Here is a 57671-nt window from a genome sequence, read left to right as displayed (position 1 = left end):
ACAGGCCACCGCATCCGCCCCCGTGGACGCGGTGACCCGTGCCGTGAAGGTTGATGCGTTGAAGCCGTGATCAATGGTTGATATCAAGTGCTGCTCGACCGCGCGGTCCTGCTGCGGCTCCGGCTCCGCACCCGTCCACATGTAGAGGTAGTTCGCCGGTACGAGAGATCCTCACGTGGCTCCCCGACTCAAGCCCTCGCTCAGCCGGTGTTGGGCGGTGAGCCGACGTCGGTACAGCCGCGCCGCCGCGAGCGCGTGCCGGTGCCGCTCGTCCGGGTCGATGTCGTACACCGGCCGGAACCCCTTCGCCGCGCCGAGCAGCGACAAGGCCGTTCGCATACCGGCAAGAGGACCCGACCGTCCGCTCGCCGCCGCGATCGCGGGCAGCGCCGCCCGCACCAAGTCCGGCAGCGCGTGAGGTTGCCCGTCGCCCCGCCAGCCTGGAGCCGTAACCGGCAAGTCCGCACGGTCTCTCCCCCTACTCCGCCGCGTATCGAGACTCGGCAGGGGCTGGTCAGGCCTTGGGCACAGAGGGGTGTCGTCCACAGAATTGACAACTTGATTCAGTCAACATTGACATTTATCGAGTCAAGCATAGACAGTCGAATCAAGTTGAAGGAGGAGAGCATGCCGATCGATCGGACCGCACCCGTCTCTGTCGACGTGCCGCGGGGTCTCGCGGGCGTCGTGGTCACGAACACCGTCCTGGGTGACGTCAGGGGGTTGGAGGGCTTCTATCACTATCGCCAGTACTCCGCTGTCGACCTTGCGCAGTCCCGCAGCTTCGAGGACGTGTGGCATCTGATGGTCCACGGCGAACTGCCGGACGCCGAACGGGCCGTCGTCTTCGCCGCCGAAACCGCCGCGCTGCGCCGACTGCCCGAGGAGGTTCGCGCCGCACTGCCCGCCATCGCCGCGGCCAGCGGCCCCTCCGGACCACTGGCCGGCCTGCGCAGTGCGATGTCGCTACTCGGGGCGGTGAAGGGGTTCCGGCCGATGTACGACATTGACGCCGAGCAGCGCCGCGCAGACACGATGGCGGCCGCGGCGTCCGTGCCCACACTGCTGACCGCCCTGTACCGGCTCGGGCGGGGCCTGAAACCGATCGAACCGCGCAACGATCTGCCGTATGCCGCGAACTACCTCTACATGCTGACCGGTTCGGAGCCGGACGCCGAGCGGGCCCGGGCGATCGAGCAGTACCTGATCTCTACTGTCGACCACGGCTTCAACGCCTCCACCTTCACCGCACGAGTGATCGCCTCCACCGGCGCGGACGTGGCAGCCGCTCTGGTCGGCGCAGTGGGAGCCCTGTCCGGTCCACTGCACGGCGGCGCTCCCAGCCGGGCGCTGGACACCCTGGATGCGATCGGCACGCCTGACCGCATCGACCCGTGGATTCGCGAACGCGTCCTCGCCAAGGAGCGCATCATGGGCTTCGGTCATCCCGTCTACCGCACCGAGGATCCCCGGTCCCGCATGCTGCGCGGCATCGCGCAGCAGATCGGCGGCCCGCTGGTCGACTTTGCGGTCGAGGTCGAACAGCACGTGGAGGCCATCCTGGCCGAGCTCAAGCCGGGACGCGAGCTCCATACAAATGTCGAGTTCTACGCGGGCGTGGTCATGGAACTGTGCGGCCTGCCCCGGGAGATGTTCACCCCGACGTTCGCGGCGGCGCGGGTGGTGGGCTGGAGCGCGAACATCCTGGAACAGGCACAGGACTCAAAGATCATCCGTCCGGCGGCGCGGTACATCGGACCGCAACCCCCGGTAGCAGTACCGACGATGGCCTGAGCCACTCCTTTCACTCTGCTGTCCTGCGCCTCTCGTACACGTTCACCCGGACGGCCACTCCCCCGTGCGCCCGTCCCCTGTGCGACTCGCCGACCGAGGACCCCTCAAGACCTCAGCCGGGAGCACATGCCCTCGCACTGTTCCAGTTCCCGGCGGAGGACCACTCAGGGATACAGACTCCCGCCGTGAAATCCGTCATCACGGCCATCGACGAGGTGGCACTGGGCAACCACCGGAAGTGCAGCACGCACTCCTCCAAGCGCATGGCCACGCGGGATCTCTCGGCCCGGGCCCGAGTCGCCGCCAAGGTGGCCGACAGGGCGGACCACGCGGCCCAGAAGCCGGCCGTTCCACTGCCGACCACGAGGACGTCCCGGTGTTCCGCGCGTCCTGTCGTGGGCTCTCCTGATGCATGCGAGGAGCCGGTTCGGAATCGGAACTCCGGACCGGCCCTCCCAAGGTTGCGCAGTCCGCGTCAGCCGGCGGCGCGCACAGGCGCGGGGGCCGGTTCCGGGGCCGTCTTCGGGACGTCGGCCTCGGCGACGCGGGTGTAGGGGATCTCCCCCCGCAGGACCGCGCCGACGGGCGCGGGCCGCATGATCCAGCGGATGACGATGAACATCACCTTGGAGACACTCAGAGGCTCTCGACCCGGCGCTTGATGCCCGTTCCGGTCTCACCGACAGCCTGGATGCCGAAGCCGAAGATGATCGACAGCATGAAGTCGGCGAAGCTCTCATGCTGAGCCGTGGCCGCCTCGGGCGGCCCCGACGTGCTCAGCGTGCTCGGGTCGACGTGCAGACCGTGGCCCGGCTTGACGACGTTGACGACGACCAGGCCGATGATCAGGGCGATGACCAGGGCGATGACCAGGGCGATCGTGGTCAGGATCTCGAAGTGGACCAGCGCCTTGAGCCCGACCCGGCCGACGGCCTTCATGCTCTCCAGGGACGAGATGCCGTGAACCACCGTCGCCCAGGGGCTTCAGCTCGGCGCCGAAAGACGGCCGGTGCCGCATCGAGCGGGAGGACTCGGTCGTCGCCCCGCTCGCCGACGACCCTCCGCATCGACCACAGGCCGGCGATACGGGCACTGCGCACAGTCAGCCGTTTCCCTGCCCCGGTCGTGCGGCGTGGCAAGGGGCCATCCGGTGGGGTTCCCGTCGAACCGGCCGAGCGTGCGCTCGGCCGGGCAGGCGGCGGGTCCCTCGTCCCGCGAAGCAACCCGTCCCCGTGCGCCCACACTCCCTACACCCTTTCTACAGAACAACCCATGTTTGACATGGTTATCCGAGAAACGACTCCGCCCTCCGACGGCTGGAACGGGAACTTTTGCCGGAGGGCTAGACACCGACCACGCTCATACTCGCTAATCCATCCCATGTATGAGGGAAGTGGATCGATGAGTGGGGCCCAACTGCCCCCCCGTTACCTTTTTCGCGGCTTCGCAATGGGGCCTCTGGCCTTCGGGTCCGGCATGACTTCCCCCTCCTGTTGTTGATGATCCGGGGGGGTGGTGTCACCGGGCTCGGAGGCATCGACGGACCGCTGATGAGGGGCTTGAGCACCGGCTTCACCCGGGCCGGAAGAGCTCTCCGTAACGTGGATGTGGCAGCTCGGTGCCGTGGCAGGCCGGACGAAGGCGTTATGGAGGAGCCTGCACGTGATCGACACCGGCGACATCGACGTCTTCCTCGGCCTGGACGTCGGCAAGGGCGAACACCACGCCACCGCCGTCACCCCGGTCGGGAAGAAGGCGTTCGACAAGCGCCTGCCCAACACCGAGCCCAAGCTCCGCGAGCTGTTCGCGAAACTCCAGGCCAAGCGCGGAACGGTACTGGTCGTGGTCGACCAGCCAGCCTCGATCGGACCTCTGCCGCTGGCAGTCGCGAAGGACATGGGCTGCCCGGTCGCCTACCTGCCCGGATTAACGATGCGGCGAATCGCCGACCTCTACCCAGGCGAAGCGAAGACGGACGCGAAGGACGCGTTCATCATCGCCGACGCCGCCCGCGCGATGCCCCACACCCTGCGGGCCATTGACGGCGAGGACGAGACGATCGCCGAGCTGGAGATGATCGTCGGCTTCGACGACCACCTGGCGGGCGAGGCCACCCGGGTCGCGAACCGGCTTCACGGCCTGCTCACCCAGATCCATCCGCCGCTGGAACGGGTCCTTGGCCCGCGGTTGCAGCACCCGGCCGTCCTCACGCTGCTGGAACGGTTCGGGTCACCAGCCCAGATCCGCAAGGCCGGCCGACGTCGTCTGGTCACCCTCCTGCGACCCAAGGCGCCGAGGATGGCTGAGCGGCTGGTCGAGGAGATCTTCACGGCACTCGACGAACAGACCGTCATCGTTCCCGGCACCGAGGCAGCCGCACTGATCGTCCCGAGCCTCGCTGGCTCGCTCACCGCCGTCCTTGACCAGCGCGAGCTGCTGGCCGGTCGGATTGAGGACTGCTGGAGGCTCACCCTCTTTCCAAGGTCCTGACGTCGATGCCGGGAGTCGGCGTCAGGACCGGAGCCCGCATCCTGATCGAGGTCGGCGACGGCCGCACCTTCCCGACCGCCGGCCACCTCGCCGCCTACGCGGGACTCGCCCCGGCGACCCGCAGTTCCGGGTCATCGATCCGTGGCGAACAGCCATCCAGACGGGGAAACAAGCAGCTCAAACGGGCCTTCTGCCTCTCCGCGTTCGCCGCCCTGGGCGACCCAGCATCGCGGGCCTACTACGACAAGAAGATCGCCTAGGGAAAGCACCACACCCAGGCCCTGCTCTGCCTCGCCCGACGCCGGGCCGACGTCCTCTTCGCCATGCTCTGCGACGGCACCTTCTACGAACCCCTGCCGTCGGCCGCAGTCACCTGATCAGCGGCTCTGCGAGGAGGACGACTCGATCAGCCTCGACATCGAAGCCGAGCACCGGATGGCCATAGTCACCCTCCGGATCCATCAGCACCGGCTTGCCCAACCGCCGCCCGATCTCCCGAAGGAAGCCGCAGAACACGTCAAGTCGGTCCTGACCCTGCAACTCCCGCAGGTCGACGTCGAAGTCGACTTCATCGTCGGCATGGAAACGGAAGATCGCCAACACATCGGCCGTCGGCCAGACCCGCAGGTCCGGGCACTCAGCATCCGCCGCACGGGACAACACGGCCTCCGCCCGGGGCACCGGAAGCACCGTCTCTCCTTCGGAGTACTGGCACTTCCAGCCCTTCTCCGCGACAAGATCGAGGACCGCCTGCCAGTCCTCCACCGAGGCACCAGGGACACGCACGTCCGGCAACGACCCCATCAAGTCCAGGTCGAAGAAGCACTTCACGTCATCCCACAGCAGGTCGCTCACCCCGCCATGCTGCCCGGATCGCCGACCCCACGCACCCCCGTTTCCCTTGACCAAAGAGATAGGGGCACCCCCCAAGAAGTGCAGGTGTGGCGGCTGACCGCCGCCCCGGACAGCCCCGTGTTCCGGACTTCCCTGGACAACCACGAACTCGGCCTCGCCCCGGCCCAACGCCTGGAGGGCCACACCCTGCGCCACCTGGAAGGCGGAACGGTCCACACCCTCGGCCTCGGCGCCGCCACACTCACGCCTGGCAGCCGAACGCCCAGGCCGACGTCGTACTCAGCCCCGACGGCCACACCCTGCGCCACCGCCGAACTCACCCACGACCGCTATCTCATCCGCCTCCGCAGCACGACCGACGGACGTGTGCTGCACACCCTCCCCTCACTCCCGGCCCGCCTACCGTCCCTACCGGCGCTCGACATCGACGTACGGCTCGTGTTCAGCACGGACGGAACCCGCCTCGGGTACGGCGTCACCGCGGCCGGACACACACTTTCCACCCAGTCCTTCACGCTCTGGGACGTGCCGCACGAGCGTGTCGTCACCGCACTCGACCTGCCCCGCCCGCCTCCGTGGCCGAGGCCGCGCTCGGCCCCCGGGCCGCACTCTGCACCTCACCCGCCTGGGCGATGACGCGATGACGACCGCATGGTCGGCGAGGTGTGGGACACCCGCACAGGACAGCGCACCCAGGTGCCTGGAGGCCCGGCGCGCACGACCCTGCGCTCCGCAGTGACGGACGGCTCCTCGCGGGCGACGGAACCGTGGCCCGCCCGCCGTCCTGGCAGGCGAGTGCGGTGGACCTCGTCCAGGGCAAGTCCGCTGGGGGCGCTGGTCTTCTCCCCCGACGGCTCCCGGCGGCGGCCGGCGACATGACCGGCCGGGTCACCCTGTGGGCCGGCGATCTCGCCACCGTCTCGCCGTGCTGCCCAACACCTTCCGACTGCCCTTCGGCAACCGGCTGGAGGCGATGTCGGCGCTCGCCCCCCAGTCCCGACGGGCGCACCCTGGCGGTCGGTGGGGACGGCGGCGGCCTGCAACTGTGGGACATGCCCACCACGCAGCCGATCGGCTCACTGCTCACCACCGTCGGCGAAGCGGTGTAACGCTCATGTTCGTCCCCGACGGCACCAGCGCCCGGCAGTTCGCTCTCGACCAGCTGGCGGCCTGGGGACTGGACGAGACGTCCTTCGTCACCGAACTCGTGGTCAGCGAGTTGGTCACCAACGCCATCAGATACGGCGAGCCCCCGGTCAGGCTCCGGCTCATTCGCGACACCGCCCTGATCTGCGAGGTCTCGGACGCCAGCAACACCGCACCGCACCTGCGCCGGGCTCGTGCCTTCGACGAGGGCGGACGGGGGCTGCTGCTCGTCGCCCAGCTCACCCAGGGCTGGGGCACCCGGCACACCTCGCAGGGCAAGACCATCTGGTGCGCGCAGTCCCTGGCGCACGATGTCACTGGGACATGAAAGAAACGGGTCGCCAAGACCGACGGCGCGTACTTCCTCATCACGGACTTCGCGATCAAGAACGTCAACACCGGCCTGGTCGTGGACGTCCGACTGGCGCAGACACCACCAGGCCACGGTGCGACGCTGTCACTACCCACGACGATCCGCGACGAACTCACCAGACAGATCACGAAACCGCGCCGGAGTACTGGGGAGAGCGTCGGCAGGGCCCGGGTCGCTGAGTCTGTCCGTCGCCTGAAAGGGCGGCCAGGAATTGCCGGGCCGCCGGCCCTTCGCACGGGGAGTGCGGGGCCGGGCGGCACCGGTCGGCGGTCAGGCTCCGGGGTGCAGGCCGAGCCAGCCCGGTGAGGGGTCGCCCTTCACCTCACCGAAGTACAGGGCGAAGGTCTGCTTCCAGCGCTCGATCGCCGCGCGGTCGGCCATGAAGCGAGGGAAGCCGTCGAGGTTGCCGTTGGGGTACTCCCAGACGGGCTTCAGCCCGGTCGGCGGGGTGACATCGGTGCGGACCGACCAGCCGTTGGTGGCGGCCTTCTGCTGCTCGACGGAGAGCCGCCAGTTCAGGTACAGCTTGGCGGCGGTGGGGTTCTTGGCCTGCTTGAGGATCGCGGCCCGCTGTCCCCAGGACATGAACGGCGCCTCTTCGGGCAGCACCCACTTGACCGGCCCGGTGGACAGCGGCGCGCCGGAGCCACCGATGCCGATCGCCTTCTGGCCGCTGGTGACGGCCGCGCTCGGGGTGTAGCTGCCGCGGGCGAACTGGAGGTCCTGGGTGGCCAGTCGAGCGAGCCAGTCCCAGCCGTACTTCTCCACGTAGAGGGTGTAGAGGTAGAGGACCGCGTCGTCGTCGTGCGGGTAGGAGGAGGCGATCTTCCCCTTCCAGCGGGAGTCGGCCAGGTCGAACGGACCGCTGGGGATGTCGGAGCCGACCGCGGCGGGACCGTACATGTAGCTGAAGGCACTGACCTGGACGGCGACCCACGCGCCGTGCGGGTCCTTGAAGGGAGCGTGGAGCTTGGAGAAACCGGCCGGCTTGTAGGCCAGCAGGCGGCCCTGCTCCTTCCAGCGCACGAAGTCCTGCACGGTCTGGAGCTGTACGACGTCGGGTATCAGGGTGTCGGTCGCGAACTGGTTGTCGACGCGGACGTCGTGGAACTTGCTGTAGTCGACGACCACCGTCAGGTCGATGTCCGGGAAGCGGCTCTTGAAGCCGTTGCGGATCCCGTCCGCCTGGCTGGAGATGTCACCACCGGCGTAGAGAACGAGCTTGCCGCCCTCCGCGAGGGCTGCCTGGTAGAGCTCGTCAAGGGTCCGCTTCTCCTCGGCACCGCCCGTCGCCACGCGGCCCGCGGAGGCCTGGCCGGTGGCGGCCTGAGCGGGGGTGACGGAGGCAGCGGCGACACCGAGACCGAGAGCGGCGCCCGCTCCGGTGGCAAGCAGACGGCGTCGGCTGGGAAGGCTGGTCATGGTGGGGGAAGCCTCTCTGTGTGTTCTGTTCGGTTGTCTGTGTGGTGCGGCTGGACCACGGCAGCGGAGCAGCACGGCGCCCGGGTACGGCACAGGTGCCGTGCTGCTGCGGTGGGGTCAGAACATGGTGTTGTCGTTGGCGCTCTTCTCGGGCACCTCCTGGATCACGTCCCAGTGCTCGACGATCTTTCCGTCGGCGACGCGCCAGAAGTCTGCGACGGCCATGCCCCGGTCGCCGGGCTTGAGGTGCAGGTTGCTGTGGGTGACCACCAAGTCCCCTTCGGCGATCACGCGCTTGATGTCCAGGCGCAGGTCGGGGAACTGCCCGCGCAGCCAGTGCACATAGCCGACGAAGGCACCCGGGCCGTCCTGCGCCTCGGGGTTGTGCTGGGTGTAGCTCTCGCCGAGGTGTGCGGTGGCGGCCGCCTCGGGTTGGTGGTCGTTGAATGCCTGCTCGTAGAAGGCGGTCACAAGTGCCTTGTTGCCCGCAGCGGACATGTCTGTCTCCTGCCTCGCGGTGGGTGGGTACGACTCAGCCGTTCATGGCCTCGCGGACGAGGGCCGTGTCGGCGAACTGCTCGAAGCGGACGATGAGTCCGCCCCGTACGACGAAGTGGTGCGCGACCCGGACGTCGATCGGTTTGCCCGTTGCCTTGTTGGTCGCGGTGTAGCGGGCCAGGACGACGACGTTCTCGCCGTCGACGACGTAGGCGTCGTCGTGGGCGGTCCAGCCGTCCCACTCCTTGCCCAGCTGCTCCATGACGTTCGAGGTGACGCCCTCGGGCGTGCGATAGGTCCCGGCCAGCGGGAAGCCGGCCATCTCCGTCCACTCGACATCGGGGGCGAGGGTGGCGCGCAGGGCGTCCAGGTCGCCGGCGGCCGAGGCCAGGTACTGGCGGCGGACGACGTCGGCGGGAGCCGTCGACGAGGCGAACTCGCTCACGGTCAGCCCCACTTCATCTCCCCCTTGGCGACCTTCGAGCCGATCTGGGCGGCGATCAGCATGCCGTTGTCCGGGAAGCGCCTGACCAGGGCGTCATTCAGCGCGGCACCGTCGGCGGCCTTGCCGAGCTCCTCCTCGAAGGCGATCAGGTAGTCGCGGGTGGCGGTGATGGCCGAGCCGTCGGCCGCGGTGCCGGGGAGGCGGTGGCCGGGGACGACCAGTTCCGGGTCGAGGGCGGCCATCTCGTCGAGCAGGTCGATCCAGGCGGCGCGGTCGCCGGGGGTGGGGGTGTCGGCGACCCAGACGTGCTCCCGCTGGAAGAGCAGGACCCCGCCGAGCAGGGCGCGGTGCTCGGCCTGCCAGAGGTAGTGACGGTCCGGCAGGCCGGCCGGGCCGCCCTTGAGCTCGAAGCGGTGGCCCTCCAGGGTGAGGCCGCCGGTCAGCGGCTCCAGGTCGACCAGGCGGGTGGGGAGGTTCGGGCCGAGAGCGGCCCAGGCCTTCAGCTTGCCCTCGTAGGAGTGCTTGATGTGCTCGATGACGATCGGGGTGGCGACGAACCTCGCCTCGGGGAAGGCGTCGGCGATCACCTCGGCGCCGAAGTAGAAGTCGGGGTCGCCGTGGGAGACGAAGACGGTGGTCAGCGTCTTGCCGGAGTCGAGGATCTCGGCGGCGATGCGGTGGCCGTCGGCGCGGGTGAAGGCGGCGTCCACCAGGAGCGCCTCGTTCTCGCCGGTGACGAGGGTGGCCGTCTTGTTCTTGCTGCCGGCCGGGAAGTCGAGGTCGAGGACTTTGAAGGAGAGAGTGCTCATGCGTGCTTCCTCGGGTGAAGGGTGATGGTCGGGGGAATCGCCTCGCGGCGAGGTGTACGGCGTGAACCGGCTCGAGGTGGGCAGCCCGTGTCGAGCTGGGGTTCAGCCTTGGGCGCCCTGCCGGTCGATCGGGTGGAGGCTGAGGACGTGGGGTCGGACGAGTGGGCGCCGTGTGCATCGCCGAGGTAGGGGCTGAGGCGGGCCTCGTAACGGTCGAGGGCAGCGCGGTCGCTCATGAACTGGTCGCGGCCGAGCGGGTTCATGGTGGCGTGGTGGAAGATGCCCTTGCGGTTGGCGCGCGGGGTGACGTCCGTGCGAACGCGGTTGCGTGCTTCTGCGCATCGCTGGACAGCGGCCGGCTCGGGTACGGCTTGACGGCGGCCTGATGCGGAGCCTCCTTGAGGAGGAGCGCCGGTCTGCGGCCAGGCCACCCGGGGGGACTCGCGGGGCCGGGTGAGCGTCGAGAGACCGCTGGCGCTGTCGCCGGTGCCGCAGTCCGCTACGTGATCGCCGGTTCCACTAGGCCGGCGGAGGCTCGGGTGCCCCGCACGACCCTCGGGTGCTGGGCGAGCGGCTTCTTCAGGGTCGTCGAGGGTCTGCGGGTGGACGACATCGCCGACCGCGTGGTGCTCGGCGGCCTGACGGTCGCCGCGGGCGTCATGGTTCTGGCTGAAGTCGACGATGTCGACCTTCGTCTTGGGGACCGTCTTCGCGAACGCGTTCTTGAGGTAGTCGTCCTGCCCAGACCTGTCACCACCGGTGTAGACACCGAGCCGGCCGCCTTCGGCCACGGCCTGCCGGTACCGCGCCCACAGCTGGGCCTCCTCGGTTGAGCCGGTCCGCTCGGCAGTGGAGGAGGTGGCGGCGTCCGCCGAGGTGGGCGCGACGGACAGGCCGGACGCGAGGAGGCCGGCCGTGGGCGCTTCGGTGCCGAAGGCAGCCAGGACGCACTTTCTCATGGGGCGGACTCCACATCTGCGGGGTGGACACGGCGAAGTATCTGCCGACGCAGACAATATATCTGCTGAAGCAGATATTGCAACGGCAGATTCTGCCTCTCATGCCCTTCTGTCATCCTTGAGGAGTGAACGAGCAACTGCTGAACGACGACGACGTGACACTCTTCGGTCTCTTCGTGGAGGCCTACAGCCGTATCAAGCCGCTGGTGAACCGCGATCTCGATATACCGCAGACCTGGTTCGAAGTGCTGCTGCGTCTGGGCCGCACCCCCGGCCACCAGCTCCGCATGACGGACCTGGCAGAGGCCGTGTCCTTCAGCTCGGGCGGCTTCACCCGGCTCGCCGACCGCATGGAAAAGGAAGGACTCATCCGCCGCGACCCCGATCCTGCCGACCGACGAGCCGCACTCGCCGTACTGACCGACAAGGGCGGTCAGGCGCTCGACCACGCACTGACCGCCCACGTCTCCCACCTGCGCAACCACGTCGCCGGACCACTCTCGACCGAGGACCGCCGCCACCTCGAGCGCATCCTGCGCACGCTCCGCGACGCGAACACGTAAGTTCCTGTCCTGGATCCGGATCACCGTCGTTTTTGATCCCTGGTCGTGAGGTGGCCCGTTGCCGCAGACGATGGCGGCGGAGGCACGGTTTCGTTCGGGTGGATGCAGGTCCAGGCGGTGGCGGAGGCGTCAGCAGACCCGTGAGCGCGCGAGTCATTGCGACGCAGCGTGGCGAGCAAGCGGAGTGCCCGGTATGTGGCAGGTCGTGGACGGTGGGGGTGGAGCGGTCGAGGGCGGTTGCGTACTGCTGGGACCGTTGCCGGTGCGGGCCTGCCGTCAGCGACGGGCGTCGCGGAACGGCGATACGCCAACGCCGCGGCCGAACGCATCGCGAACACCTCGAACGCCCTGTGTCCTGCAGGGCAGTCGGGAACGACTGACACATGCCTCGCGCGCCCGGGTCACGGAAGAACGCGCGCGGCACCTTGAGGTAACCGGACTTCGACTGTCGGCGACTTCTCGCGGTGGACGCGTGACATGCGGCCTCAAGGACGACCGGCCCCGGGCGCGCAGGTCTGGCGGGGCTCGGTGGTCGGGGATGTTCGGCGTCCAGCCGGCGACCGACCTTGGCGAGCACGCCGCGGCAGCTGCCTCCCGGCGTCCTGGGCCCCGCTGGGCCTACGACGGCCGTCACGACCCGGTGCCAGGCCCAGAGCCTCACCAACAGCCCCGACCACGAGGTCACCGTTCCTGCGCGGAAAGGCGCGGGCACCGTCACGGAGGGCGTCAGCATCCAACGGGCATAGCGCAGCAGGTGCTTCATCAGCCCTGGCCGGGCGTGACCGGCCTGTTCAGCCAGTTGCCGGCCGTGCTTCCGTTCGGTAGCCGACAGCAGTCCCAGCACATAGGCGCGGGCGGTGGCCGAACCGCCCGGCGATACGAGCCATGACCTGGTCGATCAACACCCGTCAGCGGGCAGGGGCAACGCTGTGGTCCGCGGAGTACTAGTCGGCCACTGATTTGAGGCCGCACCCTGCACCCAACCAGCCCCCGAGTTTGTTCAATGCGTACACACGGCACCTGACCTGCGGAAATGAAGAGCGGCAGACGAGTCGGGCTGTACGCCGGGTATTCCTGACGCACCTTTCTGACCTGCGGCTTCGTGGGGCGTATCGGTTGTGACCTGCTAGGACGGGTTGCAGAGGCGACCGGAGGCAGTCAGAGGAAACCGCTCTGATTCGACCCCGATTCGAACCGAGCTGCTCGGAGTCAGTCAGAGGCAATCGCCCTCTGTCTGGCCCCGAATCGGCCGAGGTCGGGGCGGTGTCGAACGGGTCAGGACTCCTCTGGCGGCCCTCCGAGTCGTTCTTGGTCGAGCCACGATGGGGACGCCTGCCTCTGATGCGGGGCCAGGCATACGAAGGCCTCCAGGACGGCAATCCTGGAGGCTTCGCTTGGCACCGATTGGAGGTCGGTTCCGGACGCCACCCATGGTTTTAGCGGGCCCAGGTGGCGTCCACGTCCTTGCGAGACGACCCCACAGTGCCACACCACACCCACCAGGCAGACTCACCCCGACGACCAATTCACCCGAGCGAGCGACTGGGCCTTCACCGGCTGCCTCCGGCTGCGGCTGACCTTGTCCTGCTCGGAGACCTCACCGGCCGCTACGCGGCGGGAAGTTACAGCAGGCTCGGCTCCGACGGCCGGAGCGTGGTCCTGCGAGGGGACCGTCAGGGCGCGGCCGAGCACGGGCACCGGGTCACCGCGGCCATCGCCTGCCACGTCGCCCGCGCCGGCGGAAGCGTCGATGAGCTGACCGGGCTGCTGCTCCACCCCGACCACGAGGGCGGTCGGCACGCCCGGCACATCGCGCTGCGCTCCGGGCAGGCGCGCGCTCTGGACTACATCCGCAGGGTGTGGGTCAGCGCCTCCGCCGCGGTCGCCAGCACGCGGGTCCTGGAGTCGCGCCAGCACGTGTACGAGGTTCTCGCCGCGCTGAGGGACCGGACCGAAACGACCCCCTGGCGCGGGGAGCGGGGGCGGACCGCGCTGCGGGTACTGCGGGCGCATCTGAACTTCGCCGAGACCGCGGGTGGCCTCCTGCACCACGCCAGTGAGCGCCAGACCGCCGAGGAAGCCGGGGTCTCCCGGACGACGCTGCGGGTGGTCTACGAGACGGTCCTCAAGCCGCAAGGTTGGTTGCGCCGCCTGCGGGTCGGCCACGGCCGGGAGGGATCCACCTGGTACCTCGGCGACGGCAGTGCCGACCATCACGGCACCCCCACTTCGTTGTCTCCTTTCCGGACCACTCAGTACCCCCCCGACCCGGCACTTGAGGAGTGGCCCACCCCTGAGACAGGAACAGCGGCCGACATCGATTCCACCGTCATCGGCCGTTTGATGGGCCATGACGCCTTCGCCCACCACGGCCTCGGCAGCTCCGCCCTCATGATCATCGGCGCGCTGCACGCCCGGCCGGCCCAGACCATCAGCGAGCTCGTCGGCTCAGCATCGGTGTCCCGGGCCACCGCCTACCGGACCTTGCGACGCCTGGCCGACCACGGCCTCGTACACCACAGCGGAGAGACCTGGAGCCTCGCGCCTCGCGCGCTGGAGGGCTTCGGTAACGGCCTTCCAGACGCTGTGACCAACGAGGTCGGAAAACCGGCTCAGGGCTGGGACTCGGTCGCAAAGCGGCATGGAACCACGGGCATCGCGGCCCGGCGCAAGGCGCTGCACGCTGCCGAGCGCGCCGCGTACCGGGAGGCACTGGAGCGGCTGTCGGAGCACCGCAGCAAGGCCGTGGTGATCGTCCGCGACGGCCACCAGATCCTCGTCCCGGCGCCCCGCCCAGACGAGATCCCCTCCGCCTGGCACGCCCCCAGTGGGCGCGTCCTCGACCCGGTCACCGGTCGCGCCGCTCCCGACTGGCGGATCGCCACCGATGGACGACTGATCCTCATCACCCCTGCCGACCAGCGCAGTTACGACGAGCTGGCCGCCGCCCATGCCGAAGCCCTCAGCGAATGGGAGTCCGCAGCATGAACCCAGAACCCCCAGTCACCTCCGATACGAGCGAGGCGGTGACACCCGAATCCCTGCGCAAGCAGTACGAGTCCGGAGCCACCGTCGACGAACTCGTCGCCGCCAGTGGGTTGTCGTACGGCACGGTCCTCAACCGGCTGCACGAGGCCGGGACCGAGATGCGCACGTCGTGGCAGACCCGCAGGATGCGCCAGGACCCGCAGACGCGCCAACGTCTCGCGGCCCACCTGCGCGCCCTCTACGAGCAGCACGGCGCGACCCTCACCGAGCTCGCCGCGGCGGGGGCTGGGACAAGGCGTGCTGCCCGGCGCCTGCTGATCGAGGCCGGCGGCACCGTGCGCACCACGCAGCAAACGCTGCGGATGCGCGCCGCAGCGCGGGCCGCCGAGCGGCAGAAGCTCGCGCTGTTCCTGCGGGCACGGTACGAGGCCGGCGCCACCGTGCCGGAGCTCGCTGAGGACAGCAACTACTCGGTGGCCACGGTCTACCGGCTCCTGCACCAGGCCCGCACTCCCATGCGGCCACAGCACAATCACGGCCCGGCCCGCGACATGAAGAAGCGGCCATGAGCGCCTCCGTCCTCGCAGGTGTCCCCCGCGGTGCCGCTCGGCTGAACTACCCGCCCATCCACCATCCCGGCCGCAGTTGCGCAGCAAGGGCACCCCCGCTCCCCCGCAGGCAGGCCCAGAAGCCTGCGTCGACGCCGTCGACAACTCCGCCGAGTCAACGCACCTTTCCAGTTTCAGGAGATCAAGCACACGTGAACGAGAACACCCGTATCAAGACCCTGGCGGCGGCCACAGCCCACGCTTGGGACGCCTTCGTGATCGTTGTCGGCATGCTCAAGGGCGGCACCGGCAAGACCACCTCCGCCTGGTTCATCGCCCTCTACTACGCCGTCGTACTGGGACTGCCGACGCTGCTGCTGGACGCCGACGCGACCAGCCAGTCCGCCTGGGACTGGTTCAAGGTCGCCCAGGCCGAGGGCTTCGACATCCCCGCCAACCTGGTGGTCGAGCGGTACCCCTTCGACGACATCGCCGAGTACATCCGCGCCAAGCGCGCCGAGTTCGGCGCGATCGTGGTCGATGCCGGCGGCGGCAGCGCCCGCATCTTCCACGAGGCTGTCACCGAGGCGAACCGGCTGATCGTGCCGGTCGCCCCCACCAAGATCGAGCGCCGCAAGCTCGTGGCCACCTTCGACGAGGCCGAGCGCGCCGCCGCCCGCAACGAGCGCGACGTCACCGCACACGTGGTCCTGGTCAAGGCTGACGACCGCACCAGCCTGCCCCGCAACGCGAAGGACAAGCTGCTGGAGCCCGTCGAGGGCGAGGGCATCGGCCCGGACCGCGACGAGCCGTTCCCGCTCGCCGAGACGACCATCCACTCCTGGGTCCACTACATGGAGGCCTTCGGCGAGATCCCGACCGAGCTGAGCGAGTACGCCGAACTGATGAAGGAGCTCACGGCATGAGCGAGCGCATGAAGCCCCCAGCCCGCCGTACTGGTCGCACCCTAGGCGGCGGATCCAAGACGGCGAGCCCGCCGCCCCCTCCCCCGGCTGCCGAGCTCACCCCCGATCAGTACGCCGCCGAACAGGCCGCCGCCCAGGGTAAAGGCCGTCCCACTGCGGGCGAGCCGCAGGTTCAGCCTGCTCCTTCGACCTTTCCCGACCCCGAGGGGTCGGTGCAGGACCGGACCGAGGCGGTGCCCGAAGTGGCGCAGGCCCCCACCCAGCCGACTGCCGGGGCACCGAGCGGTCCCGTGCCGGAGCCAGCTGCCAGTCAGCCGGTTCACGCAGCCGTCGTCGCCCCTGAGGCGGGGACCGGGGCCGGTGGGGAGCCGGTGGAACGGCAGATGCCGCCTGCGGTCCCGGTTGCCGAGCCTGGAGCACCTGCGGTCCAGCCCAAGCAGCCGGCCGAAGATGGCGCGCAGCACGGGCCGTCCCCTGTCACGTCCGCGGCTACTGGGGCGGCTCCGGCCGCCGAGGTGGCGGTTCGCCCCGCCGTTCCTCCGGTGGCAGGCGGTACGGCGTTCCCGGTTAGGACCGATGGCCCGGGGGCTCACCAGGAACAGCACGCTCGATCGCAGGAGGCGCCCAGCGAGGGTGCGCCGTACGCTCACGGTCCCGGTCGTCCCGCGGGCGTTCCCGAGGTCGCCGTCGTTCTCAACCAGCGCATCATCGCGCGGGAAAGTCTCGACTCGTCGGTCCCCGCCGCGCTGAAGCTCAAGAAGCGGATCAAGCGCTTCGCGCTGGACAACGAACTCGATCACCTGCCCATCGGCGACATCGTCTCGGTCGCGCTGGACGAATGGCTCACCGCCCGCGGCTTCTGAACCCGGCCGAAAACGCACGGGGCGGCCGCCCCCACATCCGGGTCCGGCCGCCCCTCCCACCGACTATCCCAATAGCCCGTTAGGCGGCTAGCTATCCGCCTAGCCGACCAACCGGAGGAGCTCTCGTGCCTGATCACTCCCTCTACGCCCACCGGCTGCGGGAAATCGCCGACGCGCTCGACGCCGAGCCCCAGCCAACCGACGACGCCCTTACGCCGCACCCGGACACTTTGGGGGTCATCAGCAACCGGCACACCAAACGCGGACAACTCAACTACGCCGTCCCCGAGGCACTGGAGCTCCAGCGCCGAATCCGCCGTTTCCATGCCGACACCGGCCTACCGCACGGGGACATCATGGCGCTGGCCGTCGACACCTGGCTCCGCGCCAAAGGCTACCCGCCAGGCCTCACCCCGGCCAAGACGACGCCGACATGACCAGGCAGATCGACGAACTACACGCTAGTCCTGCTGTCCTAGATGCCAACCACGCCTCAACTCGGCTACCGGGACAGCGCCCGAAACGTCCGCCGCCGGCTGGGACCCTACGGGGAGCGGAGCCCTCCTTGCGCGGCCTACCGCGGACACCCATCATCCGATGCGCCGTCACCTGGCTCACCCGCCATCGAGCTGACCAGCGAGGAAGCACTCCGTCTGAAACAACTGCTGGAGTGATGCTCCGAACTGGGCGCCACCGCCCACTACGCGCATGTTCCAGGTCGTGGGAGCCAGCGCCGGAACAGGGGCTTCTTTATCTCGTCTTCCTTCTGCTCTCCAAAGCGTGACGAGGCGGAACGAGACGCGCTGGAGACGCACGGTGCAACGGATGCCGACTACCGACGGCAACTATGGGCTGTCCCCTAAGAGATCTCCGAGTGGCCTGGGCTGTGATCGCCCGAGGTACGGGCCACTTTCCTATCCGGCGAGGGTGAGGTTACGTGGTCGGGCGATGCCGAGCATGGCGTGGTGGACGCCGTCGCCCTTGAGACGGCAGGCGCGGAGGATCTTCCATGCATTCATGCGGGCGAAGACGTGCTCGATGCGGGCCCGGCCTGCTTGTGGGATCGTATGTGCTCCCGCGTGCCTGCTTCGCCAATGTCGACGGCAAGCCCCACTACTTCCAGGGCGACGGCTGGGCACCATCATGACCAGCAAGTGCCGGCACACCACGCTCAAGACCCCGGCACCCTGCAGGACCGACGGGCTTCCTCGTCTCAGACGAGCAGGGCAGCGTCGTCTCGTGCTGCGGCGTTCACATCGGTACGGCCGTTGCTGAGCCCGACGTGGTCTACACGGTGATCCGCAGGACCGACGACACCGCAGCCATGCCTCTTGGCCAGCTCCTGAACGGGGCTGCGAGAGTGCGGCCTGGAACTCGGATGTCAGTGGCCCCTGCGATGATCCCCCGTCATGGGGAGATATACGTGGGGAGACATGACCAGCGGCGTGACGCCCGCAACCACTCCGGCTGACAAACGCCACCCTGCCGACGATCAGGCGACAACCCCGCCCTCAGAGGTGGGCAACGTTCCTGCTTCGCACAGGGTGAGTGGATCGTGAGCGCGTCGAGGGCGAGCTCCATGCGAGCCGACGCACTGTTCCGAGCGCGCGTGGCCGACCTGGGTGGCGAGGTCCTCGAACCCGAGTGGCTCGGCACCCGGAAACCTCACCGGGTGAGATGCGGGGCGGGACACGAGCACGCGACCTATCCGACCAATGTCCTGGCCGGCAAGGGCATCTGCCGCACCTGCGCCCACCAGGGGCGTTCCCAGGAGGCCGAGGCAGCTTTCCGGGAACGGGTGGCTGAACTGGGCGGAATCGTGCTTGAGGAGGGCTGGCTTGGCAACCACGAGCCTCACCGTGCCCGTTGTGTCAACGGGCACGAATGCGCACCGCGACCGGCCCACGTACAGCAGGGCGAAGGAATCTGCTCCACGTGCGCCAGAAACAATAAGAAGGTGGCCGAAGGCGCCTTTCGGAGCGCTCTTGCAGTGGTAGGCGCATCACTCCTGGAACCGGTGTACCTCGGCGCAAACGAGCCGCACCGGGTTCGCTGCCCCAACGGGCATGAATGCCGCCCCAGGCCGGCCTTGGTGCGACGTGGCGCAGCCATCTGCCAAACCTGCACTGAGAGGGACCCAAAGATCGTCGAAGCGAAGTTCAGGGCCCGGGTCGCGGAGCGGGGGGTGTCGTCCTTGAGCCGCATTGGCTTGGAGCGACCACGCCGCATCGAGTCCGATGCGCCCAGGGCCACGTCAGTGCTCCATGGCCGTCCGCCGTCCAGCAGGGGCAGGGGATCTGCCGTGTGTGCGCCGGCAAGGACCCGAAGACCGCCGAGGCCGCCTTCCGTGAAAGGGTTGCCAAGCTCGGAGGAACGGTCCTTGAGCCCAAGTGGCTCGGCAATAACGCGCCGCATCAGGTGCGGTGCGCCAAGGGGCATACGGGAACGCCCACCCCAGGCAACGTCCGCGCGGGGTGCGGCATATGCCGCATCTGCGCAGGGAAGGCGTGGGACGTCTTCTACGTCGTCACGGATGACGTAAACGAGGTCGTTAAGTTCGGCATCACTTCCGGAAACCCGCGTCTACGCCTGTCTCACCACGAGCGTGACGGGCTTGACCAGATCGTTCGTCTGATGGAGGGCAATCCCGAGGCACGGAAGCTGGAAAACGCCTGTATAGCCGCCATGCGGGGCGCCGGAGAGAAACCCGTTCGGGGCCGCGAGTACTTCCACATTCGCACACTGGGAACCATTCTGGATCTCGTCGACGGCTGGACCGATGCAAACCGAGAGACAGCATGAATGAGCGCACCACCGGCTGCAGGTGATGCGAACGTGGGCGCAGCGGGGTGCGGCCTGTCCCGTAACGGATGTGACAGTTGAGGCGTCAGTTCTGCGCTATGGACTGCGGGTCGACTGGGATGAGGCTGCAGCCGCATCGCCCATCAGGCGAATCTTCAGAGACAATCGAGGATCACGTGCCCGCCGACGAAGAGGTAGGGGTTCCCTGCGCGCGTGGGCCTTTGACGGGAAGCCGTCCGGGGTTGTCAGTGGCCGCGTATACGCTCCCCTGGTGATCATTGAACGTGACGCTCGCGTTGTCCCTCCGCGCTACCCCGACCGCGACGTACGCAGAAGGATGGGCGACGCGTTGGGCAAGGCCGACGAAGCTGACCTGCTCGCTGCGTACTTGTGGGTGCAGGAAGTCTCGATCGGCCGCGAAGCCTGCACCCAGCTGCGAAGGCAAAGAGATGCCCTCTGTAGCAATCTTGAAAAGCTGGAGAAACTCAGGAGCGACTCGCACTTTCGCGGGCGCACCTGGGACTTCGCTCGGGCCGAACTTGATTTGGTCTTCGATGAGTTCATCAAGACGGTGAACGATGAGCTCGACCTCATCGGGCGCTGCTTGGAGCAAGCGAGTCTGGCCTTCGAGGAACTCAGCACGCTGCCCGAAGAAGATCTGTCCACGCGCTACGCTCCAGGCCGTGTCGACTCTCCGCTGAACACTATCGCCGAGCAGTGGGACGAGATCGCGCCCAGCACAGACCGCTTCGAAGCAATGAATCAATGGGCGCTGGCGGAAGCGGACCGTCTCGAAGCTGTTGATGACCGGAGGAACCTCTTCGCCCAGAGTCAGGAGAGCTACAGCCTGCGGCGCATCCAGGGTTTCGATGGCAAGGACTTCGAGCTTCTCGTCGCGTGGCTCACCCAGCGCGATGGGATGAAGGTGATCCGTCAGCACGGAGGGACCGGGGACCGTGGTGCGGACGTGATCTCTCAGACGCCTGACGGCCGGCGTGTGGTGGTGCAGTGCAAGCAGACCAGCAGGGCTGCCAAGCACATGGTGACCAGTACGAACGTCCAGACGTTCAATGGCACTGCTCGCCTTGAGCACAAAGCTGACATCGCGCTGATGGTTACCAACGGCATTTTCTCCGAGCCAGCGCGCGATTTCGCCAATGATCACGCGATCCACTTGATCGGTACAACGGAACTGGAGCGCTGGGCTACATGGGGAGACTCCCTGTACGAGGTCGTGGGCCTTTCGCAGGGAAGCTCCAGTGAGGCAGCAGCAGCCTGATCCTTCTGCTCTGGTACGGAAGGTCGATCACGCCGACCGCGCGTCCGACTTGGCCGTCCGCGAGGCAGGACCGGTCCTCGCTATGCCCGGCAGTAGGGTCGTGCTGCTGCCGGGTCGGTCTCAGCGCGTGAGTCGCCGGGTCAGTTGTTCGGCGGTGAGCTCCACTCGCCCGACCTGGGGGTCGAATCCGAACATGCGTGTGGGCCGGTTGAGGTATTCGGATTTTGACGGGTACTGGAAATAGAGGATCTGCCCGCATACAGGGGCTACGTCTCGCATGAGTGTGTCTTGGCACGTGCCCAGGACGGTGATGCCGTGAGCGGTGGCGACTTTGGTGATCGCGCTGAGCACTTCGCGTCGGTGTTCTTGGCCCAGGGAGTCGCCTAGTTCGTCCAGGACGAGCACTCGGCCTTGGGCGTGAGGGGCTGCCAGGAGAGCGGCGAGAACGAGGTGGATGGAGAAGAGCTTTTCCTGGGCGGTGTTGGTGACGGTGTCGTAGGCGAGCATCGGGCCGTTGGGGTTGCGTCGCCACCGTGGTGTGACGGAACAGCGCCAGCTGTGGTCGGTGTCCGTGGGCGGGTCGATCTGGTAGTGCAAGTCTGCGCCGAAGAGGCCGGCGTCGCGGTTCAGTTGGTCCAGGGCCGTGGTGATGTTGTCGAGGGCTCCGGCGACACGTTGGGCGATGACTTCCTGGGTGCGGCGGAGTTCCTCGGCGAGGCTCTCCACCGAACGGGAGATGAAGGCGTTCTCCTCAAGGCGCTCGGCACGCACCTTCTCTACGGTGGTGCGGATGTCGGCGTCGGCAGCCTCGTTGTCGGTGAGCCACTCGCTGAGTGCCTGGAGTGCGGAGTCGGCCTTCGCATCGGGGTCGGCGTCGTCGAGGCGGCTGGCGTGAGCGAGGGCGACGGTGGGGTAGCCACTGGTTGCCGCCCGAAGGGAGAGGGCGACCATGCAGCCGTCGACGGTCGCGTTAGCGGCCATGTGGAGTTGGGCGGCGGAGCGCCGTTCCCGGAGCGGTTCGCCGTGGGACGCCGCGGGTGGAAGTGGTGCTTCGGTGAGAAGCTGCGTGTACTGCGTGTGTAGCCAGTCTGCGGGCCAGTTCAGCAACGTACGGGCAGCTTCAGCGTCCAGCCCCAGGTCGGCTGCCGCGGCGCTGGCGCCGTCTCGTTCAATGACCGCCTCTTGTTCGCGGCGCTCACGGTCGCAATTTTGGAGCGTGATCTTCGTTTCCCGGACCCGCCGCTCGAGTTCTTCGATCCGTTGCTTTCGGCCACTGAGGGCCGTTTTGGCCATGGCCCAGGCGTCCACTGCCTCCTCAAGAAGGGTTGCGACCTGGGGAAGCGTGTGACGTCTGCGGGTGAGTCTGTCAGTGGCTTCGCTGTGGTCTTCCAGCAGTTGCGGCAGGGCTTCGAAGGCCTGGGCGCGCGTGAGTTCAGCCTCTGCCAAGGTGACGCGGCGTGCGAGATGCTCAAGGAGGTTCTCCGCTCTCTGCTGGCTGAGCAGGGCCTCGTCGTGACGGGCGCGCAGCTGGGCGCACAAGGCGTCCCGCCCGACGGTCGGATTGGGGAAGGATCCGACGATGTGGACGCCGAGGGCGTCGACGCTGGAGTGCGGCGGTTGTTGGGTCCATTGGGTCTGGGCGGCGAGCGCGTGCAGAAACTGACGTGCAGGTTCTGGCGCCGAGCGGACACCTTCCGGCCACGTGATCGCGTGGCAGGTGGGTGCGGTGGCGGTTGCGGTCCTGCCTGGATCCTCGGTGATCAGGACGGCGCCGGGCAGAGCGGTCAGTGCTGTGAGAGCGGCGGACAGGTCGGCATGTGCTACGCAGACGGCGTCGCGCCACGGGTGAAGGGCGGCTTCCCACCTGTCCCGCATCTGGTCGTCGAGGTCGATCTGATCGAGCAGGCCGACGGCGGTGATGTCCTCCTCGGCGGCCAGCACGTGCAGGACCTCTCCGACGAGTCCTGCTTGTCCCTGCTCGGCTTTGCTGAGTTGGTCTGCGTAGTTGAGGGTGTCACGTTGGGCGATGCCGCGGTTGATCTCCGCTTCTGCCGTCTGCTGGGCGAGCAGCGTCAGCTGTTCCTGGAGCGCGGCCGCGGATTCGCCGGCATGGGCAGCGCTGAAGGTCCGGGCCTCGTCCAGTACCTTTTGCGCCTTGGCGAGTTCTTCTACCAGGCGGCGTTCTTCGGTCTGTGCGTTGGTCAAGTCGGTGAGGCATTGGTTCTTGCTCTGCTCTGCTGTTTCGCAGGCCTGCTCGAGTCCGGTGAGGTTGGAGGCGTCAGTCTTCTGAGCCTCCAGGTCTCCCAGAAGATCGGTCGTCGTCTTGAGGGTTGCCGCGGTCTGGGGCAGGAGGATCTCGGCACTGCGCAGCTGTGCGGTTTCGTCCAGCAGGATGCGGGCCAGGGCGGCGCGGCGGTCTGCTTCGGCGCTGCCGATCTTGCGGCGGAGTTCGTCTCGGGCCTCTGCCTCGCGGAGCATGGTGTCCTCCCGGGCGAGTGCCTGTTCGTGCCGTTGAAGGGCCTTGGCGTACTTGTCTCGCTTGTCGTCCAGTGCCTTGCGCTGCCCTTTGTCGTGTTCGAGCAGGCTGGAGCGGCCGGACAGGGTGATCAGGGCATCCCCGATGTGGTCGGGTGAGTAGGTGCCGGCTTCGAGCTTGAGCAGGGAGGGCCGTGAGCGTACCTGCCCGCGGGACGCCACGTAGGCCAGTACCTTCGGCGATCGGCCGTAAAGCTGGTTGGCGTATTCGCCGGAGCCCAGTGCCTCAACGCCGAGTTGCTGGTAGAAGGCCGGTGCTGCGCGGTGACGCTCGTCGTCGGTTCCGTCGGTGAGCAGGTGGACGCCGGGATGGTGGCGTACTTGCACATGGGGTGAGTCGTTGCTGATCTGCAGCCAGACGCTGTGCGGGCGGCTGCCGTCGGATTCTGCGAAGACGCCGGCGATGTAGCCACGGTCGGCTGCGTCGACCAGCTGGGTGGAGGCCCCGGCGATGACGGGTTCGAAGAGCAGGTTGACGGTATTGGCTGTGCCGTTGCTGGTGATCTGCCACTCGGGGTCGCCCAGGAGCAGCGCCACGGCGGCGAGGAAGCTGGTCTTGCCTGACTCATTGGAGTCTTTGGGGCCTCGGCCTGTCACGGCGATGAAGGTGCCGGGAATCAGTGCCACCGGGTCGCTGGTGAGCCGGGCGATGGCGAAGGTCTGGACGGCGACCAGTTGCCGGCTGCCGATGATGCCGGTGGACAGCTGGCTGTCAGGGCCGGTCGGGATGGTCACGGGTGCTCCTGGGACGGGGCGGTGGGGCGGGCGGCCTGGCGCCGCCGTGCGATGGCGCGAGCGAGGTGGCCGTCGGGCCGGCCGGCGAGGATGAGGTCCTCCCACAGAGCGGCGATGCTGGGTTCGCTCAGGCGTTGCAGGCACGGGCCGGGGACGTAGTTTCCTTGGCCTGCGGTGTCGAGCATCCCTGCCGCGGTCAGGGTGCGCAGGGCCTCGCGGATCGTGGTTTTGGTCAGCGTGCGGTTGCGGGCGAGTTCGCGCAGGGCGACGGAATGCTGGGTGGCGTTCCATTGCGGGTGCGCGTGGCGCCCCTGGGCTCGTGGCAGAGCGACGGTGTGCAGGAGGACCAGGGCGAGGACGGTTCGCTCGGCCGGGCTCAGGGTGCCGATCCCGGCCGCGGCGAGTGCTTCGGCGACCGGGTCTGGGTATCCGGTGGTCCAGGTGCCCTGGGGTGTGCGGATGAGTGTGCGGCCGATGTCAGCCAAGGCCACCTGGACGTGGGCACGGATGTCGGAGTCGTTGAGTGCCAGCAGGTCGCGTGGGGGCAATGGGCCTCGTGCGGTTTCCAGGGCAGTGATGATGCTGCGGCTGATGTGCTCGCTGCTGTGTTGAGCTTCGTCGGGCAGTGTGAGTTCGTGCGGCGAGGTAGCAGTGTCCGGATCGTCAGCGTGCGCCTGTGGGGGATGGGGTGAGGAGTGCGCGGTGTGCTGCTGATAGGGGTCAGGCAGCCGGTGGTGGCCTCTGCGGAGCGCGGCGATGGTGGGACCGGGCAGCGTGGCCACAGCGGGCCCCAGATGCAGCATCGGGCCGACCGCCACGATGAGACCGTGCCCGGGCAGTAGGCGCTCCAGAGCGGTGGAGACGCTTTTGGAATCCGCGCCCAGGTGCGCGCAAGCGGTCTCGATCAGCTGGGCGGAAAAGGGCTGACCGGGGTAGTGCGGCAGCGTGGGATCGGGCCATGCGGCCTTCAGGCACAAAGCCCAGACCAGGGTGGGGATACGGGCCAGAGCGGCGGGAGCTTGGTCCCCCAGTTCCTCGATGTCCGGGGCGCTGCCAGCGGGCCACCCCAGCCTCAGAGTCATCATGCTCTCCCCGGCGGCCCGGAGCTGCAGCACGGTCCGGCCCGCTCTTTGGGCGGCATCAGCGGTTTCCTTGAGCAGGGCTGCACTGCGGGGGGCGGCGACTGATCCCGCGGCGCGGATGGCGGCCAGCAGGAGTGCGGACCGGGACGGTGGGACGCTGTCACCAGTCACGGTCGTGGCCTCCCGTGTCGCCCGCCGCGTCGCCTCCGGCGTGGAGGGTGATGTCGTGGAGGTAGGTGACCTTGGCGGCGGGATCGACGCGTACCGGCACGGCGATCTCGATGTGGCAGTCGACGAGGGGATCTGCATCGGCTGCCAGGATTTCGACCAGCAGTCGCCCGGCTCCGGGCCAGCCTCGTGCTTCGAGTACGTCGGCAAGGTCTGTGTGCTGCTGCCCGCCGAGGAGATCCTCCAGGAGGATCTCCTGGCGGAGGATCTCGTGCTGGGTAGCGTCGTCCAGGGCGGTGAAGGAATCGGCGTCGTCATCGGGTGTCGGCTGGGGCAGGGCAGGACGCGGTCGTGGCGGCCGCTGCGGGGTGTACGAGGCTGCGGTGTCGATCACGTGCTGGCCGTCGATCCACACCGGGGGTGTGTCGGCGACGAGGAACTCGCCGAAGTGTCCGAGCCGGTCGACGCCGGCGGTCTTGGCGAGGTGGAGGTACTCGGCGGGGGTGAGGACGTCCAGGTTGAGGCTTCCGCCGCCGTGCTCCAGGATTTTGTCGATGGCCGCGAGGAGTTGTTCGCGGTAGAACTGTGCGGCCTCGATCAGCGCGGTGGCCGCGTCCTCCAGGACGAGGTCGCCGGAGAAGGCCCGGGTGACCAGCTCGTTCAGGTCTGTCACCTGGCGGGAGAAGTCGGTGTGGTCGTGCTGGCGCTGGGCGTTTATGAGTTCTGCGGGCGTGGCCATGATGACCTGCCGCTGCAGGTCCAGTGCGAAGACCGTCAGTCCGTGCCGACATGTGCGCAGCGCTTGCAGCACGGGAGTGGGATCTGGGTCGTCTCGTTCCAGCAGCTCGCGTGTACGGTCCAGCAGCCCGATGAGTTCGTCGACTCCCCCGTGCAGGGCGAGGCGTTCGGCGGCGATGGCGCCGGCAAGGCCAGCGGGGCGCATGACGTAGCGGTCCTGGTGCTTCTTGAGTACGTAGGGCTCCAGGAAACTCATGTCGATCATCAGCGACAGCCGTGAATCCAGGACGGCTGAGGGCCACCCCCTCCCGCCAGGTCCCAGATGCTCCCGCATCTGGTTTCGGGTCAGTCCGCTGGAGGCGGCATGTTCGGCGAACACTGCGACGACGTCCGCGGCCAGACGGACCAGTTCCGGGTCCTTCACCAATGCCTCGCGGTGGGCTGCCAACGGTGCGAAGAATGCACGCCAGTTCATCAGCCGTTGACCGGGGGCGAGGAGCACCTGGTCCTGTTCGTCCAAGGGCAGCTGGCCGCTGGTCACCGTGTCTTCTCCTGGCTCGGGTGGGCGGGCCCAGGTACGGGCAAGTGGAGGAAGCGCTCCAGCAGCTCGGGCAGACGGGGGAGAACGGAGGGGTAGAGCGTCTCTTGCTCTCGTGACTCCCCGCTCTCGGCGACGGCGAGGGCCAGCTCGCGCAGGGGGCCCGTCACGCGCTGTGCCAGGTCCGCGGCGTGTTCGGCGTCAAGGGCCTTGTCTTGCTCAGGATTCTTACGCCGCCGGTAAGGGCCTTCGCGCCACAGGTCCACGTCCATTCCGACGGCGTGCACCGGTGTGCCGAGCCGACGGGACAGGTCATGGATGATGCCGATGCCATCGGCGTCCAGATCACACCAGGCGACGATCGGCCTGGGCTGCAGCCACTGGAGGAACGTGACGAGCTGATCGCGTGCGTAGCCGGCGCCCCAGACACACAGCCAGTGTTCAGTCAGCTCCGGCAGTCTGCGGCACACGGCTCCGAAGGTGTCGGAGTTCTCGATCACCAGAACACCGCGGGCACTGCACTGGGCCTGGCCGATCACTCGGATGCCCTGCGAGGGCAGTCCGACCCAGGGCTGGGCGACCGCGGCGTCTGCGGCGACCTCGCCGATGTGCCACGACAGAGGCCCCTTCACCCGAAGGTCGGTGTCTTCTTCACGGACTGCGTCCTCGAAGTCCATCCCGATGAGGTTGGCAAACCCGACCTGTTGCTGCGCCGTCCACGTCTTGGAGCCGCCCAGCGCGTGCGCGGCCAGCTGCTTCAAGGTCACTTCTTTCTCACCTTGACCACGCAGCTCCCACCACTGCGCTGCGGCCCGGACCGCGGCCTCGTAGACCGACCACGCCGCCGTCCGGACGCGGCTTCCAGCGGGAACGACCAGCCCCGCTACTTCGGGGACTGCGGCAAGAATCTGGCGCTCCTGCGCGAGCTGTTCAACCGGTTCCATCACCTGCAGTAGCTCGCGGCGCGCACGGCGCGGATCTCGGGCGCCACGCAGTTCCGCCAGGCGATCTTCCGCCTGCTCCTGCCAGGCCTGAGTCAACGTCCAGCGCACGGGGCGACCCAGGTGGAGCAATTCGTCGACCTCGCAACGCAACACCACCGCCCCGCAGCGGACCAGGTCGGCCGTCACCTCGAAGGCGTGCCCGCCGAACCGCTTGACGACGGAGGACCATTCGCGTCGACCGGAGTCCAGGACCCACACCAGGTGCGACGGCGACAGCCCTTCGGGCGCTCCGAACAGGGGCACTTCGCCGACTGGAACCAAGTCCACCCGCGTGACGTTCAGTTTGCGCCGTCGGTCGCGTGGCAGTCTGTCCTGTCCGTCTCGCCGAGTCGGGACTGTGACGGCACGCAGTCCCTCCGGAACTCCCTCAAGTACGACCGGCACCCGCCCGAACGATTCTCCGAAGAGCAGTCCGCCCCCGGTGCGCGCGGCGACTCCCACAGGTCTCTCCCCCCGGCCGTGGCCTTCGTCAGCAACCCTGTCTCGCTAGGCCCCCCGGCTCGATGCGGCAGGGTGCTGGCCAACAGCGGCTTGTGCCCCATCGAGGCTATCGGTGCACTGAATACAGGACAGACCACATGAGTTGAGGCCTACATCACTTCTCGGGAATGTCATGATCACGTTGTTCGAACGGCAATCCATGCCCATTGATCAGCCACTTGCCCCATCGAACCCGTCCGCCTGAGCGCAACCGCACGCCCCCACCGGGTCACGCGGCGACCCGAGGCCAGCCGACCGTCACGCTCAATAACAAATCAATAACCAGATGGGGCGCACATGTGCACCTTTCGCACCGATTTAACCTAAATCATCGACATGGAATGGGCCTCACGTGAGCTTCCTGCCGAGGAAACCAGGGTCGAATACCAACCTGGTTTAGTTACCCTCTGTACTGGGAGGTGAGGGCATGACCGATGCAGAGCTGGTAGTGGGCGAGGAACTGACGCGGCGCGAACTGCACCGGCGTTTCGGCGGGACCCCGCAGGGAGGCATCGCTCCCTCCTCAGCGTCGCGGATGGTCATGCTTTTCACCATGGACAGTTCGCCCGCCTCGGACTACACGGGGTGGGGCAACGACGGGACCTTCCACTTCATGGGGCAGGGCGCCCGCGGCAACCAGACGATGACACAGGGGAACCGCTCCCTCCTGCGCCACGAAGAAGACAACCGCACGCTGCATGTGTTCCACCGGCTCCCGAATCGGCAGACCGACGGGGCTCCGCTGTATCGCCACCTGGGACGCTTCCGCCTGGACGACGAGACGCCGTACTACTCCGCGGACGCCCCGGACGAGGAGGGGGCCAACCGCAACGTGATCATCTTTCGTCTTCGGCCCGTCGGTGCAATCGCCGATGGGGGCCCGCAGCTCCCCAGGACGCCAGCAACGACGGTGCGCATCGTCGAACTGCAGCCGACTTACCAAGCCAGGCACACCTCGGAGATTCGCCCGTCGCGTGCGCACACCGAAGCACAGCTGGTAGATAGCTACGCCGCGCATCTGCGGGCATCGGGGCGCAGCCTCACCCAAACTCAGCTGACACTGGCCGGCGAGACCACGCCCTACCGGGTGGATCTCCTCGACTCCACGGAGAACCGGCTGATCGAGGCGAAGGGGAGCGCAACCCGGACTGCTGTCCGTGAGGCGATCGGGAAGCTGCTGGACTTCCGTCGGTTCTTTAACCCCACGCCGACCCTCGCGGTACTCCTGCCCTCGCAGCCGCGAGAGGACTTGCTCGATCTCTGTGCGTCCCTGTGCATCGAGGTCGTATGGCCACGCGAAGACGGAGGTTTCGTATCGACCCATGACTGACGGTCGGGATGAAATCGCACGGGCATGCGATGCCATCCCGACCGCCCTCCCGGTCTCACAGGGTTCCTAGTCGCTGTGAGTAACCGCACCCATGTCCAGCATTGAACAGGAGCTTCTCCAGTATGTCCGATAGCGGCACCACCGCCGAAGGCAATCCCGGAACCGATCCGGCGACCATCTACATGTACAGCAGCGCGCTGCTGGCCGGAGTCGTGCTGATCATCTTCGGGCACACCACCCCGCTGGAAGCCTCGGGGTACGTCTCCCCCTTCCTCGTCCCTTTCGAGCAGAGGCGATAGCGGTCCGCGACGGCCGCTCTCCCGAGAGCGGCCGTCGCACCTGTCCCGGGATCGGCTGGCGAGGGAGTCCGCTGACCGGCTTAGCAACTGACGGACGCCTTGGGCCTCCGCAGCGGCGGCCACTTCTCTCACCGTCCGGCATGCTCACGTCCTCTATAAGCGTGACTGCCAACGAATCAGCTGTGTTTAGACGGGCTCCAGTAGATCGACCACGGAGAGTCCGGTTTCGCCGTTGACAAGCTGGAGGGCGACCTCGGCCCGGGCCGCAAGGTCTAGAGGGGCGAGGTCCTCGGCGTACGCAGCGTGCACGATGCGGTCCAGGCCTGCACCTACCAGCGGCGCGGCGGTGCGAAGCGACGCCTCCAGTGCCACGCCCTGGGTGGCGCCGCCGTGCAGGATGATGTTCCGGGTGCGGTACAAGCGCCGCAGCGCGATCCGAAAGGCTCCCGCGACGTCGTTCAGAACTGGTCGGGGGTCTTGGACCAGGTCGGCCATGCGTTGGACAGCGGGGTTGTCGGAGTATTTGGTGGGCGTCCGGGTGAAGTCCAGTGCCCCGGCTCCTGTGGTGCGCAACGCCTCGGCGACCAGCCTGGCGCGTTCCTGATTCGTCGTGCAGGCCGCGATTGCATGGGTGAGGTCATCTGCTTCCCGGGGCTTGTGTCGGTGTGCGAGGGCGGTGAGTTCAGCCCGGGGCCAGGAGCAGGCGATGATGGCCGCCATCCGGTCGGCTGCCACCGCTTTGCCCGAGCGCTCGTTCTCTTTGGGATCGTCCGGATGCGAAAGCAGCGATTCCACAGCGGCCCAGGCCCCGGCGACAGCCGGAGCCATCGGACCACGGTTGACCGCGGCCGCGAGTTCTAGCGCATCGTCGATCCGGCTGCGCTGGCTTGTGATTCGGTAGAGGTGTCCCTCGTTGACCAGCGTCAGGACGTCCGCGCCCCGAGCCGGGGGTTCGAGCGGGACAGGCTTCGGGTGACCCGCGACCCAGATATACGGGAGAGGCTCTACACCGCCCCGGTCCCTGCGCAGGAACTGGGCGCGTGCGGTCATGCGCTCCACCAGCTGCCGTGCCTGCTCGGCGGCGCTGAAGGGGTCGCGGGCCTGGACCTGGTAGATGAACCCGCCTCCGGGGCGGACACCCGATGTGTCGTGGCCGTGCTCGCGCAGCCAGCTCACGACCTTGCCTTTGCCCAGCCAGTTTTCAAGCGGCTCTGCCAGCTCCCGCCGGGGCACCTTCTCCAGCACCACCAGCACCTCGAACATGCTGGCCGGGGTCCTGGCGAGTTCTGCGGAGCTGTCTGCGATATCTGCCGTGGTTGCGCGAGCCTGATAAAGATCATTCGCCCATGCCTTCAGGTGGCTGGCGCTATATCCCAGGTCCAGGAGGTGAGAGGCGACAGTGCGGGAGTAGCGCTCCGGCTTGACGCGCTCCTCGACGGGAACATTCACGGCGACTGCCCAGCGTTCCAGGTAGCCGGCCCGCACGTGGCCGATGATCTCCTTGAACCGGCGGCGGGCGGGGCTCGGATCCGGCAGCGACTTTTTCAGCAGCTCGGTGAGCTCCTTGCGCAGCTCCCTGTCACCAAGGCCTCGATCGGGACCGATCAAGGCGTTGAGCTCATTACGCTGCCAGTCACACGCGGTCTGTGAGAGCACTCCGTGGGCCTGCCAGTAGCCCGCCTCCCACAATTCTTCCAGAGCCAGCACGGACCCTATGTCCCACAGTCGACGCGCCCACGGTGTGCCTTCGTCAGTGAAGTAGTCCGCCATCCGGGCTAACACGTGCCGGGCGTAGGGCTCCGAAGCGGGGGGCGATGCCATCGCAGCACCCTAGCCGATCACTACACTGCGCCCTGCACATCTAGAAAAGTCCGTGCTACATTGGCAGCAGACTTAAAGGGGCACTCGCCGTTCTGCGGCCACTGCCCCTTTCTTCTTTTTCTTCCCAGACGACTCCCCTGCACTCCAGGGCATGTCCGGCTGGGACGGCTTCTGGGACCGGCAGACACTACGCAACACCATCCGAGGCTGGCTACGCGCGGTGACTGAGCACACCGCAGTGGTCGTGGCATCCGCGCTCCGTGCTCACCCCGGCACCCATCAGTGACCATTGGAGCACCTCACGCGCCGAGGCGCGGTCCGCCTGGCGCACTGTCTGGGAGGTGTCCGTTGGCGGACTGGATCTGCGGTGAGAGGGCGCTCAGACGGTCGGCAAGTTCTGGCTGGTCATAGCGGGTGAAAATCTGGGCGAGGCTGTCGACGAGGTTCACGCGGGCGGGCGTGGGGAGGCCCTGCACGAAGGTGTGGAGCAGGTGAGCAACTTGGACCCAGGCGGTATGTGGGGCGTAGGCCGTGATTTCTCGTGTCAGCTGACTCAGGGCGTCGATGGTGTTTCGGTCGGCGGCTTCGGGTTGGCGGATGAGCCAATAGGCGAGCGCCATGGTAGGCGTCGTGGACAGGGCTCGGTGCAGCTCTTCTGCCTGGTATTGGCGTTGGCGGTTGGCATGTTCGTTCTGGGCCTCGTCGTGCATCTGGCGTTGGAGGCAGACAATCGCGTCGATGTCTGAGCTGTCAGCTGTCAGGTGCACCTGGGCCCACAGGAGGCGGACGGGAGCATCGTCGAGGTCGTGTGAGGTGCCCAGTCGGCTGTTGATGTGGGTTTGGGCAGTCTGGTGTTCCGTAAGGGGATACAGGCCGCTCACGGTGCGGGCCGTTTCTAGGGCGTAGTGGGTGGCTGCCGCACGGGGGTCGTGGTGTTGCCGGGCGGCGGGTGTTTCCTCCCATCGTCCCGTCAGGTGTGCATGGAAGTTGTAGCCGGGGGCGTTACTGGGCAGCGCGTACATGCTGTCGCTGTCGGTGAGCTTGCCGGCCCGCGGGGCGGGCCAGCCGGCTCGGTCACGGTCGCGGCGCATGGGCGTCAGGGGGTGCGGCGGGGTCTTCGGCCCTCAGGCGGGTCAACAGCTGGTCGCGCAGCTGGGTGGCGTCGCTGGGTTGTTGCGAGGGTGGTGCGGGGGTCCAACTGTAGAGAAGGTTCTGCATGGCGATCATGCGTGGTGCGCTGTAGTGGGGGTCGGTGGGACGGTGTACGGCGTGCAGGAAGATCTGCTGAATGGTGGGGCTGAAGTCGGGCGTGTCCAGTGCGGTCTGCATCCAGTACGCGAATGCCTGGGCCACGATCGGGGACCAGGCGTTCGTGGGCAGGGCGCTGCGCCACATGTCGGTCAGCCACTCAGTCGTGATCTGTGAGTCGGTCAGCAGGGCTGGCCCGTTGGGCGTGCGGCGGGTGGCGAGGTGGGCGAAGGTGCTTTGCGCCGCCGACTGCTGGGGCTTGCGGTGGTCCCCAGCCCACTGGGTGAGCTGCTTATGGATGGCCGATCGTTGGTCGTCCTGGTCCCACAAGACGTTGAGCGCCTGACTGATGGCTGCGGTGACCTTGTCGCTGTGCACGGCGTCCTGGTGTGCGGGGGTGGCCAGTTCAGCGATTCTGCTCAGCATGCTGGTCGGGTAGATGCTGGCAAGGCGCTGGGAGGCCCGGATGAGGACGACTTTGAAGTCGGTGCCGAGCGTGTCCGTCTCTTTGGCCCATCTCCGGTAGGCGCTGCGGGCCAGAGCGCCGGCGTGGTCGTCGATTGCGGCGAGTACCAGCAGGTCGCATGCGGCGTCGGCGTAGGAGGAGGACCATTGTGCGGCCAGCGAGCGCAGGAGGCTCGTCCTGCGGTGGCGCGCGGTGTAGTGCACGGTCCAGTGGCTGACTCGCTGGGCCAGTGGTGCGGCCAGGTCTGCTTCGCCCAGGGTGGTGACTTGGGCGGCGGTCCAGCGGGTGAACTCCTCCAGAAGGTGAGGGCGGTCGTCGAGGAAGTAGTCGACGACTGCTTCGGCGTAGTTGTGGTACCGGAAGCGGATGGTGCCGTCGGGCTGCAGGTCGGCGTTGGCTGTGTGTGTCAGTGCGACGACCCCCAGCCCCTGCTGGCCGCTGCGGGGCTCGGGCGTCTCTTTGAGTGCCGTGGCCAGGCTGGCGGATGCCTCGTAGATCTTGTCCGAGCTCGCGCCCTCCAGTACAGCGGCCGCCAGGAGATAGTTGCGGTAGGCGCTGTCGCTATGGGTGTTGTGCCAGTTGAGAAGTTCGGTGCGCCAGTCTTCAGCGGCCTTGACCACCTCAAGGACCAAGCCCTTGAAGTAGTCGGTGTCGGGCGACGCGTCGGATGCCGGGCGGCCGTTGCGGCGTTCGATGTCCTCGGTAGTGATGATGGCATTCGCCCAGGCGGCTACTTGCGTCGGCAGAAGGGAGTCGAGGCTCCTACTGATGGGCTCGGTGCGAGCCATTTGTCGATTTTTATGGCGAACGGAGCATGTTTCAGCTGCTTGCGCAGGATGTCCTTGCGTGGTGGCCCTTCCAGTGGCCTGGCGATTTCCGTCGCTCCCTGACCGCATTTGGCCCAGGCCGTGGTGCTCATCAGGACGACGAGACAGGATCCCTCGGGCAGCCGGTCTGCGTCCTCGACCAGTTCGCGGCCGAAGCCGGCTGGGGGCTGTTCCGCGCGCAGGTCCAGGATCCATCCGGTCTTGGTCTCTTGCAGTCCAGCCGTGTGGAACGCTTCATCTGGTTCCCGGCGCACTTGGCGGATGTTCTCGCCAACACGACGGCGCAGTACGTCCAGGGCGGTGCTGAAGCGGCCACTGCCGTCTGCTCCCGTCAGGACGACGACCGGCCATTGGTCCAGGATCTTGTGTATGGCCTGGTCGTCGTCTTCGTGGCGGACGTAGGTCTTCAGCTGTGCAGCGACTTCCGCGGGAGGGAGTGTGACGCCTCGCAGCCGGCGGAATCCCTGCTCGATGAGAGTGCCGATGACCGTGCCGCGGTTTGTGCCGATGCGCTGGCTGACCTGTCCGGTCCAGGTGGGCTCGGTGATCTCATCGTGGAGGTCGGTGTCTTCGGAGCCGCCGTCCACTTCAGGGGCTCCTTGTTGCGCGGGAACGTCCGACTTCTCCGGGATGTGGGGTGTCGGGACGTCTTCGGGGAAGCCGGGGACAGGGGAGGCTTCATGCTCGCCGGGTTCGGATGCTTTGGATGACCCCGTGGTTGGGTCAGGAGCAGGGCCCGAGACGAGGTGTGGTGCAGGGGATGAGGCAGTGGCCGGGGGTGCGTCCGGGGTTTGCGGCGAGGCGGCACTGGAGGTCACAGGAAGTCCTTCTGGAGGCTGGCACGGGAAGTGACGGTTCAGTCCTTAGGTCGCCTGGCAGGGCTTCCGATGTTCCGGGCACGCATGCCGGTGACTGTGGCCCCTTCGGCGACCGTGGTGATGTCCTGGTCTGTCTCCGCGTATCCACTGATGGTTTCGTCGGCATGCATACCGGTGACGTGGCCGCGCACGGTGTCAATCTTCTGCCGCGAGAACGGACCAGAAGGCTGCCGGTCCTCCTCACCCTGGAACGTCAGCCGCTGTCCGTAGAGCCCCTCTAGCCTGCCGCGCAGCCGCCCCAGTACCCGTAGCAGCTCGGGATTGCCCACGTCGACGGGCGACTCACCGCGGTGGTACGAGCCGAGAGCATCGCGCAGCAGTTCCAGCTCTCCCCGATGCGTCGCGAGTTGCTCCTCATCGGCGGTCAGAGGCAGGGCCAACTCGCCTCGCAGCGGCACTGGTGCCGTCAAGTCGGCCTCAGGTGCGCCATGCCCGTCCAGAAGGTTCGCAAGACGCTGGTAGAGGAACGTGAACGTGGCCGGCAGCCCGGCACCGAGCAACGCGGATAGAGCACTGAAGTCAGACATGAACTCCCCCTGGCTCGCGTCGATTCATGCCAGAAATTCTCGCTCGCACTCCAACGGCGAAATCACCTCTTTGAAAACGTGACCGAAAGACATCCAATCCCCCTCTGTCACACATGTTTCTCCCGTATCAGGAGTCACTTAAGCGCGAACGCTAATGACTTCACGTCTCGTATTCGCGGCCCGGTTCTGCGTCCGGTTGCCCGTGTACAGGTCCGGTGTCACGTCCGGCTCCTGGACTCTGCGGCGGGAGGTGTCCGTGTAGCCGGTAGACCAACTCATCAGGGTGCCTGGCCAGGCGTTCTCGGCGCCACGCAACATCGAAGGAGAGCCGTCCACGACTACGGGCCACCGCCCAGGCGGCACGGCCACTGGTGACGGGGGACAGCAGTAATCGCGCGAGAGTCAGACGCATGCCATTCAGCGTGACCGCTCAGATTGCGGCCGACTGACGCTTTTCTCGCACTCTTGCGACGCAGAACGCGCCCGCATCACGAACCAGACATCGGAATATTGGCGAGCAAGGGCCTTCCCTCTTAAGGCCTGCATACTCCAGTTCCTTCCAGGCAGAGCCGCACTCCCCCTGACATCGCACCCGAAGCGATTTCCTGATCGCATTTTCTGACCGGACGCAAGGGCGCGTTCTAGCCTGTGCCGCTCCTCACGCTCCAGCACAGGCCGATTGCTCGGCCGATCGCACCGCATGGTCGTCCGGAGGCGCGCCAAGATCGCCATCCAGCCTAGAGGCAGTTACGCAACGTCCCGGTCACCTGCCCGGTCGTGCGTGACCAGCCAGCAGCCGCTCAAAGAGTGCGGATGTCGTGGACAGACCAGCGACGGGCGGTCATCGCCTCGATGTGCGGTTCGGCTCTTGTGCGGTGCGCGGCGAAGGCGAGCAGGTGGGTGGGGCGGGTGGCGCCCACGAAGACGAGTTGTGCCGCGCGCTGGATGGTGACCAGGGCCCGGGAGGCGTCCTGCTGTCGGCTCAGGAGTCCGAGGACCTCGTGTACGTCGTACTTCTTGCCGCTGCGTTCCAGGCATTCGAGGATGAGCGTGGCCGCGTGGGTTTCGCCCTTGGCGCTCTGGATCGATCCCGCAACCGACGCCACCACTCCCCGGTCCGCATCAGCCGACGCAGCGCGCACGGGCGCTGGCTGGGCGACGTACGGGATGTGGGCAAGGGGGTCGGTGAGACGGGTGACGCCCTTCAAGGGGCTCTGGGTCAGGTCCGGCAGCAGCCGCAGAAGCCGGGCGGTGAGGACAGTCCATTCGACGGGGCTGTCGAGTGGGTTCGTCAGCATGTCGTGCAGGAGCAGGCGTGCCCGGCCTCCGGCGGTGGCCGGGTCTCGGTCCAGTCGCCTCAGCGGGGGCAGGCCGCCGGAACTGGCGAGTCGGGCCACGTCACGGACTGCGTTCCACAGGAGCGTGACGGCTGCGTTGTTGTCGCCGGATTGCCGCTGGGCCTGGGCGGTACGTGCCGTCGTGATGAAACTGCCGGTTGTCTGGACCGGAGTGGCGGTGAAGCCGGGTACGTAGCAGGAAAGGGACTGTGGAAAGGCCTTGGCGCTTCCCCGGGTGAGGCGGGCGCCCAGGACGCGGGGCGGGTTGTCCAGCAGCAGTTGGCGGGGGACGGCGGCCGCTGCCATCCGTTCGAAGACCGGTACGACCTCGGCGACGGTGTCGTCGTCGAAGAGCAGGAGGGCGACGGTACCGTCGTGGCCAGCGCCGTCGATGCGTTGGCGGCGGTGGACCGTGAGGTCGCTGGCGAGTGCTGCGATCTTGCTGCCGAACCGGCGGCTGACGGGGAGTTGGGCGGCGTGCGGCAGGGGAAACGACGAGGGCTGTGCGGCATCCGGTGCGTCGGCGAAGATGCGCTGGTTGACGTCACCCACACGCTGGACGACCGTGCCCGGCGGGCCGAAGACCTTGTCGAGCAGGCGTTGCTGGAGATCGCTGGTGTCCTGCATTTCGTCCAGGAGGACGAAGGGAAAGCGGTGGGCGACAGCCGGCGCGAGCTGGGGGTGATGAAAGATGTGGTGCTCGGCGAGGGCGAACATGTCGTGGTAGCGGAAGACGCCACGCTCGGTGAGCACCTCTTTGAGAGCGGCGAATTGTTGGCCACTGTCACTGGACGCTTTGAAGGGCGGGGTGCCATCAGGTCCCGCCGCGATCAGGTCTCCGGCGTCGCAGAGGTAGCGGGCCTCGGCGACGAGTCCGGGGCCGTTCGTGCGGTGCCCGAGTGCGGTGTTGAGTTTCCGGAACCGGGGGTGGCGTTCGAGCAGCCGGAGAGCTTCGTCCGCGTAGGCCTGGTCGTCGACGGTCTGGACTTCAATGCCCCGGGATCGTAGGGCCGGCATGGCGAGGAAGGTGTTGGTGAAGGCCTGGATCGTGCCGATGAAGTGCGGGTACTGCAGCAGGCGGCGTCCCGCCGGTGTGGCGGTGAGGCGGTTGGTGATCTCGTCCTTGGCCGTGTTGGTGTGGGACAGGACGCAGATGCCGCGCGTGGGCGAGGTCCATCCCTGGCTCAGGAGAGCGAGCTTGAGCCCGATCAGGCTGGTCTTGCCCGAGCCGGGAGCTGCTTGCAAGTCCAGGGATTCCGCGCTCTGGATGAAGTTCCACTGTTCCTGGTGCGGCAGTTCGAGGCCGAGTTGCTGGGCGAGGGCTTCGACCTTGTCCTTGATGAAGGCGTCGGGGGCGTAGAGGGGTGTCATTGCTCAGACCTCGCTGCACAGGTAGGTGAAGGCGGCCACGAGATAGGGCGGCAGATCGTCCTCGGTCACGGAGGTGGTCTGCAGGAGCCGGGCCGCGTGGTGGGCGGCGATCGGCTTACTGCCCCGGCCCATGCGCAGCGGCTCATAAATGTCCAAGGCCGCCTTTTCCAGGGGCACTTTACTCTCGCGCCACTTGGTGACCTCCTCCTTAGCCGAGCGGTCCAGGTCGGCGAGTCTGTCCCCGGTGGGCCAGCTGGTCTTGGAGGCGACAGCGGCACGAACGGCCTGGTGCATCAGGGTCGCCATGGTCCAGGAGGCTGCGGCCAGGTCGTACTCCAACGTCCAGTGGTCGGAGACGAAGGTGCGTACGTGGCCGCTGTCCTCCTCTTTCAACCCTGCGACGTGTTTGTCGATCTCTAGCTTGGTCATCTCCGCTGAGCACTTCAGCTTCTTGCGCATCTCCGCAGAGGTACCGGCTGGAACCAGGTCCCGGTCGCGGATGCAGGCCACGGCGACCGGTATCTGCTCGCCGTCGCGCTGGAAGATCCGGCTGTAGCGGAAGAGACCGACGCCGCCGACATTGACGACGCTGACGCCGCATTCGCTGAAGGATCGGCCGACCGCCTGTGCGAGGGCGGGCAAAACGATGGCTTCGGCGTCGCCTTCGACGATGGCGACGCTGCGGGCGAAGAACAGGTTGGCCTTGGTCACGTCGAGGAAGCGGGTGAGGAAGGCGTAGTCGCCCTCGTCGAGGCAGGTCAGTCCCGGTGCCAGACGGAAGGTGGATCCGCGCGCGACGAGGGTGAGGTGTTCGACCGGGATGGCCGAGGCCAGGTTGGGGCTGTGGGTGGTAAGGATGACCTGGACCGGCGGCGTCCCGGCCGTCTGGGCGGCCTCGGCACGATCCCGCAGGAGGTCCATGATGCGGGTCTGCAGCTGCGGGTGGAGGTGGGCTTCGGGTTCCTCGATCAGCAGCAGGGGCGCGAAGGCGCTGTTGCCGAGCAGGAGCAGTTCGGCTGCCATGAACAGGGCGTTGTTGTAGCCCAGTCCGTGTCTGGTCCACTCCCCCGTGCCCGCGAACAGGGTGAGTTCCAGCCGTTCCAGGGCGCGGGCGAGGGTGGCGTCGCCGGCGACGCCGATCTCGGCGCGCAGGGCATCGGAGCCGATGGAGAACTTGTTCAGGTAGCCGGTGTTGATGTCGTTGCGGGCCGCGGCCACCGCCTCGTTGTCACCGATGTGGCGTTCCGCGCGGCGCAGGATGCCGACCAGGGTGGTGGCGCTGTCGCTCTCCTCGTCGAAGTCGTCCTCACCCTGTGCGCGCATGGCCGGGTAGCCGGCGAGGATCTGCGAGAGCCGCGATCCCCGGCCGGAGCGCAGTTCTGCCTCGGCATCCCGCAACGGGCGCAGGTAGGTGGCCTTCAGCAGTTCACGCGCGGCACCGTCCAGAGCGGGTCCCTGCCCGTCGCGTCCGGTACGAGTGGTTACCGAGACCCTGTGGGGAGGCAGCGGCTCCATCAGCTCCGCTTTGACGGTGACATAGAGGGCGACGTTGCCCTCGTCGTCGGTGGTGAGCAGTTCCAGGAAGACCCCTTGTTCTTCCGTCGTCAGACCCTTGAAACCGCAGGTGATCTTGAAGGTCCCTGCTCGGCCGCCCGGTCCGACGTGGAAGTCGTCACGCGTGATCCGGTAGAAGTCAGCCGCCGTCGTCAGCAGACACAAGCGGATCGCATCGATGATGGCCGTCTTGCCGCTGTCGTTCTCGCCGACGAGGACGTTCGTGGCGGGACCGAACTCCAGACAAAGGCTGGCATCCGGGTCGCCGCTCTTCTGCGGGGACGAACCGAAGATCCGGAAATTCTCCGCGTACAGACAAGCCAAGTACAACGACGCCCCCGAGAGCCTGAGGCCTATGCCCTCGACGACACAGGCGGCTACAACCGCATCAAGTGCCCCACCCACACGCGGCTTTGACACATCATACGATCACTCCCGGCACTTGCACCTCAGGAACGAAATACCTCCCCACTGCTGGAAATGAGCACGCCAAATCGCCTCGGCAGCCTCCAGGGTCACGGCACTTCAGTCAGGTCACCCTGCCGCGGCCGGAAGGGGATCGAAGAAGAGCGCCCGCAGTCGGCACGACAACAGGCCGCCCACGCACGGCAGTACAGCAATGCCTGGGCGCCTGGACGGGTTCCTGTACACCACACGTGCGAGCCTCTGGACGAACCGCGAGACGGGACAGGCCGCGTCCCCAGCGCCCCGCCTGACAAAATCACGATTCTCGGATTGTCACCTCGAACCATCAGGGGCAGATTTACCGGATTCTTCCTGGGCGATGTGATTGACGAGTTCCCCCTGTTCCACATCGAGTCCTGCAGCGATGTCCAGAAGCGTAAGAACGCTGGGGCTACGCTGCCCGTGCTCGATATAGATGAGACCGCGGAAACTGAGACCGCTGCGTTCTGCGAGTTCTTCCAGGCTGTATCCCCGCTCCTCCCTAAGGCGACGGATTTGCATACCCAGGGACAGGAGTCGCGGGTCCGGTGACGGTTCACGTGCTGGCACATCGTGACTCGACCGTCACATCTTTGCGTACACCATGAACAGCTGTGCATAACTACTGGTTGTAGCGGACAGTATCGATCTGGCGGACAGCCGCAAGGCTGCCGCGTACGTCGCCAGGCCAGGGAGAAAGGGGCGGCGACGGGTCCAGCACCCAGCTCAGTTTCGTGGGCAGGCACATGAGCAAGCCAATCGAGCCGTTCGACCGCTGGCACAAGAGATATCCGAAACCAGAACGCGGTGAGACACCGTGCCAATGCGGTACGCCGCAGCAGCCCTTGTACCCGTCTGCGGACCACGACCGAGGCCATCGCTGGCAGGCCCGATACACCGACTACTCAGGAAAGGAGAAGCGGCCGGCCTTTGCCAGCTGGCAGGAAGCCCGCGACTGCCTGGACAGGGTGCTCTTGGCATCCGAAAGGCAGGCGTGGCGCGACAATAATCCGGGCAATCTACAGGTCGAATACTTCGCAACCGAGATGATGGAAAGGAGGCGCAAGCGGAAGAAGAACACCAATACATGCGACACCTACGAAAGCCATCTCCGCAGCCACATCCTGCCCTTCGTGGGCCACCGCCCGGCAGGCAGCCTGCGCCGCCCCGATTCGATGGCCTTCGTCGACTACCTCCTCGACAAGCAAGGCCTCGACTCGGCCTGCACCGTCGTCCAGATCTTCAAGACCTGGCGCATCCTCATGCATTACATGCTGGACGAGGACGTCCCGCTCCCTCCCAACATCGTGGCGCGGATCGATCTCCCGGACGTGACGCCACGCGTCAAGGTCGCCCTGTCTCCTGGGCAGGTCGCGGCAGTCGCAGCGGCGATGCGAAAGGTGGCGCCTCGCTATGAGGTCCTGATCTGGCTCGGAGCCTGTGCCGGGCTGCGCCAAGGCGAGGCCTTCGGGCTGAAGCGAAGTCAGGTCGCCTGGGACCACGCCCTACTTCACATCGAAGAGCAACGGCAGCGCGGCAAAGCCGTACGCCTCAAGACCAAAGCCAGCTACGCAACCCTGCCCGTGGATCACTTCCTCATCGAGCAGCTGACACGGCACACGTCACGCTTCTCCGAGCCAGAACCCATCTCACCAGCCGCCCGACGCCGGCGCCGGGCACGCGGCTACGTCGAGCCACCGGACGAGGGCCTGATCGTCACGAACCGCTACGGTCGCCCTGTACTGCACACCGACTTCCACCAGAAGTGGCGAAGGGCAGTGAAGCAAGCAGGGCTCCCGGACAGAACCCGCTTCCACGACCTCAAGCACTTCTACACCACCACTCTCGGCGGCTCCGGCAAGCACGACCCGAAGACCGTGCAAGCCCTCTCCCGGCATGCCAAATTCTCCGAGACCTGGGACACCTACGCCCACCCACCCCTCGCAGTGGAAGAGGTCACCGTCACCGTGTTCGGAACCGCGTTCTCACACATCAACACACCGGCTGGCGCACTGCGAAATGCGGTAACCCCTTCTGCCTCTACCACGCGCTCCACATGATGAGTCATCGAAAAGATGTCGGCCTGGGCGAGTCACAGAAAAGCCCAGGTCAAAGCCGGAGTATCGACTCTCTGTCCCGGGTGCGGACGCCCAGAGCGTCAGATGAGCGTCACGCCGGGCAGCGGTGAACGCCGCATGCCGACCTACTGCGCGGCGCCGCCCCTGCCCGCCGCGCGTGCAGGGCCAGGGAGACAAAGCTCTGTCACGGGAGTGAGCGGTCGAGCGGGGCGCAGCCCCGGGGCCGATCACTCCGTCGGTATGCCGTCACGGTGACCCGACTCGATCGACCATGACCGGCCGAGCCGGGTCACCTCAGCGCCGCCGCTGGTCAGCCCGCAGCTCGAAGTCTCCGTAGCTGTTGTCGACGGGGTTGACCGTGACTCCGGGGGCGACGATCTCGTCGATGGCGTCGAGCACGTCGGAAGACAGCGTGACGTCGGCGGCGGGCAGGAACGCCTCCAGCTGCTCCATGGTGCGCGGGCCGATGATCGCCGACGTGACGCCGGGGTGGTTGATGACGAAGGCGACGGCCAGCTCGATCAGGGTGAGACCGGCCTTCTCCGCCAGCACTGCGAGCTGTTCGACGGCGTCGAGCTTGCGCTGGTTGGCGGGGGTGCTCATGTCGAACCGGGCCTGGGGGCGCGCCGCGGAGGCTGGGCCCTCGGAGGCGTTCTTGCGGTAGCGGCCGGAGAGCCACCCGCCGGAGAGCGGACTGTAGGTGAGCGTGCCCATGCCGTGACGGCGCACGGTGGGGAGCACGTCCTCCTCGATGCCCCGAACCAGGATCGAGTACGGCGGCTGCTCGGTCACGAACCGCTCCAGGTGCCGCTCCCGCGAGGTCCACTGGGCCTCGACGATCTGGGAGCCGGAGTAGGACGAGGAGCCGATGTAGCGGATCTTGCCCTGATGCACCAGGTCGGAGAGGGCGCCGAGGGTCTCTGCCACGTCCGTGTCCTGGCTGGGTCGGTGTACCTGGTAGAGGTCGATGTGGTCGGTGCCGAGCCGCCGCAGGGAGTTCTCGACCTCGCGGATGATCCAGCGCCGCGAGCCGCCTCGCTGGTTGGGGTCGTCCTGGTCCATCGGCATGAAGAACTTGGTCGCCAGGAAGACGTCCTCGCGTCGGTCCTTGAGCGCCTTGCCGACGATCTCCTCGGAGACGCCGGCGGAGTACACGTCAGCGGTGTCGACGAAGTTGATACCCGCGTCGAGGGCGCGGTGGATGATCCGGATCGAGTCGGCTTCGTCCTCGTTGCCCCAGGGGCCGAACATCATCGCGCCCAGGCAGAGCGGGCTGACCTGGACGCCTATGCGGCCGAGCGGTCGGTACTGCATGAAGTGGTTCTCCTCGATCGAGGGTGGTCAGTCGTTCCGGGAGGGCACGACGGTGCCGGTGCCCGCCCAGCTGGCAAGGAGGCCGAGAGCCTCCTGCTCCCGGGAGTCCGGTTCGGGTGTGTAGAAGTTGAGGCGGAGTCCAGGGTCGGACGGCAGGTCCATCGCCTCCCAGGGCAGGGCGAGATCGCCGACCAGCGGATGGTGCAGGTTCTTCACGCCCGAGCGGTGGAACTTCACGTCGTGGCGGGCCCAGCGGTGTGCGAAGTCGTCGCTCCTGGTGGTCAGCTCCCCGACCAGGTCGGTCAGAGCCCTGTCGTGCGGTGCGCGGCCGGTCTCGGTGCGCAGGAAGGCGACCGCGTCGTCGGCCCCCTTGTCCCAGTCGGCCCAGAATTCCCTGCTCGCGGGGTCCAGGAACATGAAGCGGGCGCTGTTGACCGGCCCGCGTTGCGCGAACAGCGGTGAGTCGTAGACCGGCGCGTACATTGCCCGCCCCAGGGTGTTGGCGGCCAGGATGTCGAAGCGGGCGTTGCGTACGTAGGCCGGCACATCGGCCATGGAGTCGAGCAGACGCAGGATCGTCGGCCGTACCCGGGAGGCGGTCGCCGAGGGGCGTCGGCCCGACGGTGCCGCCACCCGGGCCAGGTCGTAGAGGTGGGTGCGCTCGGCCTCGTCGAGTTGCAGTGCGTGCGCGAGGGCTTCGAGCACCGAGTCCGAGGCACCGCTGAGGTTCCCGCGCTCGAGCCGGACGTAGTAGTCCACACTCATTCCCGCCAGCAGGGCGACCTCCTCGCGACGCAGCCCCGCCACCCGTCGCTTTCCGCCGTAGACCGGGAGCCCGGCCTGCTGCGGGGTGAGCCGCGCCCGTCGGGTGCTCAGGAACTCGCGCACTTCGGCGGCGAGGTCCTTCCTGGTGCTGTCGGCCATGCTCAGATCCCGGTGTTGCCGTCGGCCGCGCCTACGGCGGACAGCGGCGGGCGCGGATCGGTGTGGAGCGTGCTCGCCCCGAGCCGGGCCCGTGCGCCGTCGCGAAGGACGTCGCCGAAGCGGGAGGGCGGGGCGGGGCGGACGGTGGGGCTCAGCCGACGGGCTGGTGTGGATGCCGGGGCCGGGGGCACTGCGACCTCCTTTTGATCATCCTGTGTGTCGTGCCAAGACCTTCACGTTAGGTCTGTCCGAGCCGGCCTGCGAGGTACTGCCAGTACCTGGAAGAGCAGTGACTCCCACTCGTGGACCGACGTGCAGTTACCTGGGGAAGGCCAGAACTGGCGGTCCGAGACCGGGCCTGAACTCACAGCCGACTCGAAGGAACACCGTGCGCGCAGCACCCACATACGAGGCCGACGACGTCCGTGCCGGGCACGTCGCCGACCCGAACCGCCCGGGCACCACCCATGTGCCGAGTGACGCAGGGGTCACCACGCCGTCCCCGCCGACGCGCCCAGACCGGTGCGAGCAGCGCGGGGCCCCGGCCCGCTCGACACTGATCCTCGCGATCATCTGCGTCAGCTACTTCGTGGTCATCCTGGACAACTCCATCGTGTTCACCGGGCTGCCGCAGATCCGGTCCGACATGGGCTTCTCCGAGACCGGCCTGTCCTGGATCACCAATGCCTACGTCCTGGTCTTCGGCGGGCTGCTGCTCCTGGGGGCGCGAGCCGGTGACCTGTTCGGACACCGCAGGGTCTTCCTGTTCTCGCTGATCGCCTTCTCGCTGGCCTCGCTCCTGGTGGGCGCCGCGCAGACCGCGTGGTGGCTGATCGCCGCGCGGGCGCTCCAGGGCGTCGGGGCGGCCGTGCTGGCTCCCTCCGCGCTGTCTCTGCTCACGCGCAGTTTCGCCGAGGGTCCGGCCCGCAACCGGGCCATGGCCGCCTACAGCGCTGTGGCCGGTCTCGGTGCGGCCTTCGGCCTGGTCGTCGGAGGGCTCGTCGCCGACCTGGTCTCGTGGCGGGCCGGGTTCTTCCTCAACGTGCCGATCGGCATCGTGATGATGGTGCTGGCCCTGCGGTTCCTGCCCGAGACCGACCGCCGACGGGGCCGCTTCGACATCACCGGGGCTCTGTTGGCGACGCTGGGCTCGACCACCCTGGTCCTGGGGATCGTCGATGCGGCCGACCTCGGCTGGACGGCTTCTGCCACCCTGCTCCCCCTGGGGGCCGGTGCGGTGATGCTGGGCCTGTTCGTGCAGGTGGAGCGGCGGGCCGCGCAGCCGATCGTTCCCTTGCGGCTGTTCGCGAGCCGGGAGCGCAGCGGCGCCTACGTCACCCGGATGCTCTACATGGGCGCGATGATGGGGTTCTTCTTCTTCACCGCGCAGTTCGTGCAGAGTGTCTACCACTGGACACCATTGCAGGCCGGGCTCTCCTTCCTGCCGATGACGCTGGTCAACTTCGTCTTCGCCGTCCGGGTGCCGCGGCTGCTGGAGAGGTTCGGCAGGCCGCGGGTGCTCGCCGCCGGAATCGCTTTGACCACGGTAGGCATGGCCTGGCTGAGCCGCCTCGACCTGCACACGCCCTACCTGACGGGAGTGGCGTTGCCCATGGTGCTCATAGGCGCCGGCCAGGGGCTGGCGCTGGCCCCGTTGACCTCCAGCGGCGTCGATGGCGTCACCCCTGAGGACGCGGGGGCCGGCTCGGGCCTGGTCAACACCGTTCACCAGGTCGGCAGCGCGCTGAGCCTGAGCATCCTGACCGCTGTGGCCGCCGCTGTCTCCACCGGCCATGCGGCCGCCGACATCGCGTCCCGCTCGGGCGCGGCCCTGACCGGCTCCACCGTGCTGCTCGCCCTGGCCGTCGTGGCCGTCCTGACCCTCATCGTGCCCGTACGGGCCACCCGGAACGAAAGGTCTCTGTGATGCAGACCCTCACCCTCAACAACGGCGTCGAGATGCCCGTCCTCGGGCTCGGCGTCTTCCAGACCCCGCCGGACGAGACCCGGGCGGCCGTCACGGCGGCCCTCGACCTCGGCTACCGGCACATCGACACCGCCGCCGCGTACGGCAACGAACGCGAGGTCGGCCAGGCCATCCGCGAGTCCGCGGTGCCGCGCGAGGACATCTTCGTCGAGACCAAGATCTGGATCAGTGACTACGGCTACGACGAGACCCTGCACGGCTTCGACAAGAGCGCCGCCAAGCTCGGCGTCGACCGGATCGAGCTGCTGATCCTGCACCAGGCCCTGCCGTCGGACTTCGACAAGACCCTCGCCGCCTATCGCGCCTTGGAAGAGCTCCTGGCCGACGGCAAGGTCCGAGCCATCGGCGTCAGCAACTTCATGGTCGATCACCTGACGGCGCTGCTCGACGCGACCTCCGTCGTGCCGGCCGTCAACCAGTTGGAGATCCACCCCTACTTCCAGCAGCGCGCCGTACTCGACTTCGACGACCGGCACGGCATCCTCAACCAGGCGTGGTCCCCCATCGGCGGGATCACCTTTTACCCGGGCTACGGCGAGGACCGCAGGAGCGTCCTTGACGACCCGGCCGTCACCCGCATCGCCGAGGCGCACGGCAAGAGCCCGGCCCAGGTGCTGCTGCGCTGGGGCCTCCAGCAGGGCCGCTCGGTGATCCCCAAGTCGACCAAGCGCCACCGGATCGCCGAGAACATCGACGTCTTCGACTTCGAACTCACCACGGACGAGTTGAAGGCCCTCGACGGCCTGGAGACCGGCCGCCGCGGAGGTCCCGAGCCGGAGAACGTCACCCTCGCCGACTTCGGCCGCGCCATCCCCGAAGCCTGACATCACCTCCCATCCGCGAAACGGAATCACCGTGTCCACCACTGTCAACGCGTTCGGCGCCCACGAGGCCGGCCGGCCGCTCGCTCCCGTCACCGTCGAGCGCCGCGACGTCGGCCCGCACGACATCAAGCTCGACATCCTGTTCTGCGGCTCCTGCCATTGAGCAACCGCGCCACGTATGGGCCTGTACGGCACCGTTGCTCTCGCGCCGCGTGCCGAACAACGAGGCCGAGCTGTCGGAGCTGATAGGCGACGTCCTCGCACTGGCCGAGGACGACCCGGTGACCTGGGCTGTCGACTGAACGCGGGCGGAGCCGCCCTGCTGATCGCGTTGCTCACCGGTCACGGCCAACGGCTTCTCTATATCCCCGGCCGGACGGTTCACCATGCGTCCGGCAGCTACCGAGGCGACGGCAAGACCGATGCCAAGGACGCCTACGTCATCGCCGACCAGGCACGGATGCGGCGGGACCTGCAGCCTCTGCAGGACGTCGTCCTACTGACTGGCTACCAGACGCCGGCCTCCCTTCGCCGGATCGGTCCGAGCCGACTGGCGAGCTGGTTGAAGAACCGCAAAGTGCGCGGCCCCCAGGCCCTGGCCGACACCGCAGTCGCCGCGGCGCATGCTCGTAGGGGTGACCCTCCGGCGTGAAGATGAGAACGAAGCTCTCTCCCACCCGAACAGCTACCTCCCGCAAGCGGGCAAGGACCTCTGCCTGCTCCGGAAGGTCGAGGCCAAGGGCTGCAGCAGCGCGGTCCCTTCGGGCCACGAGGTCCGGCATGTCCTCCAAATACTCGGCCGCGAGCTCGAGACTCTCCTCGTCCGTGAACGTTTGGCAGTCGCGCCACCACGGGGCGACCAGCAGGAGCCGCAGGAGCTCGGGCAGGCCCATCGCCACCAGCGCCGCACCCCCTTCGGAGTCGGCATAGAGGATGGGACGTTCCTCGCCGCCTTCACCGCAGAAGAAGTACGTGCCTCCAGCACCGTCGCCAGCGAAACCCTCGAGCGCGGCGCCCGAGGCGAGGTGCACTTCCTCGACATGGTCGCCTCGGTCCAGGTCGAAGTCACCCGGCCAAGCGAGAAATCGGGCAGCTTCGTCCTGTCCGCGGACGGCAGCAATCAACGAGTCCATGAGCCGCAGCCTACGGCTCACTGGTTGACAAGAATCATTGGGAAGCAGTTAATCCGCACCGCCGTCCGGCCACGGCTGGTCGCCGACTACCCAGCGCCACCAACGCCTGTCATGCCGACTAGCCCACACTCAAGCCAAATCAATGTTTACGACTACCCCCGCCAAGGGGGTACTGACAGACCCCTGGACGAAGGGAGCCCCCTCCAGCCCTCGGCACCGGATTTGCAAATGCTTTACTTAATTCGAGCAGGGATCACGCCTATCGCGAGCTGTCTGCGTCTTTCGCGCTCAACAATCAGCCTCCTTCAGTGAACCCGATTCGAAGTCAAGAATAAAGAGGAGAAGAACTGTCGTGAACCGCCGTGGATTCATGGCTGCCGGCCTTGGAGTTGGCGCAGCGTCCTTCCTACCTGTTTCAGCCGCGCAGGCAACAACCCCTAAACCTTCCGCGCCCAGTTCACACCCGATGAGCACAGAGCGCCGCATGCTCGGCTCGCTGGAAGTCTCCGCCCTGGGGATGGGCTGCCAGAACTTCGCCGGGATGTACGGGCCGCCGACCGACACCAAGGAAGCGGTCCGGGTGATCCGGGCGGCCTATGACCGAGGTGTCACGTTTTTCGATATCGCCGAAGTCTACGGGCCGTACCTTGGCGAGGAGATAGTCGGCAAGGCACTGAAGCCGGTACGCGACAAGGTGGTGATCGCTACCAAGTTCGGGTTCGACATCGGTCGGGACGGCCAGATTCAGGGCCTCAACAGCCGTCCCGAGCACATCAGGCAGGTGACCAAGGAATCACTCCGGCGCCTGAAGACCGACTACGTCGATCTCATGTATCAACACCGCGTCGATCCCAAGGTGCCCATCGAGGAAGTGGCCGGGACGGTCCAGGAGTTGATCGCCGAGGGCAAGATCCGCCACTTCGGCCTGTCCGCTGCTGGCGGGGCGACCATTCGTCGCGCGCACAAGGTTCAGCGGGTCACGGCGGTGCAGAACGAATACTCCGTCTGGACACGCGATCCGGAGATAGAAGCACTGCGGGCCTGCGAAGAGCTGGGCATCGGGTTCGTGCCGTGGAGTCCGCTCGGAATGGGTTATCTGACCGGCACTGTCACTCCGATGATGGTGCACGGCCCCGCGGATCTGAGGGCTTCACTGCCCCGCTTCACTCCGGAGGCGCGTCGCGCGAACTGGCCCGTTGTCGAACTGCTGCAGCGTGTGGGAGCACGCCACCAGGCGACGCCTGCCCAGACAGCACTGGCCTGGTTGCTCGCCCGCAAGCCGTGGATCGTGCCCATTCCGGGGCCGATCACGCAGGGGCACATGGAAGAAAACATGGACGCTCTGCAGGTCCGGCTGACCACCGCCGACATCGCGGATATCGAGGACGGCTTCGCTCAGATCAAGGTGCAGGGCGCGCGCTTGAGCGAGCCGATGCTCGCCATGATCGACGTCGGGGCCAAGCTGGGGACGAGCTCGGAAGGCGGGCACGGCAATTCGCCCCTGCCGTAAGCTTGGGAATTGCTATCACAGGTCACTCGACCTGCTGAGATCCCAGGAAACCGACGGCACGTGACGTGGCCGTTCTTCACGCTTCTAGATGTCGAGCAACGAAGCGCGAAAGAACGGCCGCTTCCTATGAGGTTCCCCGTCGACGTGCGTCTCGGTCGGCCGCATCAACGCCGTGATGGTGCGTCCATCCCCTGGGGACAGGACGAAATGCAGCCCGGGCCGTTCAGCCTGCCGGACTGAGGTTCTCGGCGGCCTCTCGCACACAGGCGTCGAGGAAGCCCGGGAACCGGGCGTTCAGTTCGTCGGCGCGCAGAGCGTTCATCTTGGATGTGCCCGCGTAGTACTGGCGGATGATGCCCGCCGCACGCAGGACGTTGAAGTGGTGCGTGGCGGTGGAGCGGGCCACCGGCAGATCGAGGCCTCCGCATCTGACGTGCTGCCCGGCGCGGTACAGCTGGGCAGTGATGCTGCGGCGCACCGGATCCACGAGCGCGTCCAGCACCGCCTGGAGGGTGGACTCGTGCGGCTCGGGTTGTGCGGGAATCCGGTCGGTGTACTGGGTCACCCGTACCTCCTTCATGGCGGATGGCTGCTGCGATCCCCGCGTCCTCCGGCGAGACCAGCCGCCACCGCCTCAACCGCGGAGGCGACCGTCAGGCCAACCACGCCCTCTACGCCCGCGCTGGCACCGCCGATCGCGATGCGGTCGATGTCGATGTGGAGTTGGCGCGCCTGCGCGATCAGGCCGCGCAGTGCGGCGTAGGCGTCCTCCACCGCGGCGGGTGCGGGACTGTGCGACGCCAGCCGGTAGCGAACCGCGGCGACGGTGATGCCGAGTTCACGGGCGAAGGCGATGCTCGTGCGGTCGTCGTTCTGCGGGGCTCCGAAGATGAGGCCGCCGCCGTGTATCCACAGCAGGGCCGGCGCCGTCGTCTTCAGGCCGGCCGGCTGGAAGACGTCCGGGGCCCCCTCGGGGCCGGGCACGACCACTTCCTGGACAGTGATGTCCGGGCCGGGGGCGACCGGGCGCGCCTTCAAGCTGCGCATGATGCGTGACGACCGGGGTCCGTAGGACATCTTGGGGATGAAGCGGCCCCGCGCGAGATCGGGATGGATGTCGTTCATCGGATCCTCGTCAGCCCGCTCGGCAGGGGGAACGATGTCATCAGGTGGTCTCCTCGTCGGGCGCGTTCGGAATCGTCCGGACACCCTGCGGGCGAACGCCGGACCGGTGGGCGGTCGTTTCACCCGCATCGACCGGGAGGCCGTCACGCAGTTGTGCCAGGCCCTCGCGGACCAGGTCCGGCAGTGTGGCGCCGGTTTCGCCTCTGCCCCGATCTCGACCGACGTCCGCAGCACTGCGGCTGCCGTGGCGGCCAGGAGTCGCGGAGCCAGGTCCCGCTCGACATCGGTGCCGGTACGGTCGGCAATGAACTCGGCGAGTCGCTGATGGGCGTCCTCGTAGGCGACAAAATGCTGGGCCCGCATCGCCGGGTTCTCGGCCACTGCGCGCATCAACACCGCGATGTCGTCGCGCTGAACGGCCAACGTCGCTGTGAAGGCCGGAAGCACCTTGACCAGGGAATCCCCACCGGTTCCTCCGCAGGCCTGGCCCGCATGGTGTCGACGAGGGTGGTGCCCCGCGAGACCAATCCGTGGAGGATCGCCTTCTCACGGCTCCCGAAGTAGTTGCGGAACGTCCGCGGCGACCCATTCGCCGCCTCGGCGACGGCCTCCGGGGTCGCCGCGCCCAGACCCCGCTCCGCCATCAACGACCACGCGGCGTGGCTCAACGCGGAGCGCGCCGCCAGCTTCTTCCGCTGCCGCAGGCTCAACTCGGACGTCACACCGATGATCCTCCAAGATTCTTTCCATTTTGGCAACCTTTCCTGCTTGGCAAATTTTTCCCCATGACCCACGCCGTGCGCACGGGTCAGCAGGCGTCCATCGGAGCTGTGCATACAGCTACTCGGCGGGGCTCTGTCACACCGATAAGGAACTGTCATTTGCCAAGGCACGACGGCGTCGATGGCGCTGGCATGGGGGCGCTGTGGGTAGCCGCCGTCCAGGCAACCGCCCGCGGTCCCCACGCGCCGCCGCACTTCCGGGGGGGGTCTGCCAGTACCCCTTTCAGGGCCCGACGGGGCGGGAGGCCGTCCTACGGTGGTTCCCATGGACCGCAGCAGCGAGATCCGTGAGTTCCTGCGCACCCGCCGGGCCCGGATCACTCCCGAGCAGGCCGGCCTCACCCCACACCCGGGGCCCCGCCGCGTGCCGGGGCTGCGCCGCGAGGAAGTCGCCCAGCTGGCCGGAGTCAGCGTCGACTACTACGTCCGCCTGGAGCGCGGCCGCACCCAGGGCGTCTCCGAGGCCGTCCTGGACGCCGTCGCCCGCGCCCTGCACCTCGACGACGTCGAACGCGCCCATTTCTTCACCCTCGCGCAGCCCAAGCCCACCGCCCGAACCCGCCGCCAGCGCCCTCTCGCCCCCCAAAGGGTCCACCCGGTCCTCTACCGCACCCTGGACGCGCTCAGCGTTCCCGCGGTGATCGAGGGGCGACGGCTGGACATCCTGGCCGCCAACAAGCTCGCCTGCGCCCTCTACACCGACTTCGAAGCCCGACCCCACCGCGAGCGCAACTTCGCCCGCTACGTCTTCCTCGACAAGGCCGCCCGCACCCTGTACACCGACTGGGACGAGGTCGCCGAGACCTGCGTGTCCAGGCTCCGCCTGTACGCCGGCCGCCACCCCGACGACCCGCAGCTCACCGAGCTGATCGGCGAACTGTCCCTGCACAGCGACATCTTCCGCAGCCTGTGGGCCGACCACGACGTCGTCGCGCACACCACCGGTACCAAACGCCTGCACCACCCTCTCGTCGGCGACCTCACTCTCGAATTCGCAGTGCTCGCCGTCGAAGGCGACCCCGAACAGTGCCTCGTCATCTACACGCCCGAACCCTCCTCCCCCACCGCCGAAGCCCTGGGCATCCTCTCCAGCTGGACCACCACGTCCGCCACCAACCCCCACACCACCCGACAGACACGCAACCCGGCCGGCTGACACCCGCGGCGCAACCGCACGATCACATCCCGAGCAGCGGGGCAACGACGGCCCGCGCCGGTTGGAGAGCAGCGGCCCTGCCGCCGCAGGCCCTCTCGCACCGAGGCAGCATCCGTCATCTCAGGCGACGGGGTGGGCCGGCCGGTTGCCACACCTGGGAGACGACACCCGTTCTCCTGCAAGCGCGCCGATGAGCAAGGCCGTTGACCTTCCACCGAGTAGAAAGCGTACGCATGTCTACTGAAGTCACTGATTCAGCTGCCCCTCCGCCGACCGCACCCCCGTCGGAACCGTCCACGTCGGAACCGTCCCGGCGCACCTTCGTCGCCACGACCGCCGTCGTCGGTGGCGCCGTGATGGCGGGCGGTCTGGCGGGACCACTCGGCCTGGGCGCCGAGGAGGCGGTCGCCGCTGACGGACCACCCAGCGGCCGTGTCTCCCTGACCGTCAACGGCAAGCGGCACACCCTCACAGTGGACAACCGGACCTCGCTGCTGGATCTGCTGCGCGAGCATCTGGAGCTGACCGGCAGCAAGAAGGGCTGCAACGCAGGTGCCTGCGGGGCCTGCACGGTCCTGGTCGACGGACGGCGGGTCAACTCCTGCCTGACGCTGGCGATACGGCTGGAGGGCGCCGAGGTCACCACCATCGAGGGCCTGGCAGACGGCGACGAACTGCACCCGCTCCAGCGGGCGTTCGTCGAACAGGACGCCTTCCAGTGCGGCTACTGCACCCCCGGCCAGATCATGTCCGGCGTCGGCTGCATCCAGGAGGGGCACACCGGCTCCAAGGACGAGATCCGGGAGTTCATGAGCGGCAACATCTGCCGCTGCGGCTGTTACGTCAAGATCGTGCGCGCGGTCGAGCAGACCGCGCACGGGAAGTGAGCGCCATGTACCCCTTCTCGTACACCACGGCGGAGAACACCCGCGAGGCCCTGGACGCGGGTCAACGCGGCGGACGCTACATCGCCGGCGGCACCACCCTGGTCGACCTGATGCGCGAGACCGTCGAACGGCCCAGAACCCTGGTCGACATCAGTGCCCTGCCGCTGCGCGAGATCGTCGTCACCCGGCACGGGGGCCTGCGCATCGGGGCGTTGGTCCGGATGTCCGAAGCCGCCGCCCACTCCGGGGTGCGCGCCCTGTATCCGGTGGTCTCACAGGCCCTGGAGCTGAGCGCCTCCGCCCAGTTGCGGAACATGGCCACCATCGGCGGCAACATCATGCAGCGCACCCGGTGCACGTACTTCCGGGACGTCACCGCGAACTGCAACAAGCGCGAACCCGGATCGGGCTGCGCGGCGCTGGAGGGCTTCAACCGCACCCACGCGATCCTCGGCACCTCCGAGAACTGCGTGGCCACCCATCCCTCGGACGTGGCCGTCGCCTTCGCCGCACTCGAGGCGACCGTCCACCTGCTCGGCCCGGACGGACAGCGCACCGTGCCCTTCGCCGACTTCCTGCTCCGGCCGGGCAACACCCCCAACCGCGAACAGGCCATCCGGCAGGGCGAGTTGATCACCGCCGTCGAGATCCCGCCGCTTCCCCGCCCCCTGAAGTCCGGCTATCTGAAGGTCCGCGACCGGCAGTCCTACGAATTCGCCCTCACCTCCGCGGCCGTCGCCCTGCACATCCGCGGCGGGCGGATCCAGGAGGCCAGGGTCGCCGCCGGAGGCGTCGGCACCGTGCCATGGAAGCTGCCCGCCGTCGAGAGGCACCTCATCGGCGAACGACCGTCGGCAAGCCTGTGGGCCACGGCAGCCGAACGCGCCGCCGACGGGGCCCGCCCCATGGAGCACAACCGCTTCAAGGTCGAGTTGGTGAAGCGCACCGTCGAACGCCAGCTGCGCGTCGTAGGAGGTACCAAGTGAGTCCTCAGCCGCAGGCAGCCGTGGGAGCGCCGCTGTCCCGTGTGGACGGCTGGCTGAAGGTGACCGGGAAGGCGACCTACGCCGCCGAGCACGACATGAAGGGCGTGGTCCACGCGGTCGTCGTCGACAGCACGGTCGCCCGCGGCCGGATCACCGGCATCGACACCCGTGCCGCCCTCGCCCAGCCCGGCGTCCTGAAGGTGATCAGCCACCTCAACGCGCCGAAACTGGCCTACCGCGACAACCCCGCCTCGATCGACCCGCTGGAGGGCGATCGACTGCACGTCTTCCAGGACGACCAGGTCCTCTTCCACGGGCAGCCGGTCGCCGTCGTCGTCGCCACCGAGCTGGAGACGGCGCAGCACGCGGCGAGTCTGGTGAAGGTCTCCTACGACGCCCGGCAGCCGTCGACCGACATGGCCGACCCGGCCGACCGCCCGGACTGGAAGCCCCTCACCTACGCGCGCGGTGACGCGGACAAGGCACTCGCCTCCGCCGCCGTACAGCTGGATGTCACGTACCATCTGGGCCGCAACCACCACAACCCGATGGAGCCGCACGCCACCATCGCCCGCTGGGACCGGGACAAGCTGACACTGTGGGACAAGACCCAGTGGGTGCCCGGCACGCAGGTCGAGCTGGCCGCCGTGTTCGGTATCCCGCAGGAGTCGATCCGGGTCATCTCGCCGTTCGTGGGCGGCGGGTTCGGCGGCGCGATCCGCTCCTGGCCGCATGTCACGATCGCGGCCGTCGCCGCCCGTGAGACGGGCCGCCCGGTCAAACTCGTGCTCTCGCGCAAGCAGCTCTACTTCGGGGTCGGTTACCGGCCCACGTACGAGTTCCGGCTGGGCCTGGGCAGTGACCGGCGCGGGCGCCTGACCGCCATGGTCAACGACGTCACGGCCGAGACCTCGACGTACGAGAACTTCGTGGAAGAGGGCGTCCTGGCCCCCGGCAACATGTTCTACAGCACCCCCAACGTCCGCCAGGAGTACCGGACGGTGTCGCTCGACGTGAACACGCCGTGCTGGATGCGCGGGCCCGGCTACGCCACCGGCTCCTTCGCCGTCGAGTCGGCGATGGACGAACTCGCCCACGAACTCGGCATCGACCCGATCGAGCTGCGCCGGCGCAACGAGCCGGCCGAGGACGAGTCGAACGGACTGCCATTCTCCACCCGGCGGCTGCGCGAGTGCTACACCACCGGCGCCCGCGAGTTCGGCTGGGACCGCCGCAACCCCAAGCCCCGCTCGACCCGCGACGGGGACTGGCTGATCGGCACCGGCATGGCCGCCGGCGTCTACCACCACCTCTACTGGGCGGCCCAGGCGTCGGTCCGGCTCGACGCCGACGGCACGGCTCTGGTCGAGGCCGCGACCAGCGACATGGGCCCGGGCACCTACACCTCCCAGAGCCAGCTCGCCGCCGACGCGCTCGGTCTGACGATGCGCAACGTGACCTTCCGGCTCGGTGACTCCCGTATGCCGGTGACCCCGCCGCACGGCGGCTCCATGACCATGGCCAACGTCGGCTCCGCGGTCCAGGACGGCTGCGACAAGCTGCGCAAACAGGCGATCGAACTCGCCGTCGAGGACGAGGACTCGCCGCTGTACGGCGCCGCCGCCGACACCGTCGTCGTACGCGGCGGGCGGCTGTACGTGAAGGACAATCCCGCGCGCGGGGAGACCTACCAGCGGCTGCTGGCCCGCAACAACCGCACCCACCTCGAGGTGCTCGGCTCCTACACCCCCGAAGAGTCCCACCGGGCCTCGGTGCACTCCTACGGCGCGGTGTTCGCCGAGGTCGCCGTCGATGCCCGCCTCGGTCTTGTCCGGGTGCGGCGGATGCTCGGTGTGTACGACGTGGGCCGCGTCATCAGCCCCAAGCTCGCCGACAGCCAGGCCCTGGGCGGCATGGTCGGCGGCATCGGGCAGGCCCTGCTTGAGCACATGGTCATGGACCAGCGCGACGGCCGGATCGTCAACGCCGACCTGGCCAACTACCTCGTCCCCGTCAACGCCGACATTCCCGACCTCAAGGCCATCTACCTCGACGGCGAGGACCACGAGGCCGACCCCATCGGCGTCAAGGGCATCGGCGAAGTCGTCCAGCTCGGAGTGGCCGCCGCCCTCACCAACGCGGTCTTCCACGCCACCGGACGACGCATCCGCACCCTGCCCATCACGGCCGAAGCCCTGCTCTGAGCAACCGGGCTCGCCACGAACGCCCTGCGGGCCGCCCCGCCACGCAGGGCACACCAGGGCCGCCGCCGCGAACTCCGTTCCCCCGCGGCCGCGGCGGCGGCCCGTTCACCACACCCCTTGAGGAAGACCCGTCCATGCTGAACATCGCGGAAACGCTGTACGCCTGGTGCCGGGAAGCCCGTCCCTTCGCCCTCGCCACCGTCGTCGACGTCAGCGGCAGCGCACCCCTGCCACCCGGCACCGCGCTGGCCGTGAGCGCCGACGGCGACGTGATCGGCAGCGTCTCCGGCGGCTGTGTGGAGGCAGCGGTCTACGAACTGTGCCGGGAGACCCTCGAATCCGGCGGTGCTCCGGTACTGACGCGCTTCGGCTACACGGACTCCGACGCCTTCGCCGTGGGCCTGACCTGCGGGGGCGAGATCGAGATCCTGGTACAGCGAGTGGAACCCGCGGTGCGGCCCCATCTCACCGCAGCCCTCGCCGAGATGGCAGCGGGTCGGCCCGCCGCGGTGGCCCAGATCGTGGACGGCCCGGAAGAACTCCTCGGCGGCACCCTTCACGTGCCCGCCGAGGGCCCGTACGACGGAACCCTGGGCGGGCCACGTGAGGACGAGGTGGT

Annotated in this window: 48 protein-coding genes and 6 pseudogenes (2 of these 54 cut by a window edge); 26 read left to right on the top strand and 28 right to left on the bottom strand. The window is 67.7% G+C overall.

From position 1 onward, the window contains the following. Positions 1-411 (bottom strand): annotated as a pseudogene (locus tag ABZ098_RS29945) (citrate/2-methylcitrate synthase) (its annotated part extends 416 nt beyond the left edge of the window); the annotation flags it as partial. A gap of 216 nt (positions 412-627) precedes the next feature. Here ABZ098_RS29945 and ABZ098_RS29940 point away from each other — a divergent pair. Further along, a complete protein-coding gene (locus ABZ098_RS29940) occupies positions 628-1794 on the top strand; it encodes a citrate synthase/methylcitrate synthase (protein WP_356596397.1) in 1167 nt (388 codons plus the stop codon). A gap of 475 nt (positions 1795-2269) precedes the next feature. Here ABZ098_RS29940 and ABZ098_RS29935 read toward each other — a convergent pair whose 3' ends face one another. Together ABZ098_RS29935 and ABZ098_RS29930 are read right to left on the bottom strand one after the other, a co-directional pair. After that, the gene (locus ABZ098_RS29935; RefSeq protein WP_356596395.1) at positions 2270-2416 is read right to left on the bottom strand and encodes a hypothetical protein; all 147 of its coding nucleotides are present in this window, start codon (positions 2414-2416) and stop codon (positions 2270-2272) included. Positions 2417-2430: 14 nt separating this feature from the next. Further along, positions 2431-2763: a cation:dicarboxylase symporter family transporter gene (locus ABZ098_RS29930; protein WP_356596393.1), complete on the bottom strand. Its 333-nt coding sequence runs from the start codon at positions 2761-2763 to the stop codon at positions 2431-2433. Positions 2764-3459: 696 nt separating this feature from the next. Between ABZ098_RS29930 and ABZ098_RS29925 the strand changes: the two are divergent. Beyond that, positions 3460-4661: pseudogene (locus ABZ098_RS29925) on the top strand (IS110 family transposase). Here ABZ098_RS29925 and ABZ098_RS29920 read toward each other — a convergent pair. Beyond that, positions 4654-5139, bottom strand: a complete 486-nt coding sequence (locus ABZ098_RS29920) for a hypothetical protein (RefSeq protein ID WP_356596391.1) — start codon at positions 5137-5139, stop codon at positions 4654-4656. The pseudogene ABZ098_RS29925 and the gene ABZ098_RS29920 sit on opposite strands and share 8 nt — an antisense overlap. 84 nt (positions 5140-5223) lie before the next feature. Between ABZ098_RS29920 and ABZ098_RS29915 the strand changes: the two genes are divergently transcribed. Continuing rightward, positions 5224-5775 (top strand): hypothetical protein, encoded by a 552-nt coding sequence (locus ABZ098_RS29915; RefSeq protein WP_356596389.1) that lies wholly within the window; start codon positions 5224-5226, stop codon positions 5773-5775. A gap of 502 nt (positions 5776-6277) precedes the next feature. Beyond that, positions 6278-6613 (top strand): annotated as a pseudogene (locus ABZ098_RS29910) (ATP-binding protein); the annotation flags it as partial. A gap of 315 nt (positions 6614-6928) precedes the next feature. Here ABZ098_RS29910 and ABZ098_RS29905 read toward each other — a convergent pair. The 5 genes from ABZ098_RS29905 to ABZ098_RS29885 form a co-directional block, all read right to left on the bottom strand. Beyond that, a complete protein-coding gene (locus ABZ098_RS29905) occupies positions 6929-8080 on the bottom strand; it encodes an ABC transporter substrate-binding protein (RefSeq protein WP_356596387.1) in 1152 nt (383 codons plus the stop codon). 117 nt (positions 8081-8197) lie between these two features. Next, a complete protein-coding gene (locus ABZ098_RS29900) occupies positions 8198-8578 on the bottom strand; it encodes a nuclear transport factor 2 family protein (protein WP_356596385.1) in 381 nt (126 codons plus the stop codon). 34 nt (positions 8579-8612) lie between these two features. After that, a complete protein-coding gene (locus ABZ098_RS29895; RefSeq protein WP_356596383.1) occupies positions 8613-9035 on the bottom strand; it encodes a nuclear transport factor 2 family protein in 423 nt (140 codons plus the stop codon). Continuing rightward, the gene (locus tag ABZ098_RS29890) at positions 9026-9832 is read right to left on the bottom strand and encodes an MBL fold metallo-hydrolase (RefSeq protein ID WP_356596381.1); all 807 of its coding nucleotides are present in this window, start codon (positions 9830-9832) and stop codon (positions 9026-9028) included. Before ABZ098_RS29890 ends, ABZ098_RS29895 begins: the two co-directional genes overlap by 10 nt. Next, positions 9829-10791, bottom strand: a complete 963-nt coding sequence (locus ABZ098_RS29885; protein WP_356596379.1) for a hypothetical protein — start codon at positions 10789-10791, stop codon at positions 9829-9831. Before ABZ098_RS29885 ends, ABZ098_RS29890 begins: the two co-directional genes overlap by 4 nt. A 125-nt stretch (positions 10792-10916) precedes the next feature. Between ABZ098_RS29885 and ABZ098_RS29880 the strand changes: the two genes are divergently transcribed. The 6 genes from ABZ098_RS29880 to ABZ098_RS29855 all read left to right on the top strand — a co-directional run bounded on the left by ABZ098_RS29880 (position 10917) and on the right by ABZ098_RS29855 (position 17116). Further along, positions 10917-11354 (top strand): MarR family transcriptional regulator, encoded by a 438-nt coding sequence (locus ABZ098_RS29880; RefSeq protein ID WP_356596377.1) that lies wholly within the window; start codon positions 10917-10919, stop codon positions 11352-11354. A gap of 1653 nt (positions 11355-13007) precedes the next feature. Further along, a complete protein-coding gene (locus ABZ098_RS29875; protein ID WP_356596375.1) occupies positions 13008-14342 on the top strand; it encodes a helix-turn-helix domain-containing protein in 1335 nt (444 codons plus the stop codon). Then, positions 14324-14911: a helix-turn-helix domain containing protein gene (locus tag ABZ098_RS29870; protein WP_356596373.1), complete on the top strand. Its 588-nt coding sequence runs from the start codon at positions 14324-14326 to the stop codon at positions 14909-14911. The genes ABZ098_RS29875 and ABZ098_RS29870 overlap by 19 nt, the downstream gene beginning before the upstream one ends. Before the next feature lie 191 nt (positions 14912-15102). Then, positions 15103-15816, top strand: coding sequence for a ParA family protein (locus ABZ098_RS29865; RefSeq protein ID WP_356596371.1), 714 nt, complete (start codon positions 15103-15105; stop codon positions 15814-15816). Then, the gene (locus tag ABZ098_RS29860) at positions 15813-16679 is read left to right on the top strand and encodes a hypothetical protein (RefSeq protein WP_356596369.1); all 867 of its coding nucleotides are present in this window, start codon (positions 15813-15815) and stop codon (positions 16677-16679) included. The genes ABZ098_RS29865 and ABZ098_RS29860 overlap by 4 nt, the downstream gene beginning before the upstream one ends. Positions 16680-16804: 125 nt before the next feature. After that, a complete protein-coding gene (locus tag ABZ098_RS29855) occupies positions 16805-17116 on the top strand; it encodes a hypothetical protein (protein WP_356596367.1) in 312 nt (103 codons plus the stop codon). A 477-nt stretch (positions 17117-17593) separates the two neighbouring features. Here ABZ098_RS29855 and ABZ098_RS29850 read toward each other — a convergent pair. Beyond that, positions 17594-17728 (bottom strand): annotated as a pseudogene (locus tag ABZ098_RS29850) (IS5/IS1182 family transposase); the annotation flags it as partial. Positions 17729-18983: 1255 nt separating this feature from the next. Here ABZ098_RS29850 and ABZ098_RS29845 point away from each other — a divergent pair. Both ABZ098_RS29845 and ABZ098_RS29840 read left to right on the top strand, forming a co-directional pair. After that, a complete protein-coding gene (locus ABZ098_RS29845) occupies positions 18984-19481 on the top strand; it encodes a hypothetical protein (RefSeq protein ID WP_356596365.1) in 498 nt (165 codons plus the stop codon). A 271-nt stretch (positions 19482-19752) separates the two neighbouring features. Beyond that, positions 19753-20760 carry a restriction endonuclease gene (locus ABZ098_RS29840; protein ID WP_356596363.1) on the top strand — a complete coding sequence of 336 codons (1008 nt, stop codon included), beginning with the start codon at positions 19753-19755 and terminating at the stop codon, positions 20758-20760. A gap of 120 nt (positions 20761-20880) precedes the next feature. Here the strand turns inward: ABZ098_RS29840 and ABZ098_RS29835 are convergent, their stop codons facing one another. From ABZ098_RS29835 to ABZ098_RS29820, 4 genes are all read right to left on the bottom strand, one after another. Continuing rightward, complete coding sequence (locus ABZ098_RS29835; protein ID WP_356596361.1) at positions 20881-24030, bottom strand: hypothetical protein; 3150 nt, start codon at positions 24028-24030, stop codon at positions 20881-20883. Next, complete coding sequence (locus ABZ098_RS29830; RefSeq protein ID WP_356596359.1) at positions 24027-25115, bottom strand: hypothetical protein; 1089 nt, start codon at positions 25113-25115, stop codon at positions 24027-24029. The genes ABZ098_RS29835 and ABZ098_RS29830 overlap by 4 nt, the downstream gene beginning before the upstream one ends. Before the next feature lie 157 nt (positions 25116-25272). Beyond that, the gene (locus tag ABZ098_RS29825) at positions 25273-26559 is read right to left on the bottom strand and encodes a hypothetical protein (RefSeq protein WP_356596357.1); all 1287 of its coding nucleotides are present in this window, start codon (positions 26557-26559) and stop codon (positions 25273-25275) included. Continuing rightward, on the bottom strand, positions 26556-27827 hold the full coding sequence (locus ABZ098_RS29820) for a Wadjet anti-phage system protein JetD domain-containing protein (protein ID WP_356596355.1): 1272 nt from the start codon (positions 27825-27827) through the stop codon (positions 26556-26558). Before ABZ098_RS29820 ends, ABZ098_RS29825 begins: the two co-directional genes overlap by 4 nt. Before the next feature lie 640 nt (positions 27828-28467). Between ABZ098_RS29820 and ABZ098_RS29815 the strand changes: the two genes are divergently transcribed. Further along, the gene (locus ABZ098_RS29815) at positions 28468-29370 is read left to right on the top strand and encodes a restriction endonuclease (protein ID WP_356596353.1); all 903 of its coding nucleotides are present in this window, start codon (positions 28468-28470) and stop codon (positions 29368-29370) included. A 122-nt stretch (positions 29371-29492) separates the two neighbouring features. Then, a complete protein-coding gene (locus tag ABZ098_RS29810) occupies positions 29493-29669 on the top strand; it encodes a hypothetical protein (RefSeq protein ID WP_356596351.1) in 177 nt (58 codons plus the stop codon). 186 nt (positions 29670-29855) lie between these two features. Here ABZ098_RS29810 and ABZ098_RS29805 read toward each other — a convergent pair whose 3' ends face one another. From ABZ098_RS29805 to ABZ098_RS29770, 8 genes are all read right to left on the bottom strand, one after another. Further along, the gene (locus ABZ098_RS29805; RefSeq protein WP_356596349.1) at positions 29856-31439 is read right to left on the bottom strand and encodes an integrase; all 1584 of its coding nucleotides are present in this window, start codon (positions 31437-31439) and stop codon (positions 29856-29858) included. Between the two features lie 350 nt (positions 31440-31789). Beyond that, the gene (locus ABZ098_RS29800) at positions 31790-32581 is read right to left on the bottom strand and encodes a hypothetical protein (protein ID WP_356596347.1); all 792 of its coding nucleotides are present in this window, start codon (positions 32579-32581) and stop codon (positions 31790-31792) included. Continuing rightward, positions 32565-33992 (bottom strand): hypothetical protein, encoded by a 1428-nt coding sequence (locus ABZ098_RS29795; protein ID WP_356596345.1) that lies wholly within the window; start codon positions 33990-33992, stop codon positions 32565-32567. The genes ABZ098_RS29800 and ABZ098_RS29795 overlap by 17 nt, the downstream gene beginning before the upstream one ends. Then, positions 33935-34618 (bottom strand): hypothetical protein, encoded by a 684-nt coding sequence (locus ABZ098_RS29790; RefSeq protein ID WP_356596343.1) that lies wholly within the window; start codon positions 34616-34618, stop codon positions 33935-33937. Before ABZ098_RS29790 ends, ABZ098_RS29795 begins: the two co-directional genes overlap by 58 nt. 269 nt (positions 34619-34887) lie before the next feature. After that, on the bottom strand, positions 34888-35436 hold the full coding sequence (locus ABZ098_RS29785) for a hypothetical protein (RefSeq protein ID WP_356596342.1): 549 nt from the start codon (positions 35434-35436) through the stop codon (positions 34888-34890). Between the two features lie 800 nt (positions 35437-36236). Next, positions 36237-38144, bottom strand: coding sequence for a UvrD-helicase domain-containing protein (locus ABZ098_RS29780; RefSeq protein WP_356596340.1), 1908 nt, complete (start codon positions 38142-38144; stop codon positions 36237-36239). Positions 38145-38147: 3 nt separating this feature from the next. Further along, positions 38148-40028 carry an AAA family ATPase gene (locus ABZ098_RS29775; RefSeq protein ID WP_356596338.1) on the bottom strand — a complete coding sequence of 627 codons (1881 nt, stop codon included), beginning with the start codon at positions 40026-40028 and terminating at the stop codon, positions 38148-38150. 408 nt (positions 40029-40436) lie between these two features. Further along, positions 40437-40664, bottom strand: coding sequence for a helix-turn-helix transcriptional regulator (locus ABZ098_RS29770; RefSeq protein ID WP_356596336.1), 228 nt, complete (start codon positions 40662-40664; stop codon positions 40437-40439). Positions 40665-40888: 224 nt separating this feature from the next. Between ABZ098_RS29770 and ABZ098_RS29765 the strand changes: the two genes are divergently transcribed. Continuing rightward, entirely contained in the window at positions 40889-42202 is a 1314-nt protein-coding gene (locus ABZ098_RS29765) for a site-specific integrase (protein WP_356596334.1), read from the top strand. A gap of 312 nt (positions 42203-42514) precedes the next feature. Here ABZ098_RS29765 and ABZ098_RS29760 read toward each other — a convergent pair whose 3' ends face one another. The 3 genes from ABZ098_RS29760 to ABZ098_RS29750 are packed head-to-tail and all read right to left on the bottom strand — an operon-like array spanning position 42515 to position 44649. Continuing rightward, complete coding sequence (locus ABZ098_RS29760; RefSeq protein ID WP_356596332.1) at positions 42515-43534, bottom strand: aldo/keto reductase; 1020 nt, start codon at positions 43532-43534, stop codon at positions 42515-42517. Between the two features lie 27 nt (positions 43535-43561). Continuing rightward, a complete protein-coding gene (locus ABZ098_RS29755) occupies positions 43562-44458 on the bottom strand; it encodes a helix-turn-helix transcriptional regulator (protein WP_356596330.1) in 897 nt (298 codons plus the stop codon). A gap of 2 nt (positions 44459-44460) precedes the next feature. Further along, positions 44461-44649 (bottom strand): hypothetical protein, encoded by a 189-nt coding sequence (locus tag ABZ098_RS29750; RefSeq protein WP_356596328.1) that lies wholly within the window; start codon positions 44647-44649, stop codon positions 44461-44463. Between the two features lie 197 nt (positions 44650-44846). On the opposite strand from ABZ098_RS29750, the gene ABZ098_RS29745 reads away from it, so the two are divergent. The 6 genes and pseudogenes from ABZ098_RS29745 (at position 44847) to ABZ098_RS29720 (ending at position 49912) form a co-directional block, all read left to right on the top strand. Beyond that, positions 44847-46385 (top strand): MFS transporter, encoded by a 1539-nt coding sequence (locus ABZ098_RS29745; protein WP_356596326.1) that lies wholly within the window; start codon positions 44847-44849, stop codon positions 46383-46385. Then, positions 46385-47269 carry an aldo/keto reductase gene (locus ABZ098_RS29740; RefSeq protein WP_356596324.1) on the top strand — a complete coding sequence of 295 codons (885 nt, stop codon included), beginning with the start codon at positions 46385-46387 and terminating at the stop codon, positions 47267-47269. Before ABZ098_RS29745 ends, ABZ098_RS29740 begins: the two co-directional genes overlap by 1 nt. A 31-nt stretch (positions 47270-47300) precedes the next feature. Continuing rightward, positions 47301-47432, top strand: coding sequence for a hypothetical protein (locus tag ABZ098_RS29735; protein WP_356596322.1), 132 nt, complete (start codon positions 47301-47303; stop codon positions 47430-47432). A gap of 34 nt (positions 47433-47466) precedes the next feature. Continuing rightward, positions 47467-47897: pseudogene (locus tag ABZ098_RS29730) on the top strand (IS110 family transposase); the annotation flags it as partial. Between the two features lie 7 nt (positions 47898-47904). After that, on the top strand, positions 47905-48714 hold the full coding sequence (locus ABZ098_RS29725; RefSeq protein WP_356596320.1) for a hypothetical protein: 810 nt from the start codon (positions 47905-47907) through the stop codon (positions 48712-48714). Positions 48715-48886: 172 nt separating this feature from the next. Next, positions 48887-49912, top strand: coding sequence for an aldo/keto reductase (locus ABZ098_RS29720; RefSeq protein WP_356596318.1), 1026 nt, complete (start codon positions 48887-48889; stop codon positions 49910-49912). A gap of 223 nt (positions 49913-50135) precedes the next feature. Here the strand turns inward: ABZ098_RS29720 and ABZ098_RS29715 are convergent, their stop codons facing one another. From ABZ098_RS29715 to ABZ098_RS29705, 3 genes and pseudogenes are all read right to left on the bottom strand, one after another. Beyond that, entirely contained in the window at positions 50136-50477 is a 342-nt protein-coding gene (locus ABZ098_RS29715; RefSeq protein WP_356596316.1) for a helix-turn-helix transcriptional regulator, read from the bottom strand. 122 nt (positions 50478-50599) lie between these two features. Further along, positions 50600-51427: pseudogene (locus tag ABZ098_RS29710) on the bottom strand (alpha/beta hydrolase fold domain-containing protein); the annotation flags it as partial. After that, a complete protein-coding gene (locus ABZ098_RS29705; RefSeq protein ID WP_356596314.1) occupies positions 51427-51873 on the bottom strand; it encodes a TetR/AcrR family transcriptional regulator in 447 nt (148 codons plus the stop codon). The pseudogene ABZ098_RS29710 and the gene ABZ098_RS29705, both read right to left, overlap by 1 nt. Before the next feature lie 211 nt (positions 51874-52084). Between ABZ098_RS29705 and ABZ098_RS29700 the strand changes: the two genes are divergently transcribed. The 5 genes from ABZ098_RS29700 to ABZ098_RS29680 form a co-directional block, all read left to right on the top strand. After that, entirely contained in the window at positions 52085-52975 is an 891-nt protein-coding gene (locus ABZ098_RS29700) for a helix-turn-helix transcriptional regulator (protein WP_356596312.1), read from the top strand. Positions 52976-53208: 233 nt separating this feature from the next. Continuing rightward, positions 53209-53862 (top strand): (2Fe-2S)-binding protein, encoded by a 654-nt coding sequence (locus tag ABZ098_RS29695; protein ID WP_356596310.1) that lies wholly within the window; start codon positions 53209-53211, stop codon positions 53860-53862. Between the two features lie 5 nt (positions 53863-53867). After that, a complete protein-coding gene (locus ABZ098_RS29690; protein WP_356596308.1) occupies positions 53868-54848 on the top strand; it encodes a xanthine dehydrogenase family protein subunit M in 981 nt (326 codons plus the stop codon). Continuing rightward, entirely contained in the window at positions 54845-57052 is a 2208-nt protein-coding gene (locus tag ABZ098_RS29685; RefSeq protein WP_356596306.1) for a xanthine dehydrogenase family protein molybdopterin-binding subunit, read from the top strand. The genes ABZ098_RS29690 and ABZ098_RS29685 overlap by 4 nt, the downstream gene beginning before the upstream one ends. A 134-nt stretch (positions 57053-57186) precedes the next feature. After that, positions 57187-57671, top strand: the 5' portion of a protein-coding gene (locus ABZ098_RS29680) for an XdhC/CoxI family protein (protein WP_356596304.1). The gene runs 715 nt beyond the window's last position; only the first 485 of its 1200 coding nucleotides appear in the window; its start codon is at positions 57187-57189; its stop codon lies off the right edge, out of view.

This window comes from Streptomyces sp. NPDC006335, from assembly GCF_040612795.1.
In the GTDB taxonomy this organism is placed as follows: Bacteria; Actinomycetota; Actinomycetes; order Streptomycetales; family Streptomycetaceae; genus Streptomyces.
This window is presented reverse-complemented; position numbering and strand designations above follow the sequence as displayed.

What these genes read in the sequence shown, in the direction of transcription:
- ABZ098_RS29940 (WP_356596397.1), top strand. Translation starts at nt 628, where the DNA reads ATGCCGATCGATCGGACCGCACCCGTCTCTGTCGACGTGCCGCGGGGT.
- ABZ098_RS29935 (WP_356596395.1), bottom strand. Translation starts at nt 2,416, where the DNA reads ATGTTCATCGTCATCCGCTGGATCATGCGGCCCGCGCCCGTCGGCGCG.
- ABZ098_RS29905 (WP_356596387.1), bottom strand. Translation starts at nt 8,080, where the DNA reads ATGACCAGCCTTCCCAGCCGACGCCGTCTGCTTGCCACCGGAGCGGGC.
- ABZ098_RS29900 (WP_356596385.1), bottom strand. Translation starts at nt 8,578, where the DNA reads ATGTCCGCTGCGGGCAACAAGGCACTTGTGACCGCCTTCTACGAGCAG.
- ABZ098_RS29890 (WP_356596381.1), bottom strand. Translation starts at nt 9,832, where the DNA reads ATGAGCACTCTCTCCTTCAAAGTCCTCGACCTCGACTTCCCGGCCGGC.
- ABZ098_RS29885 (WP_356596379.1), bottom strand. Translation starts at nt 10,791, where the DNA reads ATGAGAAAGTGCGTCCTGGCTGCCTTCGGCACCGAAGCGCCCACGGCC.
- ABZ098_RS29870 (WP_356596373.1), top strand. Translation starts at nt 14,324, where the DNA reads ATGGGAGTCCGCAGCATGAACCCAGAACCCCCAGTCACCTCCGATACG.
- ABZ098_RS29860 (WP_356596369.1), top strand. Translation starts at nt 15,813, where the DNA reads ATGAGCGAGCGCATGAAGCCCCCAGCCCGCCGTACTGGTCGCACCCTA.
- ABZ098_RS29830 (WP_356596359.1), bottom strand. Translation starts at nt 25,115, where the DNA reads ATGATGACTCTGAGGCTGGGGTGGCCCGCTGGCAGCGCCCCGGACATC.
- ABZ098_RS29815 (WP_356596353.1), top strand. Translation starts at nt 28,468, where the DNA reads ATGACCGATGCAGAGCTGGTAGTGGGCGAGGAACTGACGCGGCGCGAA.
- ABZ098_RS29810 (WP_356596351.1), top strand. Translation starts at nt 29,493, where the DNA reads ATGTCCGATAGCGGCACCACCGCCGAAGGCAATCCCGGAACCGATCCG.
- ABZ098_RS29805 (WP_356596349.1), bottom strand. Translation starts at nt 31,439, where the DNA reads ATGGCGGACTACTTCACTGACGAAGGCACACCGTGGGCGCGTCGACTG.
- ABZ098_RS29800 (WP_356596347.1), bottom strand. Translation starts at nt 32,581, where the DNA reads ATGCGCCGCGACCGTGACCGAGCCGGCTGGCCCGCCCCGCGGGCCGGC.
- ABZ098_RS29795 (WP_356596345.1), bottom strand. Translation starts at nt 33,992, where the DNA reads ATGGCTCGCACCGAGCCCATCAGTAGGAGCCTCGACTCCCTTCTGCCG.
- ABZ098_RS29785 (WP_356596342.1), bottom strand. Translation starts at nt 35,436, where the DNA reads ATGTCTGACTTCAGTGCTCTATCCGCGTTGCTCGGTGCCGGGCTGCCG.
- ABZ098_RS29780 (WP_356596340.1), bottom strand. Translation starts at nt 38,144, where the DNA reads ATGACACCCCTCTACGCCCCCGACGCCTTCATCAAGGACAAGGTCGAA.
- ABZ098_RS29770 (WP_356596336.1), bottom strand. Translation starts at nt 40,664, where the DNA reads ATGCAAATCCGTCGCCTTAGGGAGGAGCGGGGATACAGCCTGGAAGAA.
- ABZ098_RS29765 (WP_356596334.1), top strand. Translation starts at nt 40,889, where the DNA reads ATGAGCAAGCCAATCGAGCCGTTCGACCGCTGGCACAAGAGATATCCG.
- ABZ098_RS29760 (WP_356596332.1), bottom strand. Translation starts at nt 43,534, where the DNA reads ATGCAGTACCGACCGCTCGGCCGCATAGGCGTCCAGGTCAGCCCGCTC.
- ABZ098_RS29755 (WP_356596330.1), bottom strand. Translation starts at nt 44,458, where the DNA reads ATGGCCGACAGCACCAGGAAGGACCTCGCCGCCGAAGTGCGCGAGTTC.
- ABZ098_RS29740 (WP_356596324.1), top strand. Translation starts at nt 46,385, where the DNA reads ATGCAGACCCTCACCCTCAACAACGGCGTCGAGATGCCCGTCCTCGGG.
- ABZ098_RS29720 (WP_356596318.1), top strand. Translation starts at nt 48,887, where the DNA reads ATGCTCGGCTCGCTGGAAGTCTCCGCCCTGGGGATGGGCTGCCAGAAC.
- ABZ098_RS29705 (WP_356596314.1), bottom strand. Translation starts at nt 51,873, where the DNA reads ATGCACAGCTCCGATGGACGCCTGCTGACCCGTGCGCACGGCGTGGGT.
- ABZ098_RS29700 (WP_356596312.1), top strand. Translation starts at nt 52,085, where the DNA reads ATGGACCGCAGCAGCGAGATCCGTGAGTTCCTGCGCACCCGCCGGGCC.
- ABZ098_RS29695 (WP_356596310.1), top strand. Translation starts at nt 53,209, where the DNA reads ATGTCTACTGAAGTCACTGATTCAGCTGCCCCTCCGCCGACCGCACCC.
- ABZ098_RS29690 (WP_356596308.1), top strand. Translation starts at nt 53,868, where the DNA reads ATGTACCCCTTCTCGTACACCACGGCGGAGAACACCCGCGAGGCCCTG.